At 61.3% G+C, this 57,214-nt stretch carries 51 protein-coding genes, 2 tRNA genes and 1 other RNA gene (1 of these 54 only partly in view); 25 read left to right on the top strand and 29 right to left on the bottom strand.

Annotated features, from left to right (window positions below):
- The 3 genes in view from AUR04nite_RS01485 to AUR04nite_RS01495 are tightly spaced (at most 33 nt apart) and all read right to left on the bottom strand, a layout consistent with a single transcriptional unit that may run on beyond the window.
- Positions 1 to 512, bottom strand: the 5' portion of a protein-coding gene (locus AUR04nite_RS01485; protein ID WP_170184035.1) for a MaoC family dehydratase. It extends 310 nt beyond the left edge of the window; 512 of the gene's 822 nt are visible here — the first part of the coding sequence; the start codon lies at positions 510 to 512; its stop codon lies beyond the left edge, outside the window.
- Positions 513 to 545: 33 nt separating this feature from the next.
- Positions 546 to 1,883, bottom strand: a complete 1,338-nt coding sequence (locus AUR04nite_RS01490; RefSeq protein WP_141361220.1) for a 3-oxoacyl-ACP reductase — start codon at positions 1,881 to 1,883, stop codon at positions 546 to 548.
- Complete coding sequence (locus AUR04nite_RS01495; RefSeq protein WP_141361222.1) at positions 1,883 to 3,178, bottom strand: acetyl-CoA C-acetyltransferase; 1,296 nt, start codon at positions 3,176 to 3,178, stop codon at positions 1,883 to 1,885. The genes AUR04nite_RS01490 and AUR04nite_RS01495 overlap by 1 nt, the downstream gene beginning before the upstream one ends.
- A 75-nt stretch (positions 3,179 to 3,253) precedes the next feature.
- On the opposite strand from AUR04nite_RS01495, the gene AUR04nite_RS01500 reads away from it, so the two are divergent.
- The gene (locus tag AUR04nite_RS01500) at positions 3,254 to 3,937 is read left to right on the top strand and encodes a TetR/AcrR family transcriptional regulator (protein WP_141361224.1); all 684 of its coding nucleotides are present in this window, start codon (positions 3,254 to 3,256) and stop codon (positions 3,935 to 3,937) included.
- Between the two features lie 36 nt (positions 3,938 to 3,973).
- Complete coding sequence (locus AUR04nite_RS01505; RefSeq protein WP_141361226.1) at positions 3,974 to 5,995, top strand: acyl-CoA dehydrogenase family protein; 2,022 nt, start codon at positions 3,974 to 3,976, stop codon at positions 5,993 to 5,995.
- Positions 5,996 to 6,426: 431 nt separating this feature from the next.
- On the opposite strand, the gene AUR04nite_RS01510 is transcribed toward AUR04nite_RS01505, so the two are convergent.
- The gene (locus tag AUR04nite_RS01510; RefSeq protein WP_141361228.1) at positions 6,427 to 6,882 is read right to left on the bottom strand and encodes a VOC family protein; all 456 of its coding nucleotides are present in this window, start codon (positions 6,880 to 6,882) and stop codon (positions 6,427 to 6,429) included.
- A gap of 113 nt (positions 6,883 to 6,995) precedes the next feature.
- On the opposite strand from AUR04nite_RS01510, the gene AUR04nite_RS01515 reads away from it, so the two are divergent.
- Positions 6,996 to 7,547 carry a GNAT family N-acetyltransferase gene (locus AUR04nite_RS01515; protein WP_141361230.1) on the top strand — a complete coding sequence of 184 codons (552 nt, stop codon included), beginning with the start codon at positions 6,996 to 6,998 and terminating at the stop codon, positions 7,545 to 7,547.
- Between the two features lie 239 nt (positions 7,548 to 7,786).
- Here AUR04nite_RS01515 and AUR04nite_RS01520 read toward each other — a convergent pair whose 3' ends face one another.
- Positions 7,787 to 8,176 (bottom strand): VOC family protein, encoded by a 390-nt coding sequence (locus tag AUR04nite_RS01520; protein ID WP_141361232.1) that lies wholly within the window; start codon positions 8,174 to 8,176, stop codon positions 7,787 to 7,789.
- A gap of 104 nt (positions 8,177 to 8,280) precedes the next feature.
- Positions 8,281 to 8,838, bottom strand: a complete 558-nt coding sequence (locus AUR04nite_RS01525) for a hypothetical protein (protein ID WP_141361234.1) — start codon at positions 8,836 to 8,838, stop codon at positions 8,281 to 8,283.
- Between the two features lie 160 nt (positions 8,839 to 8,998).
- On the opposite strand from AUR04nite_RS01525, the gene pepN reads away from it, so the two are divergent.
- A complete protein-coding gene (gene pepN, locus AUR04nite_RS01530; RefSeq protein ID WP_141361236.1) occupies positions 8,999 to 11,641 on the top strand; it encodes an aminopeptidase N in 2,643 nt (880 codons plus the stop codon).
- A gap of 64 nt (positions 11,642 to 11,705) precedes the next feature.
- Here pepN and AUR04nite_RS01535 read toward each other — a convergent pair whose 3' ends face one another.
- The 5 genes from AUR04nite_RS01535 to AUR04nite_RS01555 all read right to left on the bottom strand — a co-directional run bounded on the left by AUR04nite_RS01535 (position 11,706) and on the right by AUR04nite_RS01555 (position 15,745).
- A complete protein-coding gene (locus AUR04nite_RS01535; RefSeq protein WP_141361238.1) occupies positions 11,706 to 12,761 on the bottom strand; it encodes a lipoyl protein ligase domain-containing protein in 1,056 nt (351 codons plus the stop codon).
- A 118-nt stretch (positions 12,762 to 12,879) separates the two neighbouring features.
- On the bottom strand, positions 12,880 to 13,137 hold the full coding sequence (locus tag AUR04nite_RS01540) for a type B 50S ribosomal protein L31 (RefSeq protein WP_141361240.1): 258 nt from the start codon (positions 13,135 to 13,137) through the stop codon (positions 12,880 to 12,882).
- 143 nt (positions 13,138 to 13,280) lie between these two features.
- A complete protein-coding gene (locus AUR04nite_RS01545) occupies positions 13,281 to 14,114 on the bottom strand; it encodes a TrmH family RNA methyltransferase (RefSeq protein WP_141361374.1) in 834 nt (277 codons plus the stop codon).
- Positions 14,115 to 14,118: 4 nt separating this feature from the next.
- Positions 14,119 to 14,922 carry a sulfite exporter TauE/SafE family protein gene (locus AUR04nite_RS01550; RefSeq protein WP_170184040.1) on the bottom strand — a complete coding sequence of 268 codons (804 nt, stop codon included), beginning with the start codon at positions 14,920 to 14,922 and terminating at the stop codon, positions 14,119 to 14,121.
- Positions 14,923 to 14,959: 37 nt separating this feature from the next.
- Entirely contained in the window at positions 14,960 to 15,745 is a 786-nt protein-coding gene (locus AUR04nite_RS01555) for an ABC transporter ATP-binding protein (RefSeq protein WP_141361244.1), read from the bottom strand.
- Positions 15,746 to 15,867: 122 nt separating this feature from the next.
- Between AUR04nite_RS01555 and serB the strand changes: the two genes are divergently transcribed.
- Entirely contained in the window at positions 15,868 to 16,788 is a 921-nt protein-coding gene (serB, locus tag AUR04nite_RS01560) for a phosphoserine phosphatase SerB (RefSeq protein WP_141361246.1), read from the top strand.
- Between the two features lie 162 nt (positions 16,789 to 16,950).
- The gene (locus AUR04nite_RS01565; protein ID WP_141361248.1) at positions 16,951 to 18,702 is read left to right on the top strand and encodes a VanW family protein; all 1,752 of its coding nucleotides are present in this window, start codon (positions 16,951 to 16,953) and stop codon (positions 18,700 to 18,702) included.
- 64 nt (positions 18,703 to 18,766) lie between these two features.
- Here AUR04nite_RS01565 and AUR04nite_RS01570 read toward each other — a convergent pair whose 3' ends face one another.
- Both AUR04nite_RS01570 and fabG read right to left on the bottom strand, forming a co-directional pair.
- Positions 18,767 to 19,516 carry an SDR family oxidoreductase gene (locus tag AUR04nite_RS01570; protein ID WP_141361250.1) on the bottom strand — a complete coding sequence of 250 codons (750 nt, stop codon included), beginning with the start codon at positions 19,514 to 19,516 and terminating at the stop codon, positions 18,767 to 18,769.
- Positions 19,517 to 19,597: 81 nt separating this feature from the next.
- Complete coding sequence (gene fabG / locus AUR04nite_RS01575) at positions 19,598 to 20,320, bottom strand: beta-ketoacyl-ACP reductase (RefSeq protein WP_141361252.1); 723 nt, start codon at positions 20,318 to 20,320, stop codon at positions 19,598 to 19,600.
- Positions 20,321 to 20,538: 218 nt separating this feature from the next.
- Between fabG and AUR04nite_RS01580 the strand changes: the two genes are divergently transcribed.
- From AUR04nite_RS01580 to AUR04nite_RS01590, 3 genes are read left to right on the top strand one after another with little or no spacing between them, the layout of a single operon-like run.
- Complete coding sequence (locus tag AUR04nite_RS01580; protein ID WP_141361254.1) at positions 20,539 to 20,994, top strand: DUF3099 domain-containing protein; 456 nt, start codon at positions 20,539 to 20,541, stop codon at positions 20,992 to 20,994.
- Between the two features lie 2 nt (positions 20,995 to 20,996).
- Positions 20,997 to 21,248 (top strand): acetone carboxylase, encoded by a 252-nt coding sequence (locus tag AUR04nite_RS01585; protein WP_141361255.1) that lies wholly within the window; start codon positions 20,997 to 20,999, stop codon positions 21,246 to 21,248.
- A complete protein-coding gene (locus AUR04nite_RS01590; protein WP_141361257.1) occupies positions 21,249 to 22,154 on the top strand; it encodes an SURF1 family cytochrome oxidase biogenesis protein in 906 nt (301 codons plus the stop codon).
- Between the two features lie 61 nt (positions 22,155 to 22,215).
- On the opposite strand, the gene AUR04nite_RS01595 is transcribed toward AUR04nite_RS01590, so the two are convergent.
- The 7 genes from AUR04nite_RS01595 to mptB (AUR04nite_RS01625) all read right to left on the bottom strand — a co-directional run bounded on the left by AUR04nite_RS01595 (position 22,216) and on the right by mptB (AUR04nite_RS01625) (position 30,791).
- Positions 22,216 to 22,674: a hypothetical protein gene (locus tag AUR04nite_RS01595; protein WP_141361259.1), complete on the bottom strand. Its 459-nt coding sequence runs from the start codon at positions 22,672 to 22,674 to the stop codon at positions 22,216 to 22,218.
- A gap of 117 nt (positions 22,675 to 22,791) precedes the next feature.
- The gene (locus tag AUR04nite_RS01600) at positions 22,792 to 24,393 is read right to left on the bottom strand and encodes an ABC-F family ATP-binding cassette domain-containing protein (RefSeq protein WP_141361261.1); all 1,602 of its coding nucleotides are present in this window, start codon (positions 24,391 to 24,393) and stop codon (positions 22,792 to 22,794) included.
- 123 nt (positions 24,394 to 24,516) lie between these two features.
- Positions 24,517 to 25,611: a GTP pyrophosphokinase gene (locus AUR04nite_RS01605; RefSeq protein ID WP_141361263.1), complete on the bottom strand. Its 1,095-nt coding sequence runs from the start codon at positions 25,609 to 25,611 to the stop codon at positions 24,517 to 24,519.
- A gap of 135 nt (positions 25,612 to 25,746) precedes the next feature.
- Positions 25,747 to 26,517, bottom strand: coding sequence for a DUF2637 domain-containing protein (locus AUR04nite_RS01610; RefSeq protein WP_141361265.1), 771 nt, complete (start codon positions 26,515 to 26,517; stop codon positions 25,747 to 25,749).
- Between the two features lie 134 nt (positions 26,518 to 26,651).
- Positions 26,652 to 27,740: a VanZ family protein gene (locus AUR04nite_RS01615; RefSeq protein ID WP_141361267.1), complete on the bottom strand. Its 1,089-nt coding sequence runs from the start codon at positions 27,738 to 27,740 to the stop codon at positions 26,652 to 26,654.
- 58 nt (positions 27,741 to 27,798) lie between these two features.
- The gene (gene mptB, locus AUR04nite_RS01620; RefSeq protein WP_141361269.1) at positions 27,799 to 29,298 is read right to left on the bottom strand and encodes a polyprenol phosphomannose-dependent alpha 1,6 mannosyltransferase MptB; all 1,500 of its coding nucleotides are present in this window, start codon (positions 29,296 to 29,298) and stop codon (positions 27,799 to 27,801) included.
- A complete protein-coding gene (gene mptB / locus AUR04nite_RS01625; protein WP_246055264.1) occupies positions 29,298 to 30,791 on the bottom strand; it encodes a polyprenol phosphomannose-dependent alpha 1,6 mannosyltransferase MptB in 1,494 nt (497 codons plus the stop codon). The genes mptB (AUR04nite_RS01620) and mptB (AUR04nite_RS01625) overlap by 1 nt, the downstream gene beginning before the upstream one ends.
- 261 nt (positions 30,792 to 31,052) lie before the next feature.
- On the opposite strand from mptB (AUR04nite_RS01625), the gene orn reads away from it, so the two are divergent.
- The 9 genes from orn to def all read left to right on the top strand — a co-directional run bounded on the left by orn (position 31,053) and on the right by def (position 41,581).
- Positions 31,053 to 31,667, top strand: coding sequence for an oligoribonuclease (gene orn, locus AUR04nite_RS01630; protein WP_141361273.1), 615 nt, complete (start codon positions 31,053 to 31,055; stop codon positions 31,665 to 31,667).
- 153 nt (positions 31,668 to 31,820) lie between these two features.
- Positions 31,821 to 31,893: transfer RNA gene (locus tag AUR04nite_RS01635), tRNA-His, on the top strand.
- A gap of 214 nt (positions 31,894 to 32,107) precedes the next feature.
- Positions 32,108 to 32,183, top strand: a tRNA-His gene (locus AUR04nite_RS01640).
- A gap of 406 nt (positions 32,184 to 32,589) precedes the next feature.
- Positions 32,590 to 34,293 carry a hypothetical protein gene (locus tag AUR04nite_RS01645; protein WP_174787848.1) on the top strand — a complete coding sequence of 568 codons (1,704 nt, stop codon included), beginning with the start codon at positions 32,590 to 32,592 and terminating at the stop codon, positions 34,291 to 34,293.
- Positions 34,294 to 34,927: 634 nt separating this feature from the next.
- Positions 34,928 to 35,761: an aldo/keto reductase gene (locus tag AUR04nite_RS01650; RefSeq protein ID WP_141361275.1), complete on the top strand. Its 834-nt coding sequence runs from the start codon at positions 34,928 to 34,930 to the stop codon at positions 35,759 to 35,761.
- A gap of 73 nt (positions 35,762 to 35,834) precedes the next feature.
- On the top strand, positions 35,835 to 36,548 hold the full coding sequence (locus tag AUR04nite_RS01655; protein WP_141361277.1) for a GNAT family N-acetyltransferase: 714 nt from the start codon (positions 35,835 to 35,837) through the stop codon (positions 36,546 to 36,548).
- A gap of 167 nt (positions 36,549 to 36,715) precedes the next feature.
- Positions 36,716 to 39,355, top strand: coding sequence for a helix-turn-helix transcriptional regulator (locus AUR04nite_RS01660; RefSeq protein ID WP_141361279.1), 2,640 nt, complete (start codon positions 36,716 to 36,718; stop codon positions 39,353 to 39,355).
- Between the two features lie 480 nt (positions 39,356 to 39,835).
- Positions 39,836 to 40,984, top strand: coding sequence for an acyl-CoA dehydrogenase family protein (locus AUR04nite_RS01665; RefSeq protein ID WP_141361281.1), 1,149 nt, complete (start codon positions 39,836 to 39,838; stop codon positions 40,982 to 40,984).
- A 24-nt stretch (positions 40,985 to 41,008) separates the two neighbouring features.
- Positions 41,009 to 41,581, top strand: a complete 573-nt coding sequence (gene def / locus AUR04nite_RS01670; RefSeq protein ID WP_141361283.1) for a peptide deformylase — start codon at positions 41,009 to 41,011, stop codon at positions 41,579 to 41,581.
- Here the strand turns inward: def and AUR04nite_RS01675 are convergent.
- The 6 genes from AUR04nite_RS01675 to AUR04nite_RS01700 form a co-directional block, all read right to left on the bottom strand.
- Entirely contained in the window at positions 41,578 to 42,633 is a 1,056-nt protein-coding gene (locus tag AUR04nite_RS01675; RefSeq protein ID WP_141361285.1) for a winged helix DNA-binding domain-containing protein, read from the bottom strand. The genes def and AUR04nite_RS01675 overlap by 4 nt on opposite strands.
- Before the next feature lie 12 nt (positions 42,634 to 42,645).
- Positions 42,646 to 43,227: a hypothetical protein gene (locus AUR04nite_RS01680; protein ID WP_141361286.1), complete on the bottom strand. Its 582-nt coding sequence runs from the start codon at positions 43,225 to 43,227 to the stop codon at positions 42,646 to 42,648.
- Positions 43,224 to 43,799 (bottom strand): hypothetical protein, encoded by a 576-nt coding sequence (locus AUR04nite_RS01685; RefSeq protein ID WP_141361288.1) that lies wholly within the window; start codon positions 43,797 to 43,799, stop codon positions 43,224 to 43,226. The genes AUR04nite_RS01680 and AUR04nite_RS01685 overlap by 4 nt, the downstream gene beginning before the upstream one ends.
- A 191-nt stretch (positions 43,800 to 43,990) precedes the next feature.
- Positions 43,991 to 45,448, bottom strand: coding sequence for a glyceraldehyde-3-phosphate dehydrogenase (locus tag AUR04nite_RS01690; RefSeq protein ID WP_141361290.1), 1,458 nt, complete (start codon positions 45,446 to 45,448; stop codon positions 43,991 to 43,993).
- A 185-nt stretch (positions 45,449 to 45,633) separates the two neighbouring features.
- An RNA gene (rnpB, locus tag AUR04nite_RS01695) (RNase P RNA component class A) lies at positions 45,634 to 45,989 on the bottom strand.
- 58 nt (positions 45,990 to 46,047) lie between these two features.
- Positions 46,048 to 47,475, bottom strand: coding sequence for a dihydrolipoyl dehydrogenase family protein (locus AUR04nite_RS01700; RefSeq protein ID WP_141361292.1), 1,428 nt, complete (start codon positions 47,473 to 47,475; stop codon positions 46,048 to 46,050).
- Between the two features lie 143 nt (positions 47,476 to 47,618).
- Here AUR04nite_RS01700 and AUR04nite_RS01705 point away from each other — a divergent pair, with 143 nt between their 5' ends.
- Complete coding sequence (locus AUR04nite_RS01705; RefSeq protein ID WP_141361294.1) at positions 47,619 to 48,422, top strand: YaaA family protein; 804 nt, start codon at positions 47,619 to 47,621, stop codon at positions 48,420 to 48,422.
- 63 nt (positions 48,423 to 48,485) lie between these two features.
- Here the strand turns inward: AUR04nite_RS01705 and AUR04nite_RS01710 are convergent, their stop codons facing one another.
- Together AUR04nite_RS01710 and AUR04nite_RS01715 are read right to left on the bottom strand one after the other, a co-directional pair.
- Positions 48,486 to 48,878 carry a VOC family protein gene (locus AUR04nite_RS01710; protein ID WP_141361296.1) on the bottom strand — a complete coding sequence of 131 codons (393 nt, stop codon included), beginning with the start codon at positions 48,876 to 48,878 and terminating at the stop codon, positions 48,486 to 48,488.
- A gap of 12 nt (positions 48,879 to 48,890) precedes the next feature.
- Positions 48,891 to 49,844, bottom strand: coding sequence for a Nif3-like dinuclear metal center hexameric protein (locus AUR04nite_RS01715; RefSeq protein WP_141361298.1), 954 nt, complete (start codon positions 49,842 to 49,844; stop codon positions 48,891 to 48,893).
- A 131-nt stretch (positions 49,845 to 49,975) separates the two neighbouring features.
- Between AUR04nite_RS01715 and msrA the strand changes: the two genes are divergently transcribed.
- The 4 genes from msrA to AUR04nite_RS01735 all read left to right on the top strand — a co-directional run bounded on the left by msrA (position 49,976) and on the right by AUR04nite_RS01735 (position 52,641).
- Positions 49,976 to 50,503: a peptide-methionine (S)-S-oxide reductase MsrA gene (msrA, locus tag AUR04nite_RS01720; protein ID WP_141361376.1), complete on the top strand. Its 528-nt coding sequence runs from the start codon at positions 49,976 to 49,978 to the stop codon at positions 50,501 to 50,503.
- A gap of 131 nt (positions 50,504 to 50,634) precedes the next feature.
- Complete coding sequence (gene cysK, locus AUR04nite_RS01725; RefSeq protein ID WP_141361300.1) at positions 50,635 to 51,570, top strand: cysteine synthase A; 936 nt, start codon at positions 50,635 to 50,637, stop codon at positions 51,568 to 51,570.
- A 168-nt stretch (positions 51,571 to 51,738) separates the two neighbouring features.
- A complete protein-coding gene (gene epsC, locus AUR04nite_RS01730; protein ID WP_141361302.1) occupies positions 51,739 to 52,323 on the top strand; it encodes a serine O-acetyltransferase EpsC in 585 nt (194 codons plus the stop codon).
- A 111-nt stretch (positions 52,324 to 52,434) separates the two neighbouring features.
- Complete coding sequence (locus AUR04nite_RS01735; RefSeq protein ID WP_141361304.1) at positions 52,435 to 52,641, top strand: alpha/beta fold hydrolase; 207 nt, start codon at positions 52,435 to 52,437, stop codon at positions 52,639 to 52,641.
- A gap of 66 nt (positions 52,642 to 52,707) precedes the next feature.
- Here AUR04nite_RS01735 and AUR04nite_RS01740 read toward each other — a convergent pair whose 3' ends face one another.
- Positions 52,708 to 53,988, bottom strand: coding sequence for a dicarboxylate/amino acid:cation symporter (locus AUR04nite_RS01740; RefSeq protein WP_141361305.1), 1,281 nt, complete (start codon positions 53,986 to 53,988; stop codon positions 52,708 to 52,710).
- Between the two features lie 442 nt (positions 53,989 to 54,430).
- Between AUR04nite_RS01740 and AUR04nite_RS01745 the strand changes: the two genes are divergently transcribed.
- Positions 54,431 to 56,695, top strand: coding sequence for an ATP-binding cassette domain-containing protein (locus tag AUR04nite_RS01745; protein WP_141361307.1), 2,265 nt, complete (start codon positions 54,431 to 54,433; stop codon positions 56,693 to 56,695).
- Position 56,696: 1 nt separating this feature from the next.
- Positions 56,697 to 57,200, top strand: a complete 504-nt coding sequence (locus AUR04nite_RS01750; protein WP_141361309.1) for a GNAT family N-acetyltransferase — start codon at positions 56,697 to 56,699, stop codon at positions 57,198 to 57,200.
- Positions 57,201 to 57,214: the final 14 nt, after the last annotated feature.

A 57,214-nucleotide genomic window follows, 5' to 3' on the forward strand; every position in this document is an offset into this window, starting at 1 on the left:
TCAAGCTTCCACGAAGCCGTGCGCAGCGGGGCTGCGAATGCTTCATGGGCTTTCTTCACCGGCTCTTCGCCGCGCAGCTTGACTCCCTTGGCTAAGAAGGTGCTGCGAAGTTCCATCCGGTTCTGGCCGTTGACCACGATCAGCACCACCAGGTCGCAGGTTGCCCCCTTGTCATGGGCCCGCAGATTCTCGCTCTTGACCTCGATGTCGAAGGCCTCGTCTTCCTTGAGCGGTTCATCTACGCGGACCGAGTTGCTCAAGTGGATCATGCCCAGCAGCGGCAGCGGAAAATCCGGGCGCAGCATCAGCGACATGGCCAGCGGAAACGCCAGAGTGTGCACATACAGGCTGGGCAGCACGCCGTTCATTGGCGCGCCGACGGCCCGGCGGAACTCGCTGAGCTTGGCCGGATCCGCCATGGCGCTTTGATAGACCAGCACGGTTTCCGGCAGCACCGGGTCCTTGGGCTTGCGCCCCAGGGTTGTGACTGCCTTGGCATAGATCGACCCCATGCTCGGGATCTGCGTTACGAGCTCTGCCCCCACCTAGGCTCCCACCAACGACTGTCCGCATACGCGCAGCACCTGGCCGTTCAGGCCTGCCGCGGCATCAGAGCTGAGGAAGGCAATGGCTTCTGCCACGTCTTCGGGCAGGCCGCCCTGCATCAGCGACGGCAGCACCATGCGTGCCACGGTGCGCGTGCCCAGCGGGATCTTAGCTGTCATCTCGGTTTCGATGAACCCCGGGGCCACGGCCGCGATGGAGCCTCCGGCTGCGGCAAACAGCTTGGCCGATGAATGCACCATGCCGATCACCCCGCCCTTGGATGCGGCGTAGTTTGTCTGGCCGCGATTGCCCGCGATGCCTGAGGTCGAGGCCAGCGACACGATGCGCAGTCCGGGCAGCTTGGCCGCCAGGAAGATCTCATTCATGCGCAGCTGCGAGGCGATATTCACTGCGATCACCGAATCCCAGCGAGTCTCGTCCATGTTCGCCAGCAGCTTGTCGCGCGTGATGCCGGCGTTGTGCACCACGATGTCCAGGGAACCGTGGCGCTTGATTGCATGGTCGATGATCTGCTGTCCGGCATCCTTGGCGGTGACATCCAGCTGAAGGGTCGTCGCGCCGATCTCATTGGCGACGGCGGCCAGCGATTCGCCGGCCTGCGGCATGTCCACCACAACCACCTGGGCGCCGTCGCGGGCCAGGGTGCGGGAAATTGCCGCGCCGATGCCGCGGGCTGCGCCGGTGACTACTGCCACCTTGCCTGCCAGTGGCTTGTGGAAGTCTTCCGGCAGCTCGCCGTCGGTGGTCTTCACCGTGAGGAACTGGCCGTCGACATAGGCGCTGCGGCCGGAGAGGAAGAAGTTCAGCGCGCCAATGGCACTCGGGCTGGTGATTTCGGTGCCTTCCTGCAGCACGATGCCGTTGGCGGTGGCGCCGCCGCGCATCTCGCGGCCCAGCGAGCGGATGGCTCCGTCAATGCCCTGGCGCACCGCAGCCACGGCCGGCTTGTCGCTGTCCAGTGCCTGGCGCGAAAACGAGACGACACGGGCGCCTGGCACCAGGTTGCGCAGTGCCTTGCCGGCGGCGAGCATCAGCGGGGAAAGCTGCTCCGGGTGGGTCAACTCGTCGAGCAGCAGGATGATGCCGCCGAGCTTGGTGTCCCCCGCATCGTGGCGGCGGACGTCCAGATCCCAGGAGATCAGCGTGTCGCTGAGCTGCTGTGCCTTGGGCGACTGGCCCAGGACCAGCACCGGGCCGGGAAGCAGCGGGGTGTCGGCCCCATAGCGGCGCAGGCGCGGAGGGCGGGGCAAGCCGAGAAGTTTTGCTAGTTTCTTGGTGAATCCGGTGTTGACCAGTTCCATGTACTTGTCTGCCATTAGTTGCGTGCCTCCAAGATCGCTACGACTCCCTGGCCGCCAGCAGCGCAAACCGAAATCAGTGCGCGGCCCGAACCCTTTTCATGCAGCATCTTTGCGGTGCTTGCAATGATGCGTCCGCCGGTGGCGGCGAATGGGTGTCCGGCAGCCAGCGACGAACCGTTGACGTTGAGCTTGCTGCGGTCGATCGCACCCAGCGGTGCGTCCAATCCCAGCTTCTCACGGCAGAACTCTTCATCCTCCCAAGCCTTGAGCGTGGCGAGCACGGTTCCTGCAAATGCTTCGTGGATCTCGTAGAAGTCGAAGTCCTGCAGGCTCAGGTTGTTGCGCTTGAGCAGGCGCGCGGTGGCGTAGGCAGGAGCCATGAGCAGGCCCTCAGCACCGTGGACAAAATCAACAGCACCGGCCTCAAAGTCGACGAAATTCGCTAGCATCGGCAGGTCGTTGTCCTTGGCGTACTCTTCGCTGCCCAGCAGCACAGCGGAGGCGCCGTCGGTCAGCGGGGTGGAGTTGCCGGCGGTCATGGTGGCCGCGTCGCCCAGGTTCTTGCCGAAGGCAGGCTTGAGCTTGCCCAGCTTCTCCATGGTGGAGTCCGCGCGCAGGTTGTTGTCCTTGGACAGGCCGTTGAACGGGGTGATCAGGTCGTTGAAGAAGCCGCGGTCGTAGGCGGCGGCAAGATTCTTGTGGCTGGCCAGGGCCAGTTCGTCCTGCGCCTGGCGGGTGATGCCCCAGGCCTTGGTGGTGATGGCCTGGTGGTCGCCCATGGACAGGCCGGTGCGCGGCTCGCCGGTGCCCGGAGCGCTGGGTGCCAGGTGGGCAGGGCGGATCTTCGCCAGGGCTGCGAGCTTGGCCTTGGTGGTGCGGGCGCGGGAAAGCTCGAGCAGGATGCCGCGCAGCGCTTCGGAGACTGCGATTGGCGCATCCGAGGTGGTGTCCACGCCGCCGCCGATGGCGGATTCCAGCTGGCCCAGCTTGATCTTGTTGGCCAGCGAGCCAATGGCCTCCATGCCGGTGGCGCAGGCCATCTGCACGTCGTAGGCGGGGGTCGCGGCATCCAGCGAGCTGCCCAGAACGCATTCGCGGATCAGGTTGAAGTCCTTGGAATGCTTGAGCACCGCGCCGCCGGAGACCGCGCCGATGCGCTGGCCCTGCAGGCCGAAGCGGGCCACCAGGCCTTCGAGCGCTGCGGTGAACATGTCTTGGTTGGAGGCGTTGACGTAGGCGGTGTTGGAACGGGCGAAGGGAATTCGGTTTCCACCGATGATCACTGCATTGCGCACTGCGGGCTGGCTCATCTTGCTATGACTCCTGAAAAGAATTCGCTGTGAGAAGTATTACTGTAACCAAGAGTACATGATACTGTGAGTAACGTGAACAAGCTCACTGAAGATTTCGACACGGCAACCGATGGCCGTGCGGCGCGCTGGGAAGCCCACCGCACCGCACGCAACCAGGAACTGCTGAAGCTGGCCCGCAAGGCCGTGCACAAGCTTGGCCCCCAGGTTTCGATGGAAGAGATCGCCAACCACGCGAAGACTTCCAAACCCGTGTACTACAGGTACTTCGGTGACAAGGAAGGGCTGCGCCAGGCACTGGGCGCCATGGTCATCAACGACTTCCGCCGCCGCGTGATCGCCGCAGGACTGGCCAAGGACGACGAGGCCAGCGCGCTGCATGCGATGGTCACCGCTTATCTGGAATTGGCCGCCAACAGCCCGAACCTGTACTTCTTCGTCACCGCCGTTCGCCCCGAAGCGGCCTTCGGAGCAGCGGCGGGAGCCAAGGCGATCCAAGACGAATCAGTCGGCGCGCTGAACGACTTCTTCGAGGAAGTCACCGGGCTGATCAGCGAGCGGATCACCAGGCTCTACGCCGCCAACGCCTCCAGCGCAGCGATCAACCTCTGGCCGCGCGCCGCATTGGGCATGGTCCGAGCCGCCGGCGAACAGTGGCTGCGCCAGCCAGACACCGAGGCCAAGCCGAGCCTTGAGCAGCTGGCCAATGAACTCACCAGCTGGCTTGCCTATGGCATCGCCGCCACCCCCAAAGCTTAGAAACAACAATTTACGCAGTGATTGAAAGGTAAAGACATGAGTGAGAACCGCATCGACGTCAACGCCCTGTCGGAGCAGCTGCTCGGCCCCTACGCCGAAATCCGCAAGGCCTCCCGTGCCCGCGCCGCACGTCCCGAACTGCAGCGCGACCCGCTGCTGGGCATGGACGAGCACCGCGAACGCGTGCTGAACCAGCTGAGCATCCTGGTCGACGAACAGGCCGTCCAGCGCGCCTTCCCGAAGAAGTTCGGCGGCCATGACGACCACGGCGGATCGCTGGCGGCCTTTGAGGAGCTCGTCGCGGCCGACCCTTCGCTGCAGATCAAGGCCGGCGTGCAGTGGGGCCTGTTCGCAGGCGCCGTGCTGCATCTGGGCACCGAAGAGCACCACGCCAAGTGGCTCCCGGCCGCCATGAGCCTGGAAACCCCCGGCGCCTTCGCCATGACCGAGATCGGCCACGGCTCCGACGTGGCGGCGGTGGCCACCACCGCCACCTACGACGAGGCCACCGAAGAATTCGTCATCCACACCCCGTTCAAGGCCGCCTGGAAGGAATTCCTGGGCAATGCGGCGCTGCACGGCAAGGCTGCCACCGTCTTCGCCCAGCTGATCACCAAGGGCGTCAACCACGGCGTGCACTGCTTCTATGTCCCGATCCGCGACGAGGAAGGCAACTTCCTTGAGGGCGTGGGCGGCGAAGACGACGGATTGAAGGGCGGATTGAACGGCATCGACAACGGCCGCCTGCACTTCACCAACGTCCGCGTCCCGCGCACCAACCTGCTCAACCGCTACGGCAACGTGGCGGCCGACGGCAGCTACTCCTCCCCGATCGCCTCCCCTGGCCGCCGCTTCTTCACAATGCTCGGCACCCTGGTCCAGGGACGCGTCTCGCTGGACGGCGCCAGCACCAACGCCTCGAAGATCGCCCTGCAGATCGCCATCACCTACGGCAACCAGCGCCGCCAGTTCAACAGCACCTCAGACACCGAAGAGACCACGCTGCTCGACTACCAGCGCCACCAGCGCCGCCTGATCACCCGGCTGGCCCGCACCTACGCCGCCTCCTTCGCCCACGACGAACTGCTAGACAAGTTCGACGCGGTCTTCTCTGGACGCGAAGACACCGACGAGGACCGCCAGGACCTAGAAACCCTCGCCGCAGCGCTGAAGCCGCTGAGCACCTGGGATGCGCTGGATACCCTGCAGGAAGCCCGCGAAGCTTGCGGCGGTTCCGGCTTCATCGCCAAGAACCGCTTCACCCAGCTGTACCAGGACCTCGACATCTACGTCACCTTCGAAGGCGACAACAATGTGCTGCTGCAGCTGGTGGGCAAGCGCCTGCTGACCGACTACGCATCCGAGTTCCGCAAGCTGGATACCGGCGCCATGGCCCGCTATGTTGCCAAGCAGGTCGGCACCACCGCACTGAACCGCTTCGGCCTGCGCAGCGCCGGCCAGGCATTCGCCGATGTCTCCGATGAACGCAAGAGCGCCAACTTCTTCAAGGATCCCGCCAACCAGCGGGCGCTGCTGACCGACCGCATCAACGCCAAGGTGGCAGAAGTCGCCAACGCGCTGCGCGCGGCCGGCAAGAACCCTGCCAAGGCCGCCGCCGCATTCAATGAGAATCAGGATCTGCTGATCTCCGCCGCGCGCGACCACGGCCAGTTGCTGCGCTGGGAAGCCTTCACCGCCGCCCTGGAAAAAGCTGCCGACGAGCCAACCCGCGAGGTCTTGACCTGGCTGCGCGATGTCTTCGCCCTGACAGTGATCGAAGACGACCTCGGCTGGTACCTGGCCAATGGCCGCCTGTCCATGCAGCGCGCCCGCACCCTGCCGGAGTACATCAACCGCCTGCTGGCTCGACTGCGTCCTCATGCCCAGGATCTGGTGGATGCCTTCGGCTACACGCAGGACCACCTGCGCGCTGACATCTCTTCGGGCGGCGAAGCCGAACGCCAGGACGAGGCAATGGAATACTTCCGCAAGCTGCGCGCCAGCGACAACGCCCCAATCAGCGAGAAGTCGCTGAAGAAGGCCAAGTCCCGCGCCTAGGCGCTGCCAGCGGCTGGGGTGCGTGCATCGACTCGATGCGCGCACCCCCAGCTGTTTTAACTTGACTTGCAATTACAGTTCACATTGAAAGATAGCCGTGTTCAAGAATTCCAAGCGAATCGCGGCTTCTGCCGGCGTGACTGCACTGCTCGCGGCAAATCTCTTAGTCGGAGCTCCTGCGCAGGCTGGCGGCTGGACAGAGCAGGTGTTCAAAGACAAACTGGTCTGCCAAGTGAATTTAACGACTCGGGTTATGGCCATTTCTGCCACTGTCCACACAGCGGTCGTCGTACGCAATTGCCAATGGGGCAACAGCTTCGGCGGCAATGGATACGTCCTTGAGGTCCGGAAGCCCTAAGTCCAAAGAACTTGCCTGCAGCGTGTCTCGCCAAATTTGGCGGGGCGCGCTGTCATGCCCCAGGAGTACGCAGCTACAGCCGGTCACCGTCGATCCGCTGTGCCAATGCCACGATGATTCCCTCGGGCCCACGTACATAGGCCATCTTCCAGACGCCTTCGTGTTCTCCCACTCCCCCAATCAGTGAATGTCCCTGTTCGCTCAGAACATCCAGAAGCGCTTCGAGATCCTCGACCTCAAAAGCGAGCGAACGCAGTCCAGGGTCATTGGCCATCAAGTCAGGATGAATGGAACCCCCAGTTGGTCTTTCGAAGCTTGAAAGCTCGATCCCGACATCCGTTCCGGGGATGCCAAGCATGACAATAGACGTTTTGGAATGGGGAATCCCGCAGACAGTGTCGAGAAACTCTCCTTCAAATCCGTCCATCCTGCCTTGGACCTCAAGCCCCAAAAGCTCAAAAAACCTGATCATTTCATCGAGGTCCAAAACCGTCACACCGACATGGTCCAGGCGTTTGACCATTGGCATCTCACCGCTCCTTGCGCATAATTGGTTTCCTATTGCCGCTGCCCCGGATGCTACGCCGAGGTTGGCCGTAGCAACAGTGCATTGACGGGAAATGAAGGGAAGCAACGGTCCGCATGAAGATCCAAGTGCGCCCAGCAGAGGCGGAAAACTGGCCGGATGTCCTAGAAGTTTTCGGCTCCACCGGCGATCCATCGTGGTGCAAATGCCAGTACTTCATCGATGAACAGTGGAATCAAGGAGCGGCGGCGAATGAAGCAGCGCTGGAAGAACAGGTGTGTTCCGACGGTGTTCCGGCAGGACTGATCGCCTACGCGGACGATCAGCCAGCAGGATGGCTTCAGGTAGGCCCCGCTGCACGTTTTCCGCGCTTCAAACCTCGTGGCCACCTTGTAGATTCTGGCGTATGGGTTGCCACCTGCTTTGTGGTCAAAGAAGGATTTCGCCGTCGCAGAATTGCCGCGTCTCTGCTGGAGGCCGCTGTAGAACACGCCCAAAGCAACGGTGCACGGGTGCTTAGGGCACGGCCCACGGATACCTCCATCACCGCCAAAGACAGTGCCGGACTCTTCACAGGAGTGCTCAGCACCTTTACTAATCTGGGCTTCCAGATCTTGAATAAGAATCGCAGTCTGACACTGGTGGAGCTCGACCTTCGCGACGCGTAGTGCAATCGGCTCTAGGGCCAAGTCCGTTGATCAAACCAGGCTCTGCGAGCAGTTCAATCAGCCGCAGTAGCCGCCGAGCCGGTCGACTCCCAACGCATGCAGCGAACTGGTGCGCCACTGGTTCTCTTCGCCGCCACGGTCGAGATGCAGCGCCTACAGCCCGGCAGCTTTGGCTCCAAGATAATCAGCCTCACAGTTATCACCGACGTACAGCGTGCTGGATGCCCCTCATGGGAAAACTACCGCTCCGCTACCGCAAGGAATTCCAGCCGATTGCCAAATGGATCTTTGGCATGAAAACGGCTGTAGCCCTCGAAGGTGAACTCCTCTTTCCAGCTCACCTCCATATTCAGCCGCTGAATGCGCTCGGCCATGGCGTCGAGCTCGGCCCGGCTGTTCAGGACGAAAGCCGGGTGCGCCTTTGCCGAAGCCGTGAAACCGTCCTCCACTCCCAAATGGATCTCGACGCGGTCGCCGCTCCCTGCAGGCGAGCGGAACCAGCACCCGCCCCGCGGAGCAAGCGCAGGCGGCTTCGGAACTTCCTCCAGCCCCAAGCCCTCTTGATAAAAGTTGCGCGCGGCGTCTTCTTCGCCTCGATGCATGGACAGCTGTACGTGGTGAAGTTGCATGTGATTCTCCCGTCGGCTGATTACTCTGAACACTATCTCTGGGGCTACAGCGCATAGACAAAGGCCACGAATTCTCGCCTGAATTCGCGGCCTTCGCTATGAATCTAGCTTTCTGGATCGTCCCACGAGCGCTTGGCTGGAACGGGTGCGATATGCGCTCCGTTGGCGGCGATCAGCTTGATCTCCAGCAACCGGTCGGCGTTGCCGTTCTGGTCGTGGATGAGCCAAGGACCAACCATCAGATAGGCAGAATCGTCATCCGACTCGGTGACGACGCCGGTAATGAGGAAATCGCCATAAGGCTCCTGGCTGAAGCTGGCAGCTACCAGATCGCCGTGTTTCAGTTCTCCCGCTTCGATGTCGACCGCAGTGAATTCGCCGTCGAATTCGGCAGGAAATGCTCGCACATCCTTGTCTGGCTGGCGCTGGATTACTTCTTCGCCATCGGAACCCTTGGCCTTCTTTGCAGCCGCCGCCGCATTCAAACCACCGACCATCAGGTCATCCAGCACCGTGGCGTGGGCAGTGCCGGTCACCAAAAAGTTTCCGTAGCGAACAGTTTTGTAGAGGACCGAAATAATATCGGAGGCAGCCACCGTACCGAATGCAGCCTTCATACCCGCGACATCGCGCTTCGACGGTCCCTTGATGAATGTATCCATTGCCTGCTCTCCTGCTTTTCGTCGTCCGTGCTAGTCTCCAAGCCTATTCGAGAAGAAATCTTCCTCCCAATTCGCGTCTGCCATGGCGGATATCCGCCGAGGAGATAAAAAGACTGAATCAAATAGTCTCAAACATTCGTTTCACAGCTAAGCTGGGATGGTGGACACACTAGAACGCTATGCACCGAATGAAAATCTCCGGCGAGATGAAGCCGCCCTGCGCGCTGCCGACATCACCTGGCACTTTGCCGAGGTACAGCTGGACCTGTCGAACGCCGCCGATCAGGATGCCACGAGCTATCCATCGGTGACGACCTTGAATTTCAGTTCTGCCTCCGGCCAGACCTTCTTGGACTTCATTCATGAGTCGGTGCAGGAAGTTCTGGTCAACGGCAGCCCCATCGACCTGAACGAAGCGGTCCTCGACTCCCGCATCTACCTGACCGGACTGCTCACCGACACGGCCAACACCGTGCGCGTCACAGGCCGGGCAATCTACTCCCGCTCCGGAGAGGGCCTGCACCGCTTCGTCGATCCGCAGGACGGCGAGACCTACCTCTACACCCAGTTCGAGCCATCCGAGGCGCGCCGCGTCTTCGCCTGCTTTGAACAGCCGGACCTGAAGACCAGCTACCGCTTTACCCTGACCGGCCCATCGGCATGGCATCTTGCCAGCAACCAGCCGATCGTGGACGAGGTCTTCCACGAGAACGGCACCAAGACCGTCGTCTGCTCCCCCACCCCGAAAATTTCCAGCTACATCACCGCGGTGCTAGCAGGCCCGTACCATGTGGTGCGCGGCGAGCACGTGCAGGAACTGGCCGACGGCGAAGAGCTGGTCATCGACATGGCTGCCACCTGCCGCGCCTCGCTGGCCGAGCACTTCGACAGCGAAGAGATCCTTGAACTGACCAGCCGCGGCCTGAGCTACTTCCACGAGTTATTCGACTACCCGTACCCATGGGGCAAGTATGATTCAGCCTTCGTGCCGGAATACAACTTGGGCGCCATGGAGAACCCGGGTCTGGTGACCTTCACCGAGCGCTATGTCTTCACCTCGCATGCCACCGAAGCGCAGCATGAGCAGCGCGCGAACACCATCATGCACGAGATGGCCCACATGTGGTTCGGCGACCTGGTCACCATGAAGTGGTGGGACGACTTGTGGCTCAAGGAATCCTTCGCCGACTACATCGGCACCCTGGCCAACGATGTGGCCACCGACTTCACCACCGCGTGGACCACCTTCGCGGCCCGCCGCAAGGCCTGGGCCTATGTGGCCGACCAGATGCCGACAACCCACCCGATCGTGGCAGACATCCCCGACCTGCTGGCGGCCGACCAGAACTTCGACGGCATCACCTATGCCAAGGGCGCCAGCGTGCTCAAGCAGCTGGCGGCCTTCGTGGGCGAGGAAGCCTTCCGGGATGCCGCGCGCGCCTACTTCCGCAAGCACGCCTATGGCAACACCTCCCTGGACGACTTCCTGCAGGCGCTGGAAACTGCCAGCGGACGCGATATGAGCCAGTGGGCCGACGCCTGGCTGAAGACCAGCGGCGTGCCGAAGCTGCGCGTCGACTACACGACGGACGAGACAGGAACCATCACCGAGGCCTCCCTGGTGCAGTTCGGCACCGACCCGATCACCGGCGAAGCGATCCTGCGCCCGCATGTGCTCAGCGTCGGCGCCTATGAACTGGCCGAGGGCAAGCTGGCCCGCACCGAGGTTGCCTCCGTGGAGCTGACCGGCGAAAGCATTTCGCTGGACTTCTTGGTGGGCAAGCCGGTTCCTGCCCTGATCCTGCCCAATGACGGCGATGAAACCTACGCCGTTATCGAATTCGATCCGGCATCCCGCGCCACCTTGCTGGGCAGCCTCTCCGGCCTGACCGATTCCCTGCCGCGCGCCACCTGCTGGGCCTCGCTGTGGGACGCGGTGCGTTCGGCCACGCTGGATGCGCAGAGCTACATCGGCGCCATCCTGGACCACGCCCACACCGTCAGCGATGCCGGCGTGTTCACCGTCCTCACCGACCAGCTGCTGCACAGCATCTCGTTCTATGCGGCTCCGGAACTGCGTGAACAGCTGCGCCTGCGCGCCTCCTCGGTGCTGACCGGCTGGCTGGCCCAGTTCGAGGCCGGCAGCGACCAGCAGATGACAACCGCACGCGCACTGGCCCGTCTGGCACGCGCCGGTGTTGCCAGCGAGGTCATCGACGCGTTCATCGCCGGCGAGAACTCCTACCAGGTTCCGGTGGATGAGCAGCTGCTCTGGGATTCCTACATCGCCCTGGCGGCCTCCGGCCGCTTGGACGAGGCGGCCCGGGCGGGCATGCACGAAGCCGCCAAGGCCAATCCGACCAGCGTTGCGCAGAATGCTGTGCGCACCGCAATGGCCGCCCTGCCCGACGCCCAGGTCAAGGAGCAGGCTTTTGACACCGTGCTGATGGCCCGCGACGAGCACGGCTCGCTGTCCAATGACGCGCTGTCGGCTACCGCCGCCGGGTTCACCATGGGTTCGGCCGCGCTGCTCTCCGGCTTCGAGGAGCGCTACTGGGCGGCGATCCTGCCGGTCTTCGAGACCATGAGCATGGAGTTCGCGACCCGCGTGATCCGCGGACTGTACCCGCAGGCCCAGGATCTGGAAGGCTCCGCCGAGGACAACAAGGCACTGAACGCTGCCAACACCTGGCTTGAACGCCATGAGGGGGCGCCGGGCGCACTCAAGCGCATCATGCTTGAGGAACGCGCTTCGCTGCAGCGTTCGCTCGCGGCCCAGGCGCACAGCCGCAACAGCCGCTAAGCCCAGACAAGAAATGCTCTGCCTCCAACGCTGGGGGCAGAGCATTTTTCTGTTTTATGTGTGGCTATGGGACGCGGGCGGTCCATTCTTCGGTGTCGAACTTCTTCTGAGCCAAAGCGCGGGCCTCGGCGCGTGCTTCCTCGTCCAGATCGACGCGCGTTGCACCGGTGCGTTCGGCGAAGGTCTGCATCATCACCTCGATGATCTCGATGCGCCCAAGCTCGGTCTGCGATTTGAGCGGATCAACGCGCTTGACCGCCGAAGTGATCCCTTTGTCTGAAATCTTTTCGCGCCCAATGCGCAGCACCCGGGTCATCTTTTCTGCGTCGATATCGTAGCTCATGGTCACGTGATGCAGCATGGCTCCGTTGGCCAACCGCTTCTGTGCTGCGCCGCCGATTTTCCCGGCGTCGGTGGCAATGTCGTTCAGCGGCTTGTAGTGGGCGTGGATTCCGGTTTTTGCCAGCGCCTGCATGACCCACTCGTCGAGGAACGGGTAGGAATCAGCAAAGCTCATGCCGTCGACCAGTGATTCCGGTGCGTATAGCGAGTAGGTGATGCAGTTGCCGGCTTCCATGAACATGGCTCCGCCTCCGGAGATCCGGCGGACGACCTTGATGCCGTAATGCTCTGCCTGTTCCATGTCCACTTCATTCTTCAAGGACTGAAAGGAGCCGATTACTACGGCGCTCTCATCCCAATCCCAGAAGCGGATGGTCGGCTTGCGTGTGCCCTTGGCGATCTGGCGGGTCAATACTTCATCCAGGGCGACCTGCTCGGCCACCGGGATGATCTGCGGGCCGAGGATTTCCCATTCGTGGTCTTCCCACTTCGTCGCATGGCCCAGGGCACGGCGGACAACGCGGGCTACCGCATCAGCGTCGAAGCCGAACATGACTGCGCCCTCGCGCAGGTTCTTGGTGACCGCATCGCGGATCGTGGAGTGGGTTGCATCGGTGGGTAGCCCGGTAATGGCCGCATTCAGGTCTTCCAGCGCGTCATCTGGTTCAAGGAAGAAGTCCCCGTTCAGCGACGCCTGGGTAATCACCCCGTTCTCAGCCTCAAGATCTACTACGACTAATTTGCCACCGACTACCTTGTATTCACCGTGATGCGTCATGACTTTATTCTAGCCCGGGCCCTGCAGAGCGATGCTGTGACAGTGCTTGCTTAAAGAAGCAGCGGCGTGCCGCCACCGAAGTGGAGACACGCCGCGAAAGCTTGCTAGGAGCGAAGAATTACTTCTTGCCGCCGAAGCCCTTGAAGCGGGCGTTGAAGCGCTCGACACGACCAGCGGTGTCCATGATGCGCTGCTTGCCGGTGTAGAACGGGTGCGATGCAGCCGAGATTTCGACGTCGATCACTGGGTAGGTGTTGCCGTCTTCCCACTCGATGGTCTTGTCCGAAGTTGCGGTCGAACGGGTCAGGATCTTTTCGCCGGAAGCCAGGTCGTTGAAGACAACTGGACCGTACTGTGGATGAATATCAGCCTTCATAGCTTTACACCTTATTGTTTATGGCCACTGGATTTTGCCAGCAGCTACGTACTCGGAAAATTGCGCCTGCAGCAACCGGTCACATGGACCAGAACACACAGACATTCCATCCTATCAAAAACATGCGGATTGCATGAAACGACTTAGCGTGGCGAAGAGCACAAATGCCAGAAGGCAATGGCGCTGGCAGCCCCCACGTTCAGGGAGTCGACATTGCGGTACATCGGGATAATGACCGTCTGATCCACCGCTTCCAAGGCAGCCGAGGTGACGCCGCGTCCCTCATTACCTAGGATCATCGCCACCTTTTCGCCCGCGGAAATCTCGACGTCGGACAGCGGAACCGCATCATCAGTCAATTCCATGGCAAGCATTCGATATCCGTGGCTTTTGAGCGTGGCAAGATCTTCTGGCCAAGAATTCAAGCGCACCCAGGGCAGGTCAAAGACGGTGCCCATGGAGACTCTTGCACTGCGTCGGTACCAGGGGTCAACGCACTTCGGCGTGATCAGCACCGCGTCGACTCCCAGCCCGGAAGCCGAGCGGATGATGGCACCCAGATTGGTATGGTCGGCGATGTCTTCCAAGATGGCAATGCGCGAGCTGGCAGCCAGCACCTGCTCCAGGTCCAGCGGTTCCGGGCGGTTCATCGCAGCCATGGCGCCGCGGTGCAGATGAAAACCCACCAGGTTTTCTAGCTGCCGGTCGTCCCCGACGAAGATGGGGGCGTCCGGGAACCTGTTGAACTCGTCAACAAGCTGACCCAGATGCTTTTCAGCCAGCAGGAAGCTGCGCGGCTGGTGTCCGGCGTTGATCGCGCGCTGCACCACCTTGGTGCTTTCAGCGATATACAGCCCGTTTTCCACGTCGGTGCGCATGCGCAGATGGGCTTCGGAGAGCCTGAGGTATTCATCCAGACGCGAATCCTCAAGGTCTGCTACCTGCAGGATCCGTTCCGGGTTGAAAATGGTGTCCACTGGCTCAGGCACTTGGCATCAGCTTGTACAGCATGTTGGCCAGCGCGATGAGGCCGAGGATGACGATGACTGTGCGCAGCCAGCCCGGCGAAAGTTTTCGGCCGATCTTGGCGCCGATGAACCCGCCGATCAGCGAGCCCACTGCAATCAGCAGCACGATGATCCAGTGGATGCGCTCCGGAGCGATGAACAGGTACATAACCGCTGCAACCAGGTTCACGATCAGCGAGAGGATCACCTTGATCGCGTTCGACTGCTGCAGCGAAGCCTGCAAGAAGACGCCGAACACCGCCATGAGCAGCACGCCCTGGGCCGCGGTGAAGTAGCCGCCGTACACGCCGATGACGAACACCAGAATGTACAGGATCAGCGGAACCTTCGCCTTGTCCGCGTCATCCGGGTCGGTGCTTCCGCATTCTGCCTGCCTGGTCTTGGCCCATTTGGCGAGCCGAGGCTGGAAGATCACCAGCACCAGTGCGCAAACCAGCAGGATCGGGGCGACGACCCCGAATACCGAATCAGGCAGATTCAGCAGCAGCAGCGAGCCGATCAGGCCGCCGGCAAGGGAGACCGGCACCAGCTTGAGCAGCGTGCGCTTGACACTGGCAGCTTCGCGCCGGTATCCCCAGGCTCCGGAGAATCCACCTGCGACCAAACCCATGGCGTTGGATACCACCGCGTTGACCGGGGCAATTCCCAGCGCCACCAGGATGGGGAAAGTGACCAGGGTGCCGGAGCCGACAACGGTGTTAATAGTTCCAGCCCAGAGTCCGCCGAGGAAGACGAGGGCTTCACGCCAGAATTCGATCACTATTCGATACTTTCCTTAGAGTTGTCGCAGTTTCCTAGTTGCGGGCGAAGGCTGAGAAGCGTCCGTTTTCACTGCGCAGCGCCAACGGCATGCCATAGGTTGCTTCAAGGTTTTCTTCGGTGAGGGTCTTCTCGATCTCGCCAGCGGCTACTACCTGTCCGTCGCGCATCATCAAGATGTGCGTGAACCCGGCGGGAACTTCTTCCAGGTGATGAGTCACCAGCACCAGGGCCGGAGCATACTCGTCGGCGGCCAGCTCGCTGAGCTTGGCCACGAGGGTTTCGCGCCCTGCAAGGTCAAGACCTGCCGCAGGTTCGTCGAGGATCAACAGTTCAGGGTCGGTCATCAGCGAACGGGCAATCAATACGCGCTTGCGCTCGCCTTCGGAGAGCTTGTCGAACGACTGGTTCATGAAGGTCGACATGCCCCATTCGTGGAGCAGGCCGAAGGCGCGGCGCTCGTCGAGCTTCTCGTACTTTTCGCGCCAGCGCCCGGTCATGCCATAGGCTGCGGTCAGCACCACGTTCAGTGCGGTCTCGCGGCCTGGAATTGAATTCGCCACCAGTGCAGAACTCAAGCCGATCAGCGGACGCAGTTCGAAAACGTCCACTCGTCCCATGGTCTCGCCCAGAATCTGCGCAGTTCCGCGGGTGGGGTGCAAGCGAGCCGCTGCAATGTTCATTAGGGTTGATTTGCCGGCCCCGTTGGGACCCAGCACGATCCACCGCTCGCCTTCGTTAACCTCCCAGGAAACGTCCTTTAGCAGGTCTTTACGTCCGCGCACCACGCTGACATCGTTGAAAGATAGCACTTCGCTCATGGTATTTAAGCCTAGACTTTTGACCCCTGATTCACTAATTGACACCACATTATGAGTCGCATCAACCCCGCTGGCGCCCGTCATGTTTGGTAGCACAGCAGCGTAAACGAGAAGATGTACCCATGGCCTCAACCCTTGTTTTTGTTTCCCGCCCGTCGCTGCCCGCAAGCATTTTCGAGTCTCTGCTGGACAGCTCCGCAGTGCAGCAGCTGCTGGTCGCCGGCGCCCAGTTCACCATCCAGCGCAGCTCGGACCGTCTGGTGGCCAAGGCTCCGGCAAGGGATGCCGACACCCAGATCCTGTCGCAGGAGGCACGCGAGGCAGTGGCTGCCATGGCTGCCGCCGGCACCTTGAACGAGTCAGATATCTGCGCCGCTGTCATCGATGCCTCTCTGGCGCAGGCCCCGCAGCTTTTGCTGGTCATGGACGTGGATTCAACCCTCATCAAGCAAGAGGTCATCGAGCTGCTCGCCGCCCATGCGGGCCGCGAGGCAGAGGTCGCCGCGGTCACCGAAGCGGCGATGCGCGGAGAACTGGACTTCGCACAGTCGTTGATTCAACGCGTAGCCACGCTCAAGGACCTGCCTGCTAGCGTGCTTGCTGAAGTCGGCGAACGAATCATCTTCTCCGACGGCGCCCGCGAACTGGTGCAACGCTTCCACGCCGCAGGGCACAAGGTCGGCGTGGTCTCCGGCGGGTTCCAGCAAATCCTCGACCCCTTGGCTGCCGAGCTGAACCTCGACCATGCACTGGCCAATACCTTGGGCATGAGCGACGGAGTATTGGACGGCACGGTCCATGGCGACATCGTCGACCGCAGCACCAAGGAAAAAATGCTCCGCGCCTGGTCCGAAGAGCATAGAATTCCCATGCATGCGACCATCGCCGCCGGAGACGGAGCCAATGACCTGGACATGGTCACCGCAGCGGCGCTAGGCGTCGCTTTCAATGCCAAGCCGGCGCTGCGGGAGCAGGCAGATGCACAGATTAATTTCTCACGTTTGGATGTCATCGCCGACCTAGTCCTCAATGATTTGAGCTAGATGAATTCCAACAACTAGATAACGATTCGATCGTTTGGGCCGTTCCTGCATTTTCTCAGTTGTTCAAGCGGATAGTATTTCAACTGACGCTATCTTTGACCCTGACGGGAGTCTGGTCATGGCGCCATCAACTGACCGCTTGTTGAAAGAGTCAATAGTCCTGTGCAGAACCCGAAACCAGATAGCTCGTCGACTGGGTCGAATCCCTATTCGCCGAGCCCCTCTCCAGAAAAGCGAAAGCCAAAGAACAGCGCCAAGCCGTGGATTATCACCGGTTCCTGCGTTGTAGCTCTCGCCGCCGCATATTTCGGAGGGGCTGCCTACGTCAGCTCTCAGGTGCCGCAGAACGCGGCCATCGCCGGGGTCAACATTGGGTCCATGAGCCAGGATCAGGCCCGCCAGGCACTTCAGGAGCAGGTAATTCCCCTGCTGGACAAGCCCATCGAGGCAGTCGTCAACGGCAAGAGCTATGACATTGATCCGGCACAGGCAGGATTGAGCCTGAACGTGGACAAGACCGTCGAGGACCTCACCGGCTTTGAAGTCAATCCGGTGCGACTCTACGAAAAGCTCACCGGAGACATGACTGCCGCGGCCGCCATCGACGTTGACCACGACAAGCTGAAGTCGGCACTGGAAGATCTTGCCAAGAAGACCGACAGCAGCGTCAAGGAAGGCGCCATTACCTTCAAGGACGGCAAGGCGGCATTGGACAAGCCTGTCGACGGCGTGGCGCTTGACATCGATGCCTCGGCGTCGGAGATTTCTGAAAATTGGAAGATTGCCGGTCCTGCCATCGAACTGCCAGCTGACGTCGCCAAGCCGAAGGTCTCCGAAGAGAAGTTGCAGGACTTCTACGACGGCGAGGTGGTGTCGCTGCTCAAGGGTGATGTGACCCTGGTATCTGGCGACAAAACTGCGTCAATATCCCCCGCATCCATTGCCGCGGCGGCAAAGTTTGAGATCAAGGACGATGCCCCGAGCATCAGCCTCGACGACGAAAAGCTCTACAAAGCCGCCACGAAGAATTCAGATCTTTCCAGCACCGCCAAAGATGCCAAGATCGTATTGAAGAACGGCAAGCCGACGATCCAGGATTCCGTCAAGGGCGTCTCCCTTGAAACCAAGGATCTGGGAGCCAAGGTCCTGGCCGCCAGCCAGAGCGAAGAGCGCAAGGCCGAGGTTGCCATGACCGAGTCGGAAGCCGACTTCAGCACCGCCGATGCCGAAAAGCTGGGGATCAAGGAAGAAATCGTCGACTTCTCCACCCCGTACCCGACCTATGACACCGTCCGCACCAAGAACCTGCGCGCCGGTGCGGCCAGGGTCAATGGGATCATCGTCAAGCCGGGCGAACGCTTCTCCCTGCTGCAGGCACTGGGCCCCATCACCACTGCCAACGGCTACTACTCTTCGGGCGTCGTGGAGAACGGCTTCAGCGCCGAGGCTGTGGGCGGCGGACTGTCGCAGATTTCCACCCAGATGTACAACGTCGGCTTCTTGGCCGGCTACGACGACATCACCCACAAGCCGCATTCACGCTGGTTCGACCGCTACCCTGCAGGCCGCGAAGCGACCCTGTGGGAAGGCCAGGTGGACATGATCTGGGAGAACAACACTCCCTACGGCGTCATGATTCAGGCCTGGGTTTCCGGCGACCGGGTCCACACCCGGTTGTGGTCGACAAAGTACTGGAAGGTCACCCAGGATTCCTCGGGCAAGTACAACCAGACCAACCCGACCACCGTGCACAACAAGGCCAAGCAGTGCATCTCCGAGTCCGGCGGAAAGAAGGGCTTCACGATCGACGTTACGCGCTACCGCGAGACGGTCGACGGCTCGAAGAAGCTTCCGGCCGAAACGAAGACCTGGACCTACAGCCCATGGAACAAGATCGTCTGCGATAACAAGTAATATCTCCAGGCACAGCGAAGGCCCCCTCCATTGTGGAAGGGGCCTTCGTGCTGTGCGCGGACTGCTACTTGCCAGCCTGCTTCAGGAAGTCCTCGGCGCCGCCGACGAGTTCGGTGTGGCCGGACTCCACGTCGGCGAAGACCATCTTGGCAACCTCTGCGCCGAACTCCTCGACAGAGTACAGCTTGCCGGCAGCCTCGCGGCGGGCCTCGATGGCGCCTGGCTCAACGCGGTTCAGCAGCGTAGCGGTGATGGTTCCTTCGATCATGTCGCCGGAAACCACGACGAACTTGATGCCCTTCTCAGCCAGCTGCGGGATGAATTCGCGCAGCGCGTCCTCGCCAGCGCGCTTGGACTTGGCCACCGCGTCGTAGGCATCCATGGTGGATACCTCGTGGATGAAGTGGGCCTGGTGGCTGGTAACGAACACGATGCGTCCGCCCTCGCTCAGCTTTGGCAGCGCCGCCTGGAGCATCGCTACCTGGGCATCGCGGTTCAAACGCAGAGCGTAGTTCTCGCCCAGGGTGGTCTCCATGCCGCCCGAAGCGTTCAGAACCAGCACGTCCAGCGAGCCGAAGTTCTCAATGGCCGCGTCGACCAGCGCCTGCGGGCCCTCGACGGTGGTCAGGTCGGCGCCGACGGCTACAGCCTTGCCGCCCTTTTCCTCGATCGCCGCAACGATCTTGTTCGCGCGCGGTGCCTTGGCACGGTAGTTGATCACTACGCCGATGCCCTGCTCGGCCAGCAGCTGTGCGGTCACCGAGCCGATGCCTCGCGATGAACCGGTGACAATTGCGCCCTTGTATTCGCTCAACTTCACTTACTCCTTCTGTTGAAAATTGGGGCAGGCCGGCCTGTGGGCCAGCCCGCGTAAAGCCTGGTTCTTCGGGGCCCGTTAGTGGCCCATTCCCAATCCGCCGTCAACCGGGATGACCGCGCCGGAGATGTAGGCGGCCTCGTCGCTGGCAACCCAGCGGACAACATTCGCTACCTCTTCAGGCTCGGCAAAACGGTTCGCAGGAATGGTGGACAGGTAGTTTTTCTGGGTCTCCTCCGGGAGCACAGCGGTCATCTCGGTGTTGATGAATCCCGGGGCCACCACGTTGGCGGTGATTCCGCGCGAGCCCAGCTCGCGGGTCAGCGAACGGGCGATGCCGATCAAGCCGGACTTGGAGGCCGAGTAGTTGATCTGGCCCGGCGAGCCGTACAGCCCGACCACCGAAGAGATCAGCACGACGCGGCCGCGCTTGAGGCGCAGCATGCCCTTGGCGGCACGCTTGACCACGCGGAAGGCGCCGGTCAGGTTCGTATCGATCACCGAGGTGAAGTCGTCTTCGCTCATGCGCAGCAGCAGGGTGTCTTTTGTCACGCCCGCGTTGGCAACGATGACCTCGACCGGGCCATGCGCCGCTTCGACTTCTTTGAATGCCTCGTCGATGGACTGGGCATCGGTGACATCGGCCTTCACGCCCAGCAGCCCTTCGGGGACGTCGCCACTGCGGTAGGTAATTGCCACCTTGTCGCCGTTTGCTTCAAAGGCCCGGGCAATAGCCAAGCCGATTCCTCGATTGCCGCCGGTGACCAGGACGCTGCGGCCAGTCGATGATTCAGTAGTCAATGTAAATCTCCATTCGTGCATCGCCATTCCTGCCGCCGCGGCCAGTGCCGGGCAGCCAAATCACGCGCACTTTACTTAGGTAAGTAGCTACTCCGTCATCAATCCTATTTGTTACCACCGGGTTTTACCGCTTCGACAAAGTGTAGAAATTCGATTCTTCAGGCCTTGAGTGAGATAATTAGAGCTGAACCTCCGTCCATGAAGCGAAGAAACACTCGATGTCTCAGCACCATGCGCACTCTGAGCCGAATGAACCTCAGGTGCACCGCATTACCGACGCTCGCGAATCGCATACCGCCGAGCGCGATGTCCGCATACGCAAATACACCATCACCATGACGATTCGCGTGATCTGCTTCATTTTGGCCTTCCTCGCAACCGGCTGGCTGCGCTGGGCGCTGCTGATCGGAGCGGTGTTCCTGCCATATGTCGCCGTGGTCATTGCCAACGGCGGTGCAGATCTTTCAAAGCGCGAACCGCCTGCCGAGTTCTACAAGCCCACCGAGGCGGCGCAGTTGAATCCCGGCGATCCCATGGAGCACCCGGCCAGCACCGAAGTGATCGACGGCTCGCTCGTCGAAGACAACGCCAACGGTTCGGATGCCGAAGACGCCGATGCACCGCGCGCCCAGAGCGATGACGACGGCAAGCCAAATGATTCGAAGGAGAGCTGACCATGGATCTGCTCGGATCACTCGGCGGCCCGGCCCAGCCGCAGCCCGCACCCGTCCAATGCTCGCGCAAGGGCTGCAAGGCCCATGCCGACTTCCAGATTTTGTGGAACAACCCGAAGATCCACACCCCCGACCGCCGAAAGATCTGGCTCGCCTGCTCGGAACACCGCGAATGGCTTGAGACCTATCTCAAGGAGCGCCTGTTGTACAAGGAAACAGTCCCCTTCGAATCCATTCAAGGAGCCAGCGACTAGATGTATCGTTTTCTAGTTAGTTCACGGTGGCTCGGATGGCTGGCACTGGTCGCCGTTTTCGCCGTCGCCTGCGTGTCCTTGGGAAATTGGCAGTCGAACCGGCGCACCGAGGTCCTCGAAGGCATCAACCGCGTCAACCAGAACTACTTTGCCGCGCCGTTGAAGGGCCAAGAAGCCATCGGCTACTTCGAGAATCTTCCCGAAGCAAAGACCTGGACCACGGTTGAATTGACCGGCCGCTATGCGGCGGATGACACCTTGGTGGTGCGCAACCGCATTAAGAGCGGCCAGCCTGGCTATGAGGTCTTGGTGCCATTCACCACCGGCGCAGGCGAAACGGTGCTCATCGACCGCGGTTACCTCCCGATCGGCAACAACGAACACGGCCGGCCAGACGCTGTGCCGGCGGCGCCTGCCGGCGAAGTGACGCTCAAGGCAAGGCTCAAGCCCGGCGAAGTCCGCCTGGACCGAGGCGCACCCGACGGGCAGCTGGCAACGATCAACCTTGAAGATTTCAAAAATGCGACCGGGCAGCCTGTCGCCCAAGGCGCCTACGGCATCATGTACGAAGAAAGCCCTGCCCCGGCCGATGCACCGCAGCAGTTGGATCCGCCGGACATGGACGAGGGCCCGCACCTGTCCTATGAAATCCAGTGGTACATCTTCGGCGTCTTGGCCTTCGTAGGATTCTGGTATGCGGCACGCACCCAGAAGAAGATCAACGCTGAAGACGCCGCAGAATTGGCTGAGGCCCAGGCCATGGGCTTTGAGGAGCCGGTGCACAAGGTGCGCAAGGTCCGCCAGAAAGAGGCGAAGAAGTACCGCCGCGACGGTTCACTGACCGACGAAGCGATCGAGGACGCCATGTGGGAAGAGGAAAAGTCCTCATCCCACCCGGGCAGCTAGTCCGCAGCAAATACGGTTGAAGCCGATGAACGCACCGCGTTCATCGGCTTCACTTTTTGGCTCAGCTTCCCGCCCCAGGCTTCCAGCGGACTCCCCCGTCGCTGCAGGCTGTGGCCCCGGACAGCGATGAATCCGCACATCCCCCGTCCACCAACTGCCTGTTGCCCACCGGTTCCTCCAAATTCAGCTGGTAGGGCACCGTTTCGTTGTCTTGGCAGTCGTGGGGGCCGGCATCAATGGGTTCGACGCTCATGTTCACCACGATGCGTTCTTGCTCGTAGACAACCTGCGCATCGGCGACCTCGCCGGTGAACCCGTCCGCGCAGCCGGACCGCTGCACGCCGATGTCCAGTACCGTACTGTCAACGGTGACGGCGCCGGGGTCCATGAAAGCCCACAGCGCGTTTGGGGTCGGACCGTCATGCTCATTGCCCTGATTCGCCGCGCAGGCGCTCAGCGCACAGGCCGGAAGCAGCGCCAGCAGGAGCGCGCAGTGAACTTTCCTTCGGGCCCAGCGCATGCAGTCCTCGCTTCATCAATGAATGGCATCTTGGATCATCGTATCCCGCAGGCGCTAAAAAACACCGGCTGCCAAGGCAAAATCCCTTGGCAGCCGGTGTTCTCGCAGAATTCTGGCCTAGGTCAGGCTGACCAATTCCAGATAGTCCTCGCTGAAGAGGTCCTCGTCGCCGTCCGGCAGGATGACCACGCGCTCGGGCTTCAGCGCCATGACGGCTCCCTCATCGTGCGACACCATGACCACTGCGCCCGGGAAGGTGGACAGTGCACCGAGCACCTCGGCGCGCGAGGCGGGGTCCAGGTTGTTGGTCGGTTCGTCGAGCAGCAGCACGTTCGCGCTGGAGGCAACGATGGTCGCCAGGGCCAGTCGGGTCTTCTCGCCGCCGGAGAGCACGCCGGCAGGCTTCTCCACGTCGTCGCCGACGAACAGGAAGGAACCGAGGATCGAACGCACATCCGCGTCGCCCAGGTGGTCAGGGGCATTGCGGCGCATATTGGCCAGCACGGTGGCCTCGGGATCCAGGGTGTCGTGCTCCTGCGCGAAGTAGCCGATCTTCAGCCCGTGGCCGGGGATGATGCTGCCGGTGTCAGGCTGCGAGACGCCTGCCAGCATGCGCAGTAGGGTGGTCTTGCCGGCGCCGTTCAGGCCGAGGATGACCACCTTGGAGCCGCGGTCGATGGCTAGCGACACATCGGTGAAGATCTCCAGCGAGCCGTAGGCCTTGGACAGCCCTTCGGCCATGAGCGGGGTCTTGCCGCACGGCGCCGGATCCGGGAAGCGCAGCGCCGCGACCTTGTCGCTGGCACGCTCCTCCTGCAGGCCCGAAAGCATGCGGTCCACGCGCTTGAGCATGGACTGCGCTGCGGAGGCACCAGAGGCGCGGGCCTTCATCTTGTTGGCCTGAGCCAGCAGCACCGAAGCCTTCTTCTCGATGTTGGCGCGTTCGCGCTTGCGGGCGCGCTCATCGGTTTCGCGCTGCACCTTGTAGCGCTTCCAGCTCATGTTGTAGACGTCCACCACTGCGCGGTTGGCGTCCAGGTAGAGCACCTTGTTCACGGTGGCATCCAACAACCCGGTGTCGTGGCTGATCATCAGCACGCCGCCGGCGTAGTTCTTGATGAAGTCGCGCAGCCAGATGATCGAGTCGGCGTCCAGGTGGTTGGTCGGCTCGTCAAGCAGCAGGGTTTCTGCATCCGAGTACAGGATGCGGGCCAGTTCCACTCGGCGGCGCTGGCCGCCGGAAAGGGTGCGCAGCGGCTGGTTCAGGATGCGCTCTGGCAAATCCAGGTTCGAGCAGATGGCGGCGGCTTCCGATTCTGCCGCGTAGCCACCGGCGGCGATGAACTCAGCTTCCAGGCGGTCATAGCGGCGCATGGCCTTGGCGGCGACTGCCGAGTCCTCGCTGGCCATGTCCTCGCGGGCCTTGGCCAGCTTGTTCAGCACCTCGTCCAAGCCGCGGGCTGCCAGGATGCGGTCGCGGGCCAGCTGTTCCATGTCCGGGGTCTTGGGGTCCTGCGGAAGGTACCCGATGGACCCCTTGTGGGTCACCTCGCCCACGGTCGGCTGCGACTCGCCGGCCAGCACCTTGGTCATGGTGGTCTTGCCAGCTCCGTTGCGGCCCACCAATCCGATTTTGTCGCCCTTGTCGATGCGGAAGTTCACTTCGTCCATCAGCAGGCGGGCGCCGACGCGTAGCTCAAGGTTGGCTACGGAAATCATGTGGTGGCCCTTTCACACGGGTGCAGATCAATCAGAGGTGCCCAAAAATGGGCAACTCATCTATCTTATCGGTGAAAACGGCGTTATGAAGAACACTGTGTTTGATTCGACAGCGCCGCAGGCTCACAGCTCGTGCTTGGACCGGTAGTCGTTCATCTGGATCAGCCGGCGGCGCAGCGAGCCCTGCCGGCGCAGGTCCGAGCCGCTGGTCTTCTCGATGTGGTCCTTGCCAAAACGCCACAACAGCACATCGTCGAGCAGCCGGTCAGGTCCCGGAGAGTAGCGGTGGTCCAGCGCGGCGCGCACCTCGCGCACCACTTCCGCATCCAGCAGCCCCGCCAGCTGCCACGTCTGGTCGATGCCATGGGCGTCCAGCAGCTCGGCCGCCCAGGACCAGTCGTCGTCGCGCTTGCGGTCCACGTGCGGCAGCAGGGTCTGCCAAATTTCGCCGATCTTTTCGCCGCTGAGCTTTTCGGCTCCCGCACCGGATTCATCGTGGTATCCGTTGAGCCGGTGGTAGAGCTCGTCGATGTCGGTGAAGTAGTCTTCCACGGTTTCAAGCATGGCGGCGGTGGCGGTGAAGTGCCGGTCGATCTGCGGGTTCCAGGCCGCTTCGCCGGGGTGCTTGAAGCGGATGTCGTGTTCCATTTCGCTCCAGGCATGCTGCAAAATGGTGCGGATCTGCACCTCGAAGACAAAGTTGCCGCTGGGCACCACCGACTTGCCCAGTGCTTCCTGGAATTTGCGCACGGTGGGCTCATTGCGGGTCTTGAGCAGCAGGTGGCGCGAGGAGTAGCCGTAGGTGCCCGATTCCACCGAGCCGATGTCCTTCTCCCTGTCGCTGCGGCAGTCGAAGACTTCGCGATGGGACTTGATCAGGCTCGCCACCTGCTGGATCTCATGGGGAAGCATCACGATGATGCGCAGGCCCACCATGTCGTGCACTTCGCGCAGCGGGTTGGGAAATTCGAGCACCGGGGCGCTGTCGGGATTTTCCTGCAGCCGGCGGGAGGCCTTGGCCTGGAATGATTCCTTGGACTTCACCCGCCCGGTGATGAACAAGGGCTGCACCTCGGCATGGGAGAAGAGGCGGCGGATCTTTGCCTTCATCGCCGAGAGCACGGTATTCAGCTCGCCGGTGACCTTGCCGTACTGGGCCACGGCGGCAGAGATCTGCTCAGAGAACTCATCGTCCTTGGCGCTCTTGGGTGAATCCATCTTCAGATGCCTCCTTCGACAGCACTGTGCGGTGCTCAACCGCTAAAAGAGCCGAGAAGGGGCGCGGCCCGCGGGCCGCGCCCCTTCGGGATTGACTTTACGTGAGGCGACCCCCGTCATGGGGATCACGCAGGATTATGGGCGGGTCAAGCGCTGCTTGGCCATGTCCTCGTACAGCGGGGTCTTGTCTTCGCTGCTGCTGACCGGCTTCTTGGCTTCTGGCGCCTGGGAGCCGCCGGACTTGATCGGGGTGACCTTCGAGTCATTGCGGGCCGCGGCCATAGCCTCGGCGCGGGCGCGGGCCAGGTCGTCCTGGTGCTCCTGCTCCAGCTGGGCGAAGCGCTCGTCCTCGGCGGTCTTCGCGTCGCTCAGCGCGGCGTTGTAGCCGTCGTCGTAGGCAACGCCGTACTTCTCGGCGTTCTCGCGCTCTTCGTCGTACTCCAGCTCGGCGCGCATCTTCGCGGCTTCGGACTTCTTCTGGTACATGTGCACGGTCAGGTGCGTGATGGCGAGAAGCACGATCGGCGGCATGGCGGCCACCAGCGCGGAGACCAGCGGCGGCACACCGTTTTCAATGGAGTCCACGGTCAAGATCGCGTGCGTGGAGTTGGCGGCGGTGGAAACGATGGCGCCGAAGAACAGCAGCGACCAGGGGTAGACCATGGCACGGCGGTTGAAGCCATTGAGCGCGACAATGGCGACGGTGGCCGCCACGATCATGCCGTCGATGATGATCGGCCAGATCCAGGCGAGGCTGGAATCAATGCCCGAACGCTCAGCCAGGTCGGTCAACGCTGCGAACGAGAGGATGAATGCGCCGATGGCGATGATGACTGTCGCGCCGACAGCGGTGCCAAGGACTGCCTTGTGCGGTTCGTTGGGGACTACTGGCTTGTTTTCTTCCATGCTGCGTTGCAGACCTTTACTCTCGTAAATATGGGGATGAACGGTTGACGCGAGTTGGGCCCTCCAGCGTTGTCCGAACACCAGGCACCAGATCTATTTTAGCCTCAGCGCCCGCACTTGTGTGCAACGCGCTGCTATGAGCTTCGCCGGTCGGCGAAGCCTGTGGCGGTGAGCACACCTGCCAGGCCGCGGGTCTTGGGGACCATCAAGAAGCACAGCGCGCTGGCCAGCGCGTAAAGGGCGGCGAACGCGCCGAGCCACGGCAGGTCCAGTGCTTCATTGAGGCTAGTGGAAATCTGGAAGAGGAAGGTGATGCCGCCAAAGCCGAGCACCGTACGCAGCAGGCTCCTCCAGGCGGGGACGAATTTGCGGTCCGCGGAGGTGATCTGGATCCAGGCGCAGCGCTGCCCCAGCGTCGCCCGCCCCGGCGCCAGCACCGGAATGACGAACACCGCTACCGCGACGATGGAAGGCAGCACGAAATTCAGGACCCGCGGGTCCACCTCATAGTCGCCCATGGTGGCAAACAGCTGCAGCACTGCGGCAAGCATGAACACCGAGACCCCGGCGAAGGAAGAGTCGAAGAAGTCTGCCAGCGCGCGACGGCGGCGGGTGACGGGACGAGCCGGCGCATCAATGGCCCGCGGTTCGCGCGGTCCAGAGAGGAACGCGAAGATCGGAAGGTAAGCGATGACCGCGCCGAGCAGCGCGCCGAGGGTGTTCATCAGCAAATCGTCGACGTCGGCCACGCGGTAGGCGCAGCGGTACAGCCCCCACATGCCGGTGTACTGGGTCAGCTCGATGGCCAGGCTGGCGGCGAAGCCGAGCACGACGCCGGTGAAGATGTTTCCGCGCAGCCAGCGCACCGCCAGGATGCCCAGCGGCATGAACAGGATGATATTGAACAGCACCTGCCACAGCGTGGAGCCGGTCAGGAAGCTGCGCAGGCCATGCTCATAGGCCCTGGCAAAGTCGCCGACGAAGTGCCCCAGGTCCAGCTGCGTCGCCCGGCAGGTGAATTTCTGCGAGTCCGGCAGCGGCAGCATGGTGTAGCTGAACAGGCCGAACCCGTAGACCGCCGCGGCTATCGTGGTGATGGTCCTGCGCCAGGAAAGCCTGCCGTGCCGCCGGTACTGGATGGCCAGCAGGAACACCCCTGCCACGCCGAGGAAGAGGATGCTGCCGAGGATCGCGACGGCGCCGGGCCAGGTAACACTGTTCATGTTCCCAATCTAAGTGCATCCAGCCAGGCTATTTCCATCGCCGGCGCTGTGAAATTCGTCAGTGCGATTTGGACTGCGGCTCCTGCTCCAGGCGCAGCACCCAGCGCACCCGAGTGTCGAAGCGGTACATCGCCAGCATCAATCCGATGATCAGCACCGCCGCGACCGCTTTGAGCAGCCACACGGTGTACCACTGCTCGATGGAGAGCTGGTCGACATATACCGCAACCAAGATGGCGGAGGTCACCCAGATCATCAGGCGCTCCGAGCCGGCCGAGAGCTGTTTGGACATGGCGAACAGCGCGATCAGCCACAGCACGTACCAGGGCTGGATCAGCGGCGAAAGCAGCACCACGGCGCTCAGCGCCCATGCGGAGAGGCGCAGCGGATTGGAGGTGTCCTTGGCCAGGGCGAACTTTGCCACCAGCGCCAGGGCCAGCAGCTGGAATGCCGTCACCACCACCTGCTGGGTCAGCGCGAAGGAGCCACCGAGCACCTGGGCGAGGTTTCCCAGGCTCCAGCCGAGCAGCCCTACCGGGGCGTAGGGGAAGGCGGCGTCTCCGGCGGTGAACATCGCCGGGAACCATCCGAACCACAAATTGGTCACCGCTCCGATGATCAGCAGCCATAGGGCGCTGTAGCAGGTGATCTTCACCCAGTTCATGATTCGCTGGCGCATCGCGGCTTGGGCGCCGATCAGCGCCAGGCCGAGGAATGGCAGCAGCACCAGGACGATGGGCTTGATGGACACCGCCAGCGCGAGGGCCAGGGTAGCCCAGATCGGCTTTTTCTCATAGGCCAGCAGGAACGCCCAGAACACCCCGGCGATCATCAGCGCGTCATTGTGCACTCCTCCGACCATGGTCAGCAGGAACAGCGGATTTCCCACCACTGCCCAGACGGCCCAGTGGGTGTTGTGGTTCAGCTTCGCGGCGAGCTTGACGGTAAAGAAATAGCAGCCGATGACGCCGATGACTGCAACAATGCGCAGCAGGCCAATGCCGATTTCCGGCACCCCGCCGGAGGCGACGTAGATCCATCGGGATAAAACTAAGAAGAACGGGCCGTAGGGCGACGGGGACTGGGCCCACAGCCCGTCCGCTCCCCCGTCGAACCAGCCGGGCAGCACTGAGATGCCGGAGGTGTACGGGGACTTTCCGGCCTCCAGCATCCGGCCCTGGGCCAGGTAGGAGTAGACGTCCCTGGAGAGAATCGGGTAGCTGAGCATCAGCGGAGCCGCCCACATGGCGATCAGCTTGCCCTGCTGCTTGGCGTCAAGGTCGGCCGAGCCGCCCACCCAGGGACGAGCCAGCAGCCAGGTGCGCATCAGCCAGACGATGCCTGCCGCCATGGCGGCAATGCATAACAGTACGCCGAACAAATCGGTGCGGAACTGCACGAAGAAGCCGGAGCGCGCCAGCGCGGAGAGCTGGTTGCGCGGGAACCAGCCCACGCCCCAGGAGCCGAAAGCAATCAGGGCAGACGCGAAAAACCCGTGCCAGGCCAGCGGGTGCAGCCCCAGCCGTCCAGTCAGACCCGGTTTGCCGCGGCGTTTCACTAGGCTTGCTTCTTGCGGTTGGAGAAGCTGCCCCACTTTTCACGCACCCACTTAATGGAGAACAGCAGCTCGGGGATGATCCGGCGGGTCTTCGGATCAACGAACAGCAGGAACAGCAGGCACGCCGCAGAGACAGTCCAGGAGATCAGCTGCACCGCGGGAACCAGGTCCTCCTGCAGGAACTGCCAGATGAACAGCTGGTCCGCCGCCTGGTAGGCGACAAAGAACATCGTGGTCACGTACACCCAGAGCATCTGCCAGTTTTCCTTGATGCCCACCGCCGCGTAGAACGGCAGCAGCCACAGCAGATACCAGGGCTGGATGACCGGCGAGAGCACCACGATGGCGGAGAAGCCCACCGCCAGGCGTAGCACCAGGCGCTCGTACCTGCCGCGGAAAATCACCACGAAGGCCAGTGCCACGCCAATGAGCCGGCCCAGCAGCTTGGCCACCGGCAGGATCCAGTCGGTGCCCATGCCAATGGAGGACACCAAGGTGCTGGCAAGGATCACGATCATGCCCACCGGCGCGAACACCGAGAAGCCGGTGCCGGTGAACAGCATGACCTTCAGCCAGCCGAACCAGTATCCGTTGAGCATGCCCACCAGCGCCATGAGCACCAGCAGGATCATTCCCGAATAGAACCAGTACAGGATCCGCCGAGGCCAGCTCGCATCCTTGCCGGCCCACAACAGGCCGATGAATGGCAGCAGCACCAGGGTGATGGGCTTGACGCCGATGGATGCGGTGAGCACCACCACCGCCATGATGCCCTTCTGCTTGCAGGCCAGGTAGACGGCCCATACCGACAGTCCCACCATGAGCGAATCATTGTGGGCGCTGGCCACGAAGTTGATCAGAAACAGCGGGTTCGCCACGACGACCCAGGCGGCTTTTGCGCCGCTGGTCGAATGCAGCTGCGCCAGCTTGGGCAGGTAGCGCAGGGTCAGCAGCACGCCGATGAATGCGATCGCCCTGAAGAACAGAATGGCCGCGTCGGTGGAGCCGCCGGTGACCTTGACCACGAGGTACTCGATGGTCAGGAACAGCGGGCCGTACGGGGTGCCGTCTTGGGCCCACATGGTGTCCGTGCCCAGCTGGAACCAGTTGTTCAGCGAGGAGATGCCGTCCACATAGGGATCCTGGCCGGCCTCGACAAGCCGTCCCTGCCCGATGTAGGCGAAGACGTCGCGGCTGACGATCGGCAGGGTGACCAGCAGCGGAATGCTCCACAGCCATACTGCCTTGCGAACCACCCGGAGGGTTCCGTCCTCCCATTTTTTCAGCAGCTGCCCAAGGACCCACCATGCCCTGAAGAGCACCCAGAAGCCCAAGCACAGGATGACCGAGGAAAGGATCACTGCCACCGGCTCGGTGCGCATCACAATGAAGAACGCATCGCGGTTCAGCGGCGAGACGCTGGCAAGCCAGCCGATGCCGAATGAGCCGAAGAGGATGAGCGATGAGCCGATGATGCCGTTGAGCAAGGTCACGGAAACGCCGGGTATATGTACAGTCTCCTGCGCCCCCAGACTTTTAGCGGACACCATCACACCTCACGGAATCGAGAACGAAAATCATAGTCAGAGCTCAAAACACAACGGTCAGTTCAACAGAATTTTGAATACTGGGAGCCCTAAAATCTCCCTCGATTTTAGCATTGACCTCCATAAGGGAGTCAGAAGACACCGTCCGGCACAGCCGGGAATTGGCAGTGGACTGCACCACAACGCCGATGGCGGTAGATTAGGGGCGTGGCTAGTAATTCAGAAAAGATCGTATGGATCGACTGCGAAATGACCGGACTAGATTTGGTCAATGACGCCTTGATCGAAGTAGCGGTGTTGATCACCGACTCCGAACTCAATGTGGTTGACGAGGGAATCCAGGTGGTCATCAAGCCTGAACCCCAGGCCGTGGCCCAAATGGACGACTTCGTGCGCAATATGCATCAGGTCAGCGGCCTGCTGCAGGAACTCGACGGCGGCATCACCATAGACGAGGCGCAGCGCATCGTCGTGGACTACATCAAGAAGCACGTCCCAGAAGCCAAGAAGGCGCTGCTGGGCGGCAACTCGGTGGGCACCGACAAGAACTTCTTGATGCGGGACATGCCGGAAGTCATCGAACACCTCCACTACCGGATTATCGACGTATCCACGCTGAAGGAACTGAGCCGGCGCTGGTACCCCAAGGCGCATTACGCGGCCCCCGCCAAGACCGGCAACCACCGCGCATTGGGCGATATCCAGGATTCCATCGATGAGCTGCGCTACTACCGCGCGGCCATTATGGTTCCTGCTCCGGGCCCAACCACCGATGAATCACGGAAGATCGCCGCGTCGATTTCCTCACCGGAGTTCAAGTAGGAGTTTCCCCTCGCGGCATTGGGTGATGCACCCCACAGTGCCGCGAGGGGCGCTCAGTTGGAATTCCTGAGCGAAGTATGTGTATAGTATTTCTCGTTGCCAGATACGAAATCTGAAGCAGAGATGCTTCTGACTAGGATCTAAGCGAACATGGTGGGTATAGCTCAGTCGGTAGAGCGTCTGGTTGTGGTCCAGAAGGTCGCGGGTTCAAACCCCGTTACTCACCCGGAATAAGAATCCGGTTGCATGCAGTGCGTGCAACCGGATTTTTTGCATTATCCGCAGCTCAGTCCCCTGCCGGAAACTGGGCGCGATCAGAAGGGAAATTCGCCAAAGATTCCCGATTGGCTTTCACTACAAAAAATAGTGTATAGTTTTTCTCGTTGCCGGAAACGAGCCAATTGCATAAATAGCATTTGACTTGGTTCAAGTCGCACATGGTGGGTATAGCTCAGTCGGTAGAGCGTCTGGTTGTGGTCCAGAAGGTCGCGGGTTCAAACCCCGTTACTCACCCCAATTGAACGAGGTTCAAACTTTCGATAAGAGTCTTCACTCTTATCGAAAGTTTGAACCTCGTTTTCGTTTCGCCACATAGGAATATTCCTGTTTCCACGGCCACTGGCCCGATCATCGATAGTCCGATTAGGCAGTCATTGTGGCAACTGCGTTTCAGGGGCTACATCACGACGCTCCTTACTCTGACTGCGACGTCTTATCAGTTGTGCGACACGGTAGTGACAGCAATTGAAGAGTCCCGAACGCTTCGGCGGCGGGATATCCGAACGTTGACAAGGCCAGCCTCCTTCACAGCAGTGAAACGAGCTGTTGTGTATCTTCCGGCCGCTGTCGGATGTGGCTGACATACTTGAATAAAGCAGCTGAACAAATCAACGAAGCAGTCCCTGCGAGAAGGAGAACCCCTATGGACGACCAGAGCGACAAGCGCGAAGTCGATGAGGTCGTCAGCACGCAGGCGCGAGAGGATAACCACAGCTGGTCGGAGGCGCTTGAATGCACACCTTCCACAACCCTGGTTGAGGTAGCATCAGGTGTCGCAGCCGTATTCGGCGAAGTTCCCGACGGGCTAGAACCCATCAGTCTTGATCTGATGCCGCCCATTGACCGTACCGAGCTCTCAGCGGCTCTCAACTCCCTGGGCAACGCGGGAACTATCGTCGGAAACCTCACGGAAGCCGCATCGAACGTACAAGGTCTCTTCCGTGTCAATGAGGCAACACTGTCCCTGTTACGGAGCGGTGGACAGATGGCTGCAAAGGACGGTGCCAAGCTCGGAGCGATCTTCAAAAACGGTGAACTAGTCGCACAGGCTCGTTTTATCCCCGCTTCGATGACAGTCGGCTCCGCGCTCGCATCCATTGGCCCGGCCGTCGCCATGATCGCTCTCCAAATGCAGCTCGGTGAGATCTCTGGACTCGTTCGCACTAACATCCAACTCACGACGCAGGCGCTCGCAACTATTCGAAGCGAGCAGTGGGCAAAGCTCACGGCGCTCGTAAAGACTGTAGACGGCGCCTTCCAAGAAGCGATCGCAATTGGCACCGTCAACGAATCCGTATGGGATCGCGTTTCCCACGTGGGCACCGAGATTGATGAGAAGCAGCATTTATACCGAGGCAACGTGGATGCACACGTCAAGGAACTTAAAAAATTGGACGGGCACGCGCGCCGGCAATACCTTGAAACGAACGCTCAAGCAATCATCTTTGACTCACATGCATTGCTGAGCTCACTCAAGATGTACGCGCAGTACCAATCGCTTCGGGCGTCGCGGGCCCGAGTACGAAGCGCGAACGACGAAAGCGAGGCACGGATTTTCGAGCAGATCACGCAGAAAACCTCGACAGAAATCGACCGGTCATTTCGCGAGATCAAGCAGCTCACACAGTCACTCGTGCGCGAGTTGCGAATCATCGCCGAACTCCCCGGACGCGCCACTGCGCCCCTCACGAAGAAGCGGAAGGACGCAAAGGCATCCGAGTTCACATGCCAGTATCTCCTCGAAGTCATCGAGCCTATTGCCGATAAGCTCCAGCAAGCTGTCAAGATAACAGAAGCCCCAGAGGCCGTGTGCGCACCCGAGGGGTTAGCACTAGACCCTTATCTGAAAATCGTTCGGTGGTTCCTTGAGGAAGGCGAAGTACTTCGCAGCATCGCCTTCCCGTACGAAGTGGGACCTCACAACTTCACTGGAGTCCTGCCAGCGGTTCTTGCTAAACGAGTTGATGCAACTTGGGACGCATTTGCACCACGAAAGGCCAGTGCCCTCGTTGAGAAGCTCGCGCCGAGCGCGTTCATAGCGGTCACCAATCGGCGGATCATCACCGCCGCCCCAGGAAATCTCCTCAAACGTGGTGAAATCGGACCTGTCTACTCCCTGGATAAGGTACGTAACGTCCGAGTACGCTCACACAATGGGAAGAACACCCGACCCACCATCGATGTGGCTACAGTGGATCACGATCTGCACTGGATGTTCCCGGACTCGGCGGCTCGCGAAGACATTAAGAGCTTGGCCGCCATTCTCTCCGAAAGGACGTCATCGGCAGTTTCGGCAACTACAGCCACTAAAGAACTCGCTGAAGCAGGCAACGACACCGATTCCTAAAAATTGAGCGAGTAATTCATTAAGTTCGCAGGAAGTAATCCCGCTACCAGACGGCCTGGCCAAGAGAAGCAGCTGAGCCCGAGCCGGTTAACGCGCAAAATGATTCTTTGGACATCAAAGTTGTAACCGCAGCAGCTCCACCCACACCAAGAAATATCCCGCGAATTCCAGAAGAGCGTCCGCTAGAACCACTGATTACCATCTGATTCTCAAGCGTAGTTGCAACCCCTTGCACCGGTTTCCTGTACAACCAGCGGTCCCTTAAAATTGGATCGGTCAGAGCCCCACGTGCTTCGAGAACAATCCGCGCTTCACGCCGTCTTACTGGTCAAGTAGCACCATACAAAGGATGCAGGCCACCCCGGTAGATCGTACGCGGCTGGTCAGGATCAGCCGGAGTCGGTGTCGTATCGTAGGCATCTGCGAACCGTCCGGTGAGGTGGGGATGCCTACGGCCGAACATCCGGTGAATCGTGACGCCATGAAGTAGTCCGGATTGACCGCGCTCATCCCATGCATCGAAAAGTCTTCGAACGCAAAATCATCTACGTCGGTTGTGATTAGATGCTTAGCCCCCGAACTGGCCCGCTTAACGAAGTTCACTGCCAAGTCATTCGTGCTTTAGGCTTCGGACATGCCTAACATTCCACAGATAGAGCTAGCCAACGGCGTACAGGTCCCAGCCATCGGCCAGGGCACCTGGTACATGGGAGAAGATCCCAACATTCGCGAAGAAGAGATCGCCACGCTGCGCCGAGGCATCGAACTCGGTCTCACGCTCGTTGATACTGCGACCATGTATGGCGACGGACTAGCCGAAGAACTCGTCGGAGAGGCCATTGCCCCCTTCCGCGACGAAGTCTTCCTGGTGGACAAGGTACTGCCCTACGAAGCTTCCTATCGTGGAACCATTGAATCCTGCCAGGGCTCGCTTGAGCGTCTGGGAACCGACTTCATCGATCTCCTGCTCCTGCATTGGCCTGGTTCACATCCTCTGGAAGAAACCGTCCGCGGATTCGAGACGCTCATTGAGCGCGGCCTGATTGGTGCATGGGGCGTGAGCAATTTCGATTCCGATGAGCTTCCAGCACTTCCGTCGACTCCATTGGTCAACCAGGTCCTCTACAACCCGAGCCGCCGTGGCGTTGAATACGACCTGCTCCCAATGCATGCCGCGTCCAAACCTGCAATTACAACCATGGCCTACTCCCCTTTTGAACAAGGCCGGCTTCTGCGCCATCCTGCGCTTGAAGAGATTGCCCAAAGCCTGGACCTTCACGTCTCCCAGGTGCTCATTGCCTGGGCCATCCGCGACGGCAACACGATTGCGATTCCGAAATCCTCGTCGTTGGCCCACGTTGAGCAAAATGCGCAGGCAGCCCAGCTGAAGCTTTCAACTGATCACCTTCAGATTATTGACGAGGTATTTTCTGCGCCTCAACGCAAATCGCCGCTGGAGATGCTCTAGCTGGCTGTCGCCCACGGTAGCGTCAGATAAAAGTAGCTGAGGCAATTGTGCCGATCTTGGAGGAGGAAGCCGAATGCAGGATTTTGGACCAAAGGTTGATGCAGCATGGATTGAGCCATTCTCCTCTGGCAGCACGTTGGTAGATCTTCCTGGTTTGCGGGTTGGGATTGAAGAAGAAGCAGCTCCGGAATTCCCTGCGCAAATTCTCGAATTGCCGGGTCAAGTTCTGGCACTAGTCTCCCAAGATCTTTCAACCGACCCCTTGGTTCACAACGCCCGCAATGAATCTGACTTGCGGCGCGCCCTCATTTCGGCAGGTCTGGCAATGAACGGAGCGGACCAGCTGTTCTTCCTGAGCCCTCAGGCCTTGGAAATGCTCCGCTCAGACCCGGCGGCGCACGATGTCCGGCAGTTGCGGTCTGATGACCGGGACCTCTTCGATGACTTCACAGCACGAGCACCGGAAGCGGATCTTGACGAAGCCTACGTTGAGCTTGAACATTGGGCAGTCTTCGGCGCGTTCCACGACGGTCAGCTGGCCGCGATCGGCAGCGCCTACCCATTCAGCCGCAATGAGAGCATGGCCGATATTGGGGTCATCACCCTGCCCGACTTTCGTGGACGTGGCTTTGCCCGAAAGGTCGTACAAGCGATCTCTCTCCACATTGCCGAGCACGGCCTAGAGCCTCAATACCGCTGCCAACTGGACAATGAATCATCCCTGATTCTTGCCGCACGCTGCGGGTTCAGCCCTTTCGGCACATGGGACGTGGCACTGCCTGAGTAGGCCGGGCCAACGTCCTCCCATTCTCAGGGTCCAGCAGCAACCTCCACGAGGCTGGTGGACGAGCGTATTATTCATCTGCTGGCCTCCAAGGTAAATACCCTCGCCTACCTGCTTTACGTGTGTTCGATACTTGACCGCTGTCATCAGAAGAGTCGATTATTAGAACCATGACCGGTTCCGCTCCCCCGCCCAAATCGATTCTTCCGTCGCGGAAGAAGCAGCTCGACGATGCCGTCGCAACTTCAGAACGCGGCGGAACAGTCTTTATCGTCGGCGATATGGGTACAGGCCGGACTACATTCGGACTGCAGCTGCTAGAGCGGCTGCAACAGAAATTTCACCGGTTGATCGGCTCTCCTGCATTGAGCAAAGTGCCCTTTTCGACACTGGGCATCTTGGCTTCCCAAATTCCCGGCGACCCAATGGGAGCATCTTCAATTGAACTAGTTCAGGGAATCGGGCAAGCTACCCAGAATTCCCACGTGGCCGTTTTCCTCGACCATGCCGAGTACGTCGATGCACAGAGCGCTGCCGTCTTGAAGCAGCTGCAGGCGTCGGGAAACATTCGTTTGCTCATTTCCACTTCCTCGGTGAGATCGTTGCCGCACGACCTTCTCACCTTGTTGTCACTGCACGACTCGCTGCGCGTGGACTTGAATCCGCTCACTTTGCCCGATGCCGAGATGCTGCTTGCCGAGGTCCTTGAGGGTCAAATTAATCCGAGCGCGGCAACCGGGCTATTGGAAATGTCTACGGGGCACGCGCTTCATCTTCACGAGCTGGCATTGGATGCCAAGTCGGCCGGTGCCCTGTCCGAACACGGTGGCTATTGGACTCTGGACATGAACTGGATCCCCCGAGGCTCTCGAACCTCTGATCTCGTCGCCACCCGGCTGGGCAATCAGTCAGAAGACATTCGCGAGAGCATTGAACTACTCGCAGTGACAGGGCCTCTAGAACTCAGCATGGCCATCGAACTCATGGGCAGCAATGTATTTGATGCCGTGGAATCCGGGCTCGCCGCCCTCAACGTGATTTCGGAAAACCCAGCTACCGGCGAGCGCTTGTCGCTGGTCATGCTGGGTGCGGGTTTGTCTCCGCAGTTGGTTTTGAGCACTTTTGATGCGATGACGTTGCGTCGGCATTTGGTTGCTATTGAGCAGCGATTGCCGTGGGATCGGTTTGATGCTGAGTTTCGAAGCAGATATACCCGCCATCGGCTGGAGATGGGGTTGCCGGTTCCGAGCCAGGAGCTGCTGGCAGACACTTTGGAAGCGTCAAAGGCCAGGCGGTTTAGCCGGGTGCTTGCCTTGACTTCGATGCTTGATCGCCGCCGTGTTGATGAGTGGGAGTGTTTTCAGTCTTTGCTGGTGGCTCGGGCAGATGCATTGTATGAGCTTCGTCAGCCTGAGGCTGCGTTTGAGCTGTTGCAGCCGTATTTGGAGATGGGAGATTCTGAGCTTCGGTTTGTTGCAGCGAAGATCGTGTATGCGAGTTTGGGCCGGACTCAGGTTGCTGAGCAGATTCTTGCTCCTCGGCCGGGCGATCCTGAATCAGTGGGCGCTTACCTGCAGTTGATTAGGTCGCGGAGTAATCAGGTGGCGGATGTTGCCGCTTTGCGCGAGTTTGCTGGGTCGTCAGCGTTGAGTGCGGAGGGGCGTGCGGCGTGTTTGGCGCATGTTCTTATTGAACAGGCTTATTGCGGTCGTGCCGAGGAGTCGATGGCGGAGTTCCTTCGCTATTCCGAGGACCCGCAGTTTTCGAGGGAGCCTGCATCTGCTCGGTCTGAGCTGCTCTTTGCATTGCCTTCGCTGACTTTTGCCGTAGGGGTCGCGCCGTCTTCCATGCTTGGCGCAGCCCGTGACTTTGGAGCTGAGCAGTTGAAGCCCAATCAGGGCAATGTCATGATCAGCACCGGGTTGAGCTTGTTGGAGTGCGGTCTGGCGGTACAGGCCTTGGAGGCTTTTGAGCAGGCGTTGAGCTACTTTGCTGTGAACGATACGTACCTGCTGAAGGGGTTTGTTGCACTCTTGGCATCAAAGGCTTCGGCTTTGCTCGGCGACAGGGCCGGAGTCCTGCGTTATTTGGAGTTGTTTCGTTCAGAGCCTGATGTTTCTGGTCAGATTGTTCGGCCGGCGGCGATGGTTGGGTTGGTTTCGGTCTTGTCCTTTGCTGAGGGCCAGGACTGCGCCCTGCAGGAGTATGAGCGCCAGTTGTCCCAGGCACAGGGTTTTGGACGTCATTACTTGGTGATGAGGCTGCATTTGGAAGCTTGGCAGTGTGGGCTGTTGCAGGATGCAAGCGTGCTCTCACAGTCTGCTTCTGTGGTTCAAGGTCCGTTGGCTCGGCTTCTTGAAAGCTATGCTCCAGTGTTGTCTGATCCTACTGAGCTGTCAGCAGGAGCGGTAGTTGGCGGGCATATGGAGGCGGAGCATGTATTGCTGGCGGCGCAGTTTGCCAATAGTGCAGCGTCGCGGGCTAGAGCGCTGGGAAGGCGTTCGGTGGCGGCGCAGCTGTTGAACATGGCTGTGGAGCTGGCGCGCCCCCTCGTGGGGGTGAATACTTTTGCCCTGGGTCGCGGCCGCATTGATCCTACGGTTCTTACCGAGCGTGAATATGCTTCGTGCATCTTGGCAGCGCAGGGTGCGAGCAATCAGGCGATTTCTCAGAAGCTGTTTTTGTCTACCCGCACGGTGGAGGGGCACCTTCAGAAGTCTTATGCGAAATTGGGGATTGTTGATCGCCGGCAGTTGATTCCGTTACTGGCTTCGATGCCTGCACCGGATTCAATACCTGATTTGGGATAGGGCACTACCTATAGAGGCATTTTTCTGCGTTTGGGATGATTCTGGGAATTAGACTGGCTTTGTTCGGCCAATGCTCTGCGAAGGGGTTCTTGGGGGGATCCCAGTAGCGGTCGGGCGACGTATGGATTGATTCTTTGTTTCACTCGCATGGATTCATTGATTTCTTGACCGATACATTCAAAGTGCCAGCGTTCAGCGCTGGCACTTTGTCGTTAAGTTATGTTGCGCTACATGGCGAACCATATTCGAACTTATATTCGAATGGCGTTGTGGTTTTGGTCTAGCCCCGTGTTTTTTGAGACTTTCTGCGTAAAAATGACGCGGATTGGGGATGATTCTCGGCAAATAGGCGTCGGTGGCCGGTTGCGACCATAATGGGATGTACTAAGTCAGCAGGCTATCGACCCGCATAGCGATTGTTGAGCTGCCGCTGTTCCAGGTGGCAGTGTCCCTCATTCAGACCCCGAAAGGTACGGACCGGTGAAGCGCGCGCTTTTTGAAGAAGACCATGAACAGTTCCGCGAATTGGCTGCGGAGTTCAACTCACGAGAGATTTCCGGTAAGTACGCACAGTGGGAGAAGGACCACCAGATTCCTCGCGAGGTGTGGCGTTCTGCTGGTGAGAACGGCCTGCTGGGCTTGGCCGTGCCGGAGGAGTTCGGCGGCATGGGCATTGACGACTACCGCTTCCGCGTAGTGCTGGATGAAGAATTCGTGCGTTCGGGCCACTTGGCGGTGGCCTTGGCATTGCACCTGCATGATGACCTGGTACTGCCCTACCTCTTGGCCTACGGATCGCAGGATCTGAAGTCCCGCTGGCTCCCTCGGTTCGTTGACGGATCGACCATTACCTCCTGTGCTTTCACCGAGCCCGGAGCAGGTTCGGATCTGCGCGGCGTCCGCACCAAGGCGATGCGCGACGGCGAGGATTGGCTGATCAGCGGCCAGAAGACGTTCATCGGCAATGGCGCCCACGGCGATGCAGCACTGGTGCTTGCCCGCACCGACGGGGAAACCTCGCGGGCAGGAGCCGAGTCTTTCAGCCTGTTCCTGGTGGAACGTTCCGAGGGCTATTCGAACGGCCAGCCTTTCGACAAGATGGGGCTGCGCGCATCCGACACTGCAGAGCTGTTCTTCGACGAAGTACGAGTGTCTGATGCCGACCGCATTGGCGAGGTCGGCCAGGGACTGAGGTACGTCAAGGAGCAGCTGCCGCAGGCGCGCCTAGCTCTGGCCGTGGCAGCTTCTGCAATCTGCACCGCGGCGTTTGAGCAGGCCCATGAGCATGCCTCGAATCGTTCAACTTTCGGCCAGGCGCTGACCGAGTACCAGAACACGCGTTTTGAACTTGCCGATCTGAAGACTGAGTCGCATGTCACCCAGTCATTTGTCGATCGTGCGGTGCTGGCGTTCAACGACGGCGAACTGAGCGAATCAGAAGCAGCGGAGGTCAAGCTTTGGGCTAGTGAAAGCGCGAAAAGGCTCACGGACCGGGCACTGCAGCTGCATGGCGGCTACGGCTACATCATGGAGTACCCGATCGCCCAATCCTTCACCGCTTCACGCCTGCTGACCATCTTCGGTGGCACAAGTGAGATCATGCGTGAAACTATTGGACGAGCACTCTAAGCACTTTTGAAAGGACTCGATCACGTGCCTATCCGGCAGATCACCGTTTACGGAGAACCAGTACTGCACCGCCGCGCGCTGGAGGTGACCGAGTTCGACGACGAGCTGCGCCAGCTGGTCGCCGACATGCACGTCACCATGGACGCCGCACATGGCGTGGGTCTGGCCGCGCCGCAGATCGGCATCGGGCTGCGCTTGTTCACCTACGTCTACGCGGACCAGAATGACGCACCGGAACGCGGCGTGGTGATCAACCCGAAGCTGACCCTGTCCAAGGTGTCCCAGGCTCCTGCAGACGTCGACGAGGAGTCTGAGGGCTGCTTGTCGGTGCCAGGCCTGAACTATCCGCTCAAGCGCGCGGACTATGCCAAGGTTGAAGGCTTCGACGAGTTCGGCAATCCTGTCTCCTTCGAGGCCCATGGGTGGTTTGCGCGCATCATGCAGCACGAGTACGACCACCTGGACGGCTTCCTGTATGTGGACAAGCTGCAGCCGCGCTGGGACAAGCGGTGGAACAAGGCAAAGAAGTCGCTGGGATGGGGCGTGCCGGGCAATACCTGGCTGCCGGGCACCGATGAGGATCCGTTCGGCCACTAGGTCCTGAAACCCAGATACCGCTGATGCAGCGCCGCACCGAGTCGATCGGTTGGCGCTGCATCTGCATTCCAAGGACCGGCAGCCCGGCCTTGGCGCAGCCAGAAGGCTTTGACCATTCCGTTGCTGCCAGGGCCGATCTGTGAGCGCACAGCATCATCGGCCACGGGGCTCCGGTCGGCATAGGACAGGTAGTACTCGTCGAAGGGCCCGAGCAGCCGCAACGGCAGCTGCCCCAGACTGTGCTGTTTCTGCGCCTCCCAGAGTTCCGTCTGGCTGGCGGCGGCGTAGAGCTCTTCGCCACGTTCGTTGTGCGCCGCGGCGGCGAGCTGGTCTCCCAGCTGGGCAATTGCCTGCCGAATGCTGGTCAGCGTCTGCCCGGTGTACCACGCGATGTCCCTGGCGCTGGCGGGAGCATGCCCGCCCAGATAGCGCATGACCAATTCTTGGATCGGATAGGCCACCGTGCGCGGGTGCTTGATCCAGGCATCTGCCAGCACAAAGTTCTGCGCGCTGAGCCCGGATGCCGCAGGGACCGGGCCTAGGCACATCAAGCCGTCCAGTACTGCCGCCATGAGCAGATGGTAGCCGCGCTGGGCTTCGACGTTGACCCCGTGATCCGCAAGCTGCCGCAGCAGTTCGCTCCGGCTCGCGCAGCCGTGCTCCTGCAGGTGCTCGCCGATGATTTTTTCGGCGCGGCCACTATCTGTGGCGGTGATGCCCAGCTTTCCGCGCTGGGAAGCCAGGGCTGCCACGGTGCGTTCCCGTGTCGCGGCGATCAGCCAATGGAAGTCTTCTGCCGCGCAGATATGCAGTGTCCCGCGCATCGTCCATGCTCGGACGATGGCGCCTGCGTTGAATTCGGCGTCAACCTCAGCACGAGTGCATTGCTTAGAGGCCCGCTGCGCCACCGCGTACCTCCCGGCGGCAAGGTCTTGGGACTGGACTGCCAGCATCCTGCTGACGGCGGCGCTGATGGTTCCTGCCGGTTCTATCAGCAGCTGGCTGCGCATCCGCCACTGCAGCAGCCCGGACACCTCGTTGCGGCTCGTCATCCCCGCCCCCTGCTATTCGGAGGCCAGCCATTGGCGCAGCGCACGCTCAAGCCATTCCTGCCGGCCGAGCACCTGGGCTGAAACCACCAGGCACCGCCGGTTGACCTTGAATTGGTAGAACCCTTCCAAGGGAAGGACGTACACCGTCTCCAGCCCGGCATCGAAGGCCTGGTCCATCACGGCGCCCAGTGATCGCCAATTGACCAGCCGGCGCTGGGACAAGACCTGGTCATACCATTGTTCGAAGGCCGCCATGTTGACCGCTTCTTCCGGGGAACCGGAGGGCCACAGCCAAGGGGTAGGTTCCCCGTCGGCCATCGCCTGTGAAAATGGCTCACTCTTCTGGTTCGTCCCCGGCACGGCGGCCGCTTCGCCGCTGCTGGCAGACCAAGCCTGGAGCCACAGCCTTCTCCACATCGCGCTCAGCGCATGGACGTGTTCTTCAGCGGCGGGAAGGAGCTGTTCCGGGCCCGGCGCTGGGTGAAGAGCGGGCAGCTGGATATCGTTGGCCAGCGATTTGATTTCCCGCACGTACAGCAGGAGGAACATCGGATAGTCGACGTCATTGACAACAATGCCGCGGTGCATACTCATAGCGGCTTGTCCTTGATCCACTGCGCCAAGGCGGTGCGGAACTGCTGCGCGTCATCCAGTGTGCCCAAGGTGGTCACCAGGTGGCCCTCGCCTAGGCGCAGGGAAATCTGTCCCTGCCATGGCAGTGCTGTCACGTGCTTGAGTCCGCGTTCCCAGGCGGCGATGATCACCGGCTCGACCTGCTCGTGATGTGCGGCCTGCAGCAGCTGCCGGCCAGAAGATTCGTGGATGTGCTGTTCCCAGCCTTCGAAGGCCTCCTGGTCGAACCCGGAGACGCCGAATTCAGCCCGCCAGAATTCGGGGTATCTTCCGGTGCCGCTGCCGGTAGACAGGATGGCAGTGCCGGGCACCCGGAATTGGCCAGCGACCTGTGCGTTCCATACCTGTTTCCACTTCTTTTTCCACCGCACTTCCCAGAGGAACTTCTCAGGGTCGCAGGGAAGTTTCGAGGCCCCGGTCTGGGGCAGCGGATCCAACCCGGGCAGTGCAATGTCCGCGGCGATGCCCCACGCCCTGCGCAGGTACAGCAGCTCAAGAATGTGGTGTGGCAGCCCATCGAGCTGAAGAGACATCGATTGCGGCCATGACGACGGATGAATTGAACCTTCCGGAATTCTCATTGGCCGCCCCGCCTTCGCCTCGCACCGTTACAGCTTGTTGTGGCCGAGTATTCCATCACTATCAACCCGCTGACAAGGGGGTGCTTAAAGCGATGGACCCCAACCTTGCGGTTGGGGTCCTTCGCTTTGGCTCTAGCGAACGCTTAGGCGTTGACAGCCTCGGCCTTCAGTGCTGGAACAGCTGCTGGGTGGGTGCCGGCGATGGTTTCGATCACGCGGACTACCTGGCAGGAGTAGCCGAACTCGTTGTCGTACCAAACGTAGACGACGGCGTTCTTGCCGGAAACGATGGTGGCAAGACCATCGACGATGCCGGCGCGGCGCGAGCCGACGAAGTCGGTGGAGACAACCTCAGGCGAATCGATGTAGTCGATCTGCTTGTGCAGGCTGGAGGTCAGCGAGGTCTCGCGCAGGAAGTCGTTCAGCTCTTCCTTGGTGGTCTCGTTCTCCAGGTTCAGGTTCAAGATCGCCATGGAGACATCCGGGGTTGGTACGCGGATGGCGTTGCCGGTCAGCTTGCCAGCGAACTCCGGAAGGGCCTTGGCAACAGCCTTGGCAGCACCGGTCTCGGTGAGCACCATGTTCAGCGCCGCCGAACGGCCGCGGCGCTCGCCCTTGTGGAAGTTGTCGATCAGGTTCTGATCGTTGGTGAACGAGTGAACGGTCTCAACATGGCCGTGGGAAACGCCGAACTTGTCGTTCAGGGCCTTCAGGACCGGGGTAATGGCGTTGGTGGTGCAAGATGCTGCGGAGAGGATCTTGTCATCTGCGGTGATCCAGGAATCGTTGATGCCGTGGACGATGTTCTTCAGGTCGCCCTTGCCCGGTGCGGTCAGCAGAACGCGGGAAACGCCCTTGGCTTCGAGGTGCTTGGACAGGCCAGCCTCGTCGCGCCAGATGCCGGTGTTGTCAACGACAATCGCGTTGTCGATGCCGAATTCGGTGTAGTCGACGGTGGATGGGTCGTTCGAGTAGATGACCTGGATCAGGGTGCCATTGGCGAGGATGGTGTTGTTTTCCTCGTCAACGGTGATCGAGCCGTCGAATTTGCCGTGCACCGAGTCGCGGCGCAGCAGCGAAGCGCGCTTGACCAGGTCGTTGGCTGCGCCCTTACGGACGACGATGGCACGCAGGCGCAGGCCGTAGCCGCCGCGCTCGATGAGGATGCGGGCCAGCAGGCGGCCGATGCGGCCAAAGCCGTAGAGGACGACGTCCTGTGGCTCAGCGTCGGTGGCGCCAGCCTGGCCGACCTTTTCGCCCAGCTCAGCTGCGACGAACTCCTTCAGGTCTGCAGCGCCGGATTCGACGAACTTCTTGTTCAGTCGACCCAGGTCAACAGAAACAGAACCGACGTTCAGCTCTTCGACAACGTCCAGAATTGCCTTGGTGGCGTTCAGATCCAGCTCGGCACCTTCGATGCGGCGCACAATGCGGTGTGCCTTGATGATGTCGATAGCGGACTGGTTGATCAGCTTGCGGCCGTAGATCGAGGTCACCACGTTGTTCTTGCGGTTAAGACGTCCGATCTGTGGAATCATGGCCTCGGCGAGCTCTTCGCGCCCGCTCCATTCTTCCTGGGCAACGACAGACTGCTGGGTCACAGAGAATCCTTCCAATTCAGCCGGCTCGCAGATCCATGAAGCCGGTTGGCACCGAGAGAAGCACCATTGCTTTTGCGGTGGCACGGGGTAGCAGGATCATCCCCGTAAGTACGTCTTCTATTCTAGTCGGTGCTGTGATTTTACGGAGAGCGATTATTGTGAATCATCTCACCGTGACAATGTGATGAATGGGATGGCCGATACGCCGGGTTTTGTCCCGTCCAAGACGGTGACGGTCATCTATCTACGACTGCCGTTGCCGACAGCCTCTAGCGGTCCACCCGACTGCTGGGGCGAACAGCCCTCATGACGCAGTCTGTCTGACCTTGCTCCGAGTGGGGTTTACCTAGCCATCCTGGTCACCCAGGATGCTGGTGGTCTCTTACACCACCCTTTCACCCTTACCAGGAAGCCTGGCGGTTTACTTTCTGTGGCACTAGCCTGCGGGTTACCCCGAGTGGGCGTTACCCACCACCCAGTTCTGTGGAGCCCGGACGTTCCTCGGGACAATTACTTGCCACGCGACCGTCTAGCCATCCCATTCGCTTCCATTCTAATGCGTTGACAGGCGGTACCGCGCACACCGCGTGCAGGGTCGCTCACATCTTCGGCGGGTAGAAGTAGTCTTCCAGCAGCCGCAGCCAGATTTCACTGATCGTCGGATAAGCCGGCACCGCATGCCACAGGCGCTGCAGCGGCACTTGGCCCACGATGGCAATGGTGGCCGCATGCAGCAGCTCAGCCGCGTCCTGCCCCACGAAGGTTGCGCCGAGAAGCACCGAACGCGAGGTGTCCACTACCAGGCAAGCCCGGCCCGCATAGCAATCGGCGTGCAGGCTGGCTCCAGCCACGGCTCCCAGATCGTGTTCGACCACCACAACATCGAAGCCATGGTCCTTTGCCTGCGTGGAGGTCAGGCCCACCGCGGCAACCTGCGGGTCGCTGAACACCACACGCGGCACGGCAACATGGTCCGCGCTGGCCACGGCTGCGGACCATGACGCGGTGTCCGCGGCTCCGCCGTTCAGCCGTGCCGCGATCGCAGCGGCCGCGGCCCTGGCCTGGTATTTGCCTTGGTGGGTGAGCAGGCTGCGGGAGTTCGCATCGCCCACCGCATACAGCCAGTCGGTGCCGGGCACCAGCAGCGTATCGTCGACCTGGCGCAGCAACTCCGGATCCATCCCAAGCGCTTCGAGACCCAGATCGGCAGTGTTTGCGCGGCGGCCGGTGGCCACCAGGATTTGCTCCGCGTGCAGCACCTGCCCGTCGGCGAGCGCTGCTTGGACGATCCCCTGTTTGTCCCGGTCCACTCTCACCGGCGTCGTATCGAGGTGTACCTGGACGCCATGGGAGCGCAGCGATTCGGCCACCAGCTGCCCGGCAAAAGGTTCTTCTGCGCTCAGCAGCTTTCCTCGGGCGAGAATCGTAACCGTGGATGGGAGGGAGGCATAGGCTGCTGCCATTTCAACGCCTGCCACGCCGCCTCCGATGATGATCAGCCGCGGCGGCGCTTGCTGGGCCGAGGTGGCGTCGCGGGTATCCCAGGGTTGGGCTTCTGCCAGGCCCGGGATCGGCGGAAGCACCGGTCGTGAGCCGGTGGCGACGACGATGGCCCGGGCCGTGTGGACCGCGCCGGCAATGCTGACCTTGCCAGGCCCTGCCAGTCGTCCGTACCCGCGCAGCAGGGTGATGCCGGCAGAGCGGAGCCACTCTACTTGGCCGGCGTCCTTCCAGCCGCTGGTGAAGTAGTCGCGCCGTGTGAACACTGCTGCGGCGTCGATGGCTCCGGTGGCTGCCTGCTGTGCACCGGGCACCCGGCGCGCGGCGTCCAACACCTGACCGCTGCGCAGCAGCGCCTTGGAGGGCATGCAGGCCCAGTAGGAGCATTCTCCGCCCACCAATTCTGATTCCACGATGGCGGCGCTCAGGCCTGCGCGGACGCAGTAGTCGGCGACGTTTTCCCCAGCCGGCCCGGCGCCCAGCACGATCACGTCAAAGTCGGTGTTTTCAGGATCTGGATTCGGCATCTGCACTCCTAGGCTCAGTGGTTTCTTCGGTACTCGAACCTGCCTTCAGCGTAGTGAGCCGGATGCCGCTGGTACAGGGGCAGGCTGCCTCTGGCAGGTGTTCTTCGGCTAAAGTCGCAGGGCCGGAAGATATGCTTGAAGGCGTGCTTATTTTGCTGCCCCCATCAGAAGGTAAAACCGCCCACGCCCATGGTGCGCCGTTTGACATCAATGCGCTGGGCTTTGCGCAGCTGAGCGAGGACCGCCAATTGGTCTTGGAATCGCTGGCGGAAATCTCCGCCCGCCCGGACGCCATGGAGCTGCTGGGCGTCGGCGCTTCCCTGGCCCAAGAAGTCAGCCGAAATATTTCTCTGCACACCGAGCCTGCGGCCCAGGCCCATGATGTCTACTCGGGCGTCCTCTTCGAAGCCTTAGGTTATTCATCCCTGGACGCCGCCGCCCAGCAGCGCGCGGATGACAGCGTCATTGTCATCTCTGCGCTGTGGGGAGCTGTGCGCTTCTGCGATCGCATTCCGCCGTACCGTTTGTCCATGTCGGTGAAGCTTGAACCGCTGGGAAAGCTGGCCAGCTGGTGGAAAAAGCGCCTGACTCCAGTACTGGATGAGGCCGCCGGAGACCAGCTGATCATCGATGCCCGGTCGAGCACCTATGCTGCCGCCTATAAGCCGAAGAACGGCAACACCGTAGCGGTCAATGTCTTCCAGCTGCGCAACGGCGTTCCTAAGGTCGTGTCCCATTTCGCCAAGCACACCCGCGGGGAGGTGGCCCGATTCCTGCTGCAGCAGGACACGGAGCCTGCTTCGCCGCAGGAGCTGCTTGATCTGGTCAGCACGCGCTGGGATGCCAGCCTGGTCCAGGACAAGAAGGGCACGGCACTGAACATCCTGCTGCCCGAGGACCACAAGTTCACGACGGTGAACAAGTCACAGGTGGACACAGCCGCCTAGGACCGGATGGCAAAGCACGCCCTGCTCCGGGATTTTTCCCAGAGCATGGCGTGCTTTCTAGTTCTACTGCTTGTCGTCCCGTGCCACCAGTTCGATTTCAAATCCCGAAGGATCTGCAAGATAGGCGGCATAGTGCTGCGCTCCCCCGGCGAATGGATGCAGCTGGGGGAAGAGCAGTTCAAAGCCCCGCTGCACCGCCTGCCCCGCCAGGTGCTCGACGTCTTCCCGGCTGCCAGCGGTGAAGGCCAGGTGGTTCAAGCCCGGCCGGCAGCGTTCATGGCGCGCTGGAAGAACATCCGGGCCGGATTCGAGCACGATGTAGAAGTCGGCGCACCGGTAGCTGGTGCCCTGCGGCCACGTCGAGTCGATCTCGAAGCCCAGCTGTGTCAGCAGCCAGCCCAGGGTCGAGGTGCTGGCGGCCAGATCGGCGACCCATAGTTCAATGTGGTGGAGCATGCGCACCTGCCGCTATGGGGTGAGGACGAAATCCCACGGGTCGGAATTCACCTGGGACACCTCGACCTGCACCTCATGCCCCAAATCGCGCAGCACGTTCTCCAAGGCCTTGGCGCCGGCAGACAGCCAGACCCATTCCGAGGCGAAATGCGAGACGTCGATCAGGTAGGGGAAGCCTCCATTGGCCGCTTCCTTCGCTTCGCTGGCCGGGTGGTGGCGCAGATCGGCAGTCACATAGACGTCAGCCTGGTGGCTTCGCACCGAGTCGAAGAGGGAGTCGCCTGCTCCCCCGCACAATGCCACCTTGCGCACCAGTCCGTGCTTGTCGCCTGCCACGCGCACCCCGCCGGCCACTGCGGGCAGAACGGTGAAGACCCTTTGGGCAAAGTCTTCAAGCTTCATCGGCTTCTCAAGGAACCCGACTCGGCCCAGTCCCTCTTCGGGCAGGCCGTCCTTGGATTCAACCAGCGGAACACAGTCCTTGAGCCCGAAGGCGTCGGCGAGCGCATCGTTGACACCGCCGATGGCACTGTCGGCATTGGTGTGGGCCGTGAGCAGTGCGGTGCCGGTTTCAATCAGCCGGTGGATCGCTTCGCCCTTGAAATTCGTGGTTGCCACCTGCGTCACTCCGCGCAGCAGCAGCGGGTGATGCGTGATCAGCAGATCAGCGTCGCGGGAAATCGCGTCTTCTATCACTTCGAGCGTCGGGTCGACGGCGAAGATTATCTTCTTGATTTCCTGACCCGTGCGGCCTGTCACCAGTCCGACGGCATCCCAGTCTTCGGCCAAGGACTTTGGCCAGAGTTCCTCCGCTGCTTCGAGCACGTTGCCTAATGTGGCAGCAGTCTGCGTCGAGTCCTCAACAAGTGGCTCGGCAACGGGGTCGCCGACCGGCTTGAGCGCAGCAGGTTCCGCAGAAGACTGCGTCTTCTGTAGATCTTGCGAGTTATTTGCCTTGCTCTGCATACTCCAAGACTACGTGCTGGCTGTGTCTATGGAACAGAATGCAACGCCGCAACGTTATGAACACTGTGAGTACTCTCAGCATTCAATCCCCGCATCATTTCACCCCGTCATTGGACGTCGACGGGAAGCAGCTGACCACGTTCGTCTTGGCGGGCGGCTGCTTCTGGTGCCTGGACGCCGTCTACCAGCGCACTAAGGGCGTCGCCGCGGTGATTTCCGGCTATATCGGCGGGCACACCAAGGATCCGAACTACCGGGAGGTCTGCACCGGTACGACCGGCCATGCGGAAGCGACCACCGTCATCTTCGACCAGGACGTTGTTCCCGCAGAGGTCATTTTGGACATGTTCTTCACGGTGCACGATCCGACGACGCTCAACCGCCAGGGATACGACGTGGGCACCCAGTATCGTTCGGCAATGTTCCCGCTCGATGAGCACCAGCGTGAGCAGTTCACCGCGGCCTTGGAAAAGTTCGGCGCAATATATCCCAATCCGCTGGTGACGACAATTGAGGAGTCGAAAGATTTCTACCCAGCAGAGCAAATACATCAGGATTATTACTCTGAGAACCCAGATGTCGGTTATTGCCGCGTCATCATCGACCCAAAGCTCGCAAAGATCAGGAAATATTACGCTGAATGGCTAAACGAGGGCTGAGCCCGAATTCCGGATACTAGGGTTAGATACGAACCAATCGGAGAGCCCGGGCCACCGCCGGGGCTCCTCCACAAGAATCACCTCGCTTCTTCCAAGCGAGGGCGCTAAGCCACGTAAGGATTGCATTCAAGATGGGCAAGATCTACAACAACGTCACCGAGGTCGTCGGCGGCACCCCACTGGTCAAGTTGAACCGCCTCGCTGAGGGCCTGCCAGGCAACGTCGCCGTCAAGTTGGAGTTCTACAACCCGGCCAACTCGGTCAAGGACCGCATTGGTGTAGCAATCGTCAACGCCGCCGAGGCATCCGGCGCGCTGAAGCCAGGCGGCACCATCGTCGAAGGCACCTCCGGCAACACCGGCATCGCCCTGGCCATGGTCGGCGCAGCCCGCGGCTACAAGGTCATCCTGACCATGCCTGAGACCATGTCCACCGAGCGTCGCGTTATGCTGCGCGCCTTCGGTGCGGAAATCGTGCTGACCCCGGGCGCCGACGGCATGCGCGGTGCAGTGGAGAAGGCCAAGGAGATCGTGGCCACCACCGAGAACGCCATCTGGGCACAGCAGTTCACCAACGTGGCCAACCCACAGGTGCACGCAGACACCACCGGCCCTGAGATCTGGGAAGACACCGAGGGCAAGGTCGACGTTCTGGTTGCAGGCATCGGCACCGGCGGCACCATCACTGGCGCCGGCCGCTACCTGAAGGAACAGAACGCCAACCTGCAGATCGTTGCAGTGGAGCCCAAGGATTCGCCGATCCTCAACGGCGGCAAGCCAGGCCCGCACAAGATCCAGGGCCTGGGCGCGAACTTCATCCCTGAGGTTCTGGACACCGAGCTCTACGACGAAGTGCTGGACGCAGGCTTGGAAGAATCTGTAGCCACCGCCCGTGCACTGGGCGTGAAGGAAGGCATCCTCGGCGGCATTTCCGCCGGCGCAGCCGTCTGGGGCGCACTGCAGATCGCAGCCCGCGAAGAAAACGCCGGCAAGCAGATCGTCGCTATCGTTCCAGACTTCGGCGAACGCTACATTTCTACCCTGCTCTTCGACGACATTCGCGGCTAGCAGTCCCTGCAGGGCGCAGAATTATGAAAATAATCCGCCCTGCAGAGAATAAATCGGCGCGAGCCACCGTTGGGACTTATGAGAACCCCTCGGTGCAGCTCGCGCCGATTTGTTGTGTGACTACTCAATATTCCGCACATGTTGCGACCAACCATTAAGGTAGTACTCATGAGTTTTTTCTCCCGGCTACGTGAAGACCTCGCCAATGCGCGAACGCACGATCCAGCTGCCCGCAGCGATGTCGAGAACTTCTTCGTGTATTCCGGCCTGCATGCGATCTGGCTTCACCGGCTGGCCCACAAGATGTGGCAGAACCCGTCGCTGAAGTGGCCTGCACGCCTGCTCTCCCAGGCCAATCGGGCCATCACCGGCATCGAAATCCATCCCGGGGCGACCATCGGACGCCGCTTCTTCATCGACCACGGGATGGGCATCGTGATCGGCGAGACCGCTGAGATTGGCGATGACGTCATGCTGTATCACGGTGTGACCCTCGGCGGGCGCTCACTGGCCAAGGTCAAGCGCCACCCGACCATCGGCGACCGCGTGGTCATCGGCGCCGGAGCCAAGGTGCTCGGCCCGATCTACATCGGGGCCGATTCGGCGGTGGGTGCAAATGCTGTGGTCGTCAAGGACGCTCCAGAAGGCTCGATCGTCACCGGCATTCCTGCGCAGAACCGTCCGCGCAAGCCGGAAGAACGCCAGCCTGCGGTCGACCCAGCCGAGTACATCGACCCGGCCATGTGGATCTAATCGGTGAACCTATTTTGGAGGGCGCTTCCCGCTGTGGAGGCGCCCTCCATTCTTGGTTAAGGGCATAGTTTCTCGGACTGCTTCCCTTTTGGATCCCCTGATGCGACTCAATTGGCAGACCGCTGGGGGCTCGATCTGGGAGCCCTCAACATCACGGTGCACCTGCTCTTCGGTGCCCGAGACCAGGTGCATTCGCCCGATCACGGAGCGGTTCTTGCCTCGCGGATTCCCGGCGCCGACCGCCAGGTGCTTCCCGAGGCCGGCGGGGCGCTGCTGTGGACCCACCCGGACGTGGTCTTCGACGCCGCCGGCATCTAGCTCCATAGCACTTAAACTAAGAAAGAGACGCACAATTGTGCGTCTCTTTCTTGTCAGCTAGATGCTTTAGGCCAGTGCGCCGGAACCGGTTTCGGTGCCGTCGGCCAGTTCGACGATCTCGTCTTCTGGATCCTGTGCCTGGGTGCCCAGGTTGCCGCGGGTCAGCTTGTTCATGATCATCGCCAAGGCGCCATCGCCGGTCACGTTGGTGGCGGTGCCGAAGGAGTCAAGCGCGATGTAGGCGGCGAACATTAGACCCACCTCGACCTCGCCGAAGTGCAGCATCTGCACCAGCAGGCCGGCGGCCGCTGCGATCGCGCCGCCAGGGACGCCAGGAGCGGCGACCATCATGACGCCGAGCATCAGGATGAATGGGAAGTAGGCGCCGAAGGAGACGTCCCCGCCGGTCAGCAGCAGCACGGCGATGGAGAAGCAGGTGATCTTCACCATCGAGCCGGAGAGGTGGATGGTGGCGCACAGCGGCACCACGAATCCTGCCACCGCGTCGGAGACCTTGTTCTTCTTGGTGGAAGCCAGGGTCACCGGGATGGTTGCGGCCGAGGATGAGGTGCCCAGCGCGGTGAAGTAGGCGTCGCGCATGTTCCACAGCGACTTGAGCGGGTTCTGCTTGTTCATTGCGCCGGCAATGGAGTACTGCACCAGCAGCACGACCAGGGTCAGCACGAAGGAGACCACGGCAACCAGCAGGAACTTGGTGATCACGGTGACTGCCGAGCCGCTGGCCGACAGGTCCATGAAGATGCCGAAGATGAACAGCGGCAGCGCCGGAACCACGATGCGGCGGATGACAGCTTCGATGATTGTGCGGAATTCGACCACGCCGCGGAACAGCACCTTGGAGTGGAAGGAGGTGATGCCCACGCCGATGATGAAGGCGAGCACCAGTGCCGACATCACATCCAGGACCGGAGGCATGACGATTTCGGTGGCCGAATCTCCGGCCGCCTTGACCAGAGTGATGTATGGTTCGAAGCCAGATGCTTCGCCCTCGCCGATGGCTTCGACGCCGCCGCCGGACAGCGGAGCGGTGAACAGCCAGCGCGAGACGAAGTAGGCCAGCAGGCCAGCGGCGATGGTGGAGCCGTAGGCGATCAGCGCGGTGATGCCCAGCCACTTGCCAGCGCCCTTGCCAAGTTCGGCGATAGCCGGAGCTACCAGGCCGAAGATGATCAGCGGAACCACGAAGCCCAGGAAGCCGGAGAAAATCGAGTTATAGGTCAGGAATGCGCTTCCGAGCCATAGGGGCATGACCGGACCAAGCAGGATTCCCAGCACGATGGCCAGGATGATCCAACCAAGCAGGGGAACGGATTTCAGCAGCTTCATGGAGCTCCTTATGGGTACGAGTTCTGAGAGCGTCTTATCGCGGCTGCGGGTTGTGTCGCAGCGCACGACTTGTCCATGATATGCGTAACCTGCGTTACACCGAAATCCTATGAGCGCACAATGAATCGCCAAAAAATGAAGCAAATGTTTCTTATAGAGGCTGTACTCCGCGTCGACGATTCCATAGTGAAGGAACACACTGGTCAGAAGCGGCCTTAGCGGTTCTACGGTTTAACCGAATATTTGCCTGCTGTTCGCCGACGGCCGCCGGAAAAAATTTTCCTCTACCGATCCATCGCTTACAGGATCTGGGCGGCTTGGCAAACTTGTGGCAGCCGTGCGGCCGGGCAGGAGTCGGCTGGTCGCGCAATTCCCTGCCGATCTGGGACTCGGCGCAAATTGTTCACCACCGCGGCGCGGCGCATTGCGTAGGCTTGGAACCATGAGCCAGCACCCAGCCGACACCCATGACACCATCCGCGTCCGCCAAGCCAGGGAAAACAACCTCAAAGGCGTCGACGTCGACATTCCCAAGCGCCGCATCACCGCATTCACCGGAGTGTCCGGCTCCGGCAAGTCTTCATTGGTCTTCGGCACCATCGCCGCCGAATCCCAGCGCCTGATCAACGAAACCTACACGTCGTTCGTCCAGACCTTCATGCCCTCCATGCCGCGGCCCGATGTCGAAGTGCTGGAGAACCTGTCGGCTGCCATCGTGGTGGACCAGGAGCGCATGGGCGCAAACTCCCGCTCCACCGTGGGCACCGCCACCGACGCCTACTCCCTGCTGCGCGTGCTCTACTCCCGCTACTCCACGCCCAGTGCCGGCGGGGCCGGGGCTTACTCCTTCAACCTGGGCGAAGGGGCCTGTCCCACCTGCGAAGGGTTCGGCACCGAAGCTAGCATCGACCTGGACGAACTGCTCAACTGGGACAAGACCCTGAATGAGGGAGCGATCAACGCCCCGAACTTCGCCCCCGGCGCCTGGCTCTGGCAGACGCTGACCGCCGGCACCCAGGCAGACCTGGACGTGAAGCTCAGGGACATGCCCAAGGACATGCTGGACCGGCTGCTCTATGCCGAGGCGGGCAAGGTCAAGCTCAACGGCGCCAACATGAGCTACTCCGGGCTGATCACCCGCATCAAAACCACCTACATCCACTCCGGCCGCGAGATCAAGCAGGCGCACATCCGCGACTGGATCGCCCGCATCTCCACCACCGCCCCCTGTTCGGCCTGCGGCGGCTCGCGCCTGGGCGAAAAGGCCCGCGCCTCGAAGCTGGCAGGACTGGGCATCGCAGACATGACGGCGCTGCAGGTCTCCGACCTGCTGGAGGTGCTGGGCGGCGTGCACATCCCGGCCGCAGGCCCGCTGCTGGCCAACCTGAGCGCGGTCCTCGAAGCAATGGTGCAGATCGGCCTCGGCTACATTTCCCTGGACCGCCCGGCTGGCACGCTTTCCGGCGGCGAGGCGCAGCGCGTGAAGATGATCCGCCACTTAGGCAGCGCCCTGTCCGATGTCACCTACGTGTTCGACGAACCGACCATCGGCCTGCACCCGCACGACATCACCCGCATGAACCACCTGCTGGCCGACCTGCGCGACAAGGGCAACACGGTGCTGGTGGTCGAGCACAAGCCGGAGGTCATCAAGATCGCCGACCACGTCATCGACCTGGGCCCCGGGGCCGGCGTGCACGGCGGCACCCTGATGTATTCGGGCGACGTGGCAGGCCTGCTGGAATCCGAAACCGCCACCGGCAGGCACTTCTCCACCCGGATCCCGCTCAAGGACTCGGTGCGCGCACCTCAGGCGCCGCTGGAAATCCGCGGGGCCAGCCTGCACAACCTGAAGAACGTCAGCGTGGACATCCCGACCGGGGTGCTGTGCGCCGTCACCGGCGTGGCAGGCTCCGGCAAGTCCTCGCTGATCCACTCCACCATCGCCAAGCGCGAGGACGTCGCCGTGGTGGACCAGTCCCCCATCCGCGGCTCGCGCCGCTCCAACCCTGCCACCTACACCGGACTGCTGGACCCCATCCGCGCCGCCTTCGCCAAGGCCAACGGCGTCAAGCCGGCGCTGTTCAGCGCCAACTCCGAGGGCGCGTGCGAGCACTGCGGCGGCGTCGGCTTCACCTACACCGACCTGGTGTCCATGGCAGGGGTGGCGCTGCCCTGCGAAATCTGCGAAGGCAAGCGCTACAAGCCCGAGGTGCTCGCCTACACCCTGGACGGCCTGAACATCGCAGAAGTCTTGGACCTGAGCATCGAGCAGGCCCTGGGACAGCTGAAAATCAAGAAGGCAGCCGCCCTGCTTGAGCGGCTGAACCAGGTGGGCCTGGGCTACCTGAAGCTCGGCCAGCCGCTGAACACCCTCTCCGGCGGCGAGCGCCAGCGCCTGAAGCTGGCCATCAACCTCGGCAAGGGTGCCGGAACCTATGTGCTGGACGAACCGACCACCGGCCTGCACCTTGCGGACGTCCAGCGCCTGCTGGCGCTGCTGGATGAAATGGTCGACGAGGGCAACACCGTGATCGTGATCGAACACCACCTTGCGGTCATCGCGCACGCCGACTGGGTCATCGACCTGGGCCCCGGCGCAGGTCACGACGGCGGCAGCGTCGTCTTTGAGGGAACCCCCGCCCAGCTGGCGGCGGCCGGCTCGCTCACCGGTGTGCACCTGAGCCAGTACGTGGAAGGGAACTAGCATGGGCGTGGACCTGCGCACCCCTGGACCAGACGACGCCCAGGCGCTGGCAGACCTGCACTGGCTCACCTGGCAGCAGACCTACACGAGCCTGCTGCCTGCAGGATATTTCAGCGAACAGAACTATGCTGCCCGCCTGGCTTTCTGGAACCGCGCGCTCGCCGACGACAACCCGGCCCTGCGGCTTAAGGTGGCGCAGGATGATTCGGGAGCGCTGCTCGGCTTTGGCTTCGCCGGCCCGCCCAATGCCCACCGCGGCGCGGTGCATGCCGCCGGCCTGCAGCTCTACAGCCTGTATGTGCTCTCGGAGCACCACGGCACCGGCCTGGGCCAGCGGCTGCTCGACGAGGTGCTCGGCGGCGATCCGGCGGTGCTGTGGGTCGCCAAGGAGAATCCCCGGGCCATCGCGTTCTACCTGCGCAACGGCTTCGAGTTCGACGGCGAGGAAGTCAGCGACCCGCACGCCCCGGAGATCATCGACGCCCGGATGGTACGCGGCGCCTAGTGCCTGCTCCACCC

Source organism: Glutamicibacter uratoxydans (assembly GCF_006539925.1).
GTDB lineage: Bacteria > Actinomycetota > Actinomycetes > Actinomycetales > Micrococcaceae > Glutamicibacter > Glutamicibacter uratoxydans.

What these genes read in the sequence shown, in the direction of transcription:
- AUR04nite_RS01525 (WP_141361234.1), bottom strand. Translation starts at nt 8,838, where the DNA reads ATGGATACATTCATCAAGGGACCGTCGAAGCGCGATGTCGCGGGTATG.
- AUR04nite_RS01515 (WP_141361230.1), top strand. Translation starts at nt 6,996, where the DNA reads ATGAAGATCCAAGTGCGCCCAGCAGAGGCGGAAAACTGGCCGGATGTC.
- AUR04nite_RS01495 (WP_141361222.1), bottom strand. Translation starts at nt 3,178, where the DNA reads ATGAGCCAGCCCGCAGTGCGCAATGCAGTGATCATCGGTGGAAACCGA.
- AUR04nite_RS01510 (WP_141361228.1), bottom strand. Translation starts at nt 6,882, where the DNA reads ATGCCAATGGTCAAACGCCTGGACCATGTCGGTGTGACGGTTTTGGAC.
- AUR04nite_RS01655 (WP_141361277.1), top strand. Translation starts at nt 35,835, where the DNA reads ATGCAGGATTTTGGACCAAAGGTTGATGCAGCATGGATTGAGCCATTC.
- AUR04nite_RS01535 (WP_141361238.1), bottom strand. Translation starts at nt 12,761, where the DNA reads ATGACGCATCACGGTGAATACAAGGTAGTCGGTGGCAAATTAGTCGTA.
- AUR04nite_RS01750 (WP_141361309.1), top strand. Translation starts at nt 56,697, where the DNA reads ATGGGCGTGGACCTGCGCACCCCTGGACCAGACGACGCCCAGGCGCTG.
- AUR04nite_RS01580 (WP_141361254.1), top strand. Translation starts at nt 20,539, where the DNA reads ATGTCTCAGCACCATGCGCACTCTGAGCCGAATGAACCTCAGGTGCAC.
- AUR04nite_RS01555 (WP_141361244.1), bottom strand. Translation starts at nt 15,745, where the DNA reads ATGAGCGAAGTGCTATCTTTCAACGATGTCAGCGTGGTGCGCGGACGT.
- AUR04nite_RS01745 (WP_141361307.1), top strand. Translation starts at nt 54,431, where the DNA reads ATGAGCCAGCACCCAGCCGACACCCATGACACCATCCGCGTCCGCCAA.
- AUR04nite_RS01490 (WP_141361220.1), bottom strand. Translation starts at nt 1,883, where the DNA reads ATGGCAGACAAGTACATGGAACTGGTCAACACCGGATTCACCAAGAAA.
- AUR04nite_RS01680 (WP_141361286.1), bottom strand. Translation starts at nt 43,227, where the DNA reads ATGAGTATGCACCGCGGCATTGTTGTCAATGACGTCGACTATCCGATG.
- AUR04nite_RS01700 (WP_141361292.1), bottom strand. Translation starts at nt 47,475, where the DNA reads ATGCCGAATCCAGATCCTGAAAACACCGACTTTGACGTGATCGTGCTG.
- AUR04nite_RS01590 (WP_141361257.1), top strand. Translation starts at nt 21,249, where the DNA reads ATGTATCGTTTTCTAGTTAGTTCACGGTGGCTCGGATGGCTGGCACTG.
- AUR04nite_RS01650 (WP_141361275.1), top strand. Translation starts at nt 34,928, where the DNA reads ATGCCTAACATTCCACAGATAGAGCTAGCCAACGGCGTACAGGTCCCA.
- AUR04nite_RS01605 (WP_141361263.1), bottom strand. Translation starts at nt 25,611, where the DNA reads ATGGATTCACCCAAGAGCGCCAAGGACGATGAGTTCTCTGAGCAGATC.
- AUR04nite_RS01710 (WP_141361296.1), bottom strand. Translation starts at nt 48,878, where the DNA reads ATGCTCCACCACATTGAACTATGGGTCGCCGATCTGGCCGCCAGCACC.
- AUR04nite_RS01600 (WP_141361261.1), bottom strand. Translation starts at nt 24,393, where the DNA reads ATGATTTCCGTAGCCAACCTTGAGCTACGCGTCGGCGCCCGCCTGCTG.
- AUR04nite_RS01715 (WP_141361298.1), bottom strand. Translation starts at nt 49,844, where the DNA reads ATGCAGAGCAAGGCAAATAACTCGCAAGATCTACAGAAGACGCAGTCT.
- serB (WP_141361246.1), top strand. Translation starts at nt 15,868, where the DNA reads ATGGCCTCAACCCTTGTTTTTGTTTCCCGCCCGTCGCTGCCCGCAAGC.
- AUR04nite_RS01520 (WP_141361232.1), bottom strand. Translation starts at nt 8,176, where the DNA reads ATGCAACTTCACCACGTACAGCTGTCCATGCATCGAGGCGAAGAAGAC.
- epsC (WP_141361302.1), top strand. Translation starts at nt 51,739, where the DNA reads ATGAGTTTTTTCTCCCGGCTACGTGAAGACCTCGCCAATGCGCGAACG.
- AUR04nite_RS01740 (WP_141361305.1), bottom strand. Translation starts at nt 53,988, where the DNA reads ATGAAGCTGCTGAAATCCGTTCCCCTGCTTGGTTGGATCATCCTGGCC.
- AUR04nite_RS01610 (WP_141361265.1), bottom strand. Translation starts at nt 26,517, where the DNA reads ATGGAAGAAAACAAGCCAGTAGTCCCCAACGAACCGCACAAGGCAGTC.
- AUR04nite_RS01685 (WP_141361288.1), bottom strand. Translation starts at nt 43,799, where the DNA reads ATGTCTCTTCAGCTCGATGGGCTGCCACACCACATTCTTGAGCTGCTG.
- AUR04nite_RS01505 (WP_141361226.1), top strand. Translation starts at nt 3,974, where the DNA reads ATGAGTGAGAACCGCATCGACGTCAACGCCCTGTCGGAGCAGCTGCTC.
- cysK (WP_141361300.1), top strand. Translation starts at nt 50,635, where the DNA reads ATGGGCAAGATCTACAACAACGTCACCGAGGTCGTCGGCGGCACCCCA.
- AUR04nite_RS01660 (WP_141361279.1), top strand. Translation starts at nt 36,716, where the DNA reads ATGACCGGTTCCGCTCCCCCGCCCAAATCGATTCTTCCGTCGCGGAAG.
- AUR04nite_RS01595 (WP_141361259.1), bottom strand. Translation starts at nt 22,674, where the DNA reads ATGCGCTGGGCCCGAAGGAAAGTTCACTGCGCGCTCCTGCTGGCGCTG.
- AUR04nite_RS01645 (WP_174787848.1), top strand. Translation starts at nt 32,590, where the DNA reads ATGGACGACCAGAGCGACAAGCGCGAAGTCGATGAGGTCGTCAGCACG.
- AUR04nite_RS01615 (WP_141361267.1), bottom strand. Translation starts at nt 27,740, where the DNA reads ATGAACAGTGTTACCTGGCCCGGCGCCGTCGCGATCCTCGGCAGCATC.
- AUR04nite_RS01675 (WP_141361285.1), bottom strand. Translation starts at nt 42,633, where the DNA reads ATGACGAGCCGCAACGAGGTGTCCGGGCTGCTGCAGTGGCGGATGCGC.
- AUR04nite_RS01540 (WP_141361240.1), bottom strand. Translation starts at nt 13,137, where the DNA reads ATGAAGGCTGATATTCATCCACAGTACGGTCCAGTTGTCTTCAACGAC.
- AUR04nite_RS01585 (WP_141361255.1), top strand. Translation starts at nt 20,997, where the DNA reads ATGGATCTGCTCGGATCACTCGGCGGCCCGGCCCAGCCGCAGCCCGCA.